The following is a 57,671-nucleotide window of genomic DNA, read 5'->3' on the forward strand; positions in this document are numbered from 1 at the left end:
GCCTGACGACCATAGAGTTGTGGAACCACCTGATCCCTTGCCGAACTCAGAAGTGAAACGCAACATCGCCGATGGTAGTGTGGGGATTCCCCATGTGAGAGTAGGTCATCGTCAGGCTTCAAATCCAAAAGGCCGTACAGGAAACTGTACGGCCTTTTTTCTTTTACGCTGTGGGAAAAACCTGTAGTAACCGCCTATCCACAGCCTGAAATTGAGTAAGTCCTCGCGGGTTTTATCCCCAAATCGCAATGATGGTTTTTTAGGCGCCGCCGCAACCCCAGTAATCACGCCACTCCCATCGAATATCCCGTAGTTACCCACAACTCTGTCCAAGGTTTCTGTGTGTAACCGTGCTGTGTATAAGTCTGAAATTGTTTATTAAATCAATCCACAATGGTCTGCTGGACGTACGTGGTGTTGCAGCGCCTGTGCGATCCCTTGCGGATTTTTATGAGGCGTTTATATTGCGAATTAGGAAATGACCAAGGACCCGCATAGGAGTCAATTATGTCCGAGATATTTAACATTCCCGTTGAAGGCGGTGATGGTAAACAGTCCACCCTGGAGGAGTACAAGGGTAAGGTACTATTGATCGTAAACACGGCCAGTAAGTGTGGCTTTACTCCTCAATATCAGGGCTTGGAAGAGCTGTACGAGAAGTACAAAGATAAGGGGTTCGCAGTACTGGCGTTTCCGTGTAATCAGTTTGGCCAGCAAGAGCCTGGCTCGGACAGCGAAATCCAGGAGTTCTGCTCACTCAACTTTGGTGTCAGCTTTCCGGTTTACTCCAAGTTGGATGTTAATGGGACCAATGCCCACCCCCTGTTTACCCACCTGAAGCAGGCGGCTCCGGGTATCCTGGGTACCGAGGGTATCAAATGGAATTTCACCAAGTTCTTGGTCAACCGCGATGGCGAAGTGGTGAACCGCTTTGCGCCTAAAGATAAGCCGTCGGCGATCGCGGCTGATATTGAAAAACTGCTATAAGAGTCTGGCTGGAGTGCGGTGGGTGTCACTGCCGCATCAGGTAATACACATAGGCGAATAAATCGATACTAGGATGCTTATCCGTTTATGGGTCATTTAGGGAGTCATTTTTTGTTTTGACTTGCTCTAATTTCCAGATTGGTAGGATGGCTGTTGATATCCTGCTTGATTGAAGCTTATAGTCCTGTTTCCCGGTGCGTATATGCACGTAGGTTGATGTGGGTGCCGGGTTATACACGCTAGGTTTTCAATCAGGAATATGATGCAGCCATGTTTCGCAAGCAATCCATGGACAGAGTCCAGCCGAATGTGACGGTCGCGAGGTCTCAATTCCCCGCATGTACCGTTGCCAGTGCCAGCAACTTCCACCTCTCTGCCGATATGGCGAAGTCCACTGCTGCCCTTCTACGACTAGCTAGCCCGCTACGACTGCCGCGCTGCGGCATATAATTTTATCCCCACACGTCTCAACAGAATTCCGTACTTAATTTGAGTAGCGCGTAGACAGCGACAATTGCGCTGTTTAGCCTCGGGCCAGACTAGGAGAAGAGCCCTCATGAACTCTAATAAAGATAAGTTAGTCATTTTTGATACCACCTTGCGCGATGGCGAACAGAGCCCTGGCGCATCCATGACCAAAGAAGAAAAGATTCGTATCGCGACGATGTTGGAGCGCATGCGTGTCGACGTGATTGAAGCCGGTTTCGCGATCGCGAGTCAGGGCGATTTCGAAGCGGTGCAGGCGGTTGCGGAAACCGTAAAGGATTCACGCGTATGCAGCCTCGCTCGTGCGGTAGGGCCGGATATTGCGCGTGCGGGAGAGGCGCTTAAAAACGCCAATGCGTCGCGTATCCATACCTTTATTGCGACATCCCCCATCCATATGAAGTACAAACTTCAAATGGAGCCTGAGGATGTATTGCGTCAGGCAGTGGAAGCGGTAAAGACCGCGCGCCAGTTTACCGACGATGTGGAATTTTCGCTGGAGGACGGCAGTCGCTCAGAGCCGGACTTTATGTACCGCATCATCGAAGAGGTGATCAAGGCGGGTGCCGGCACCATCAATATCCCCGATACGGTTGGCTACGGTGAGCCGGGTGAGTACGGCGCTATGTTCAAGCGCGTGATCGAGAATGTGCCGAACTCGGACAAGGCAATTTTTTCCACCCATTGTCACAACGACCTGGGGCTGGCAGTGGCCAACTCCCTCTCCGCGGTAATGAATGGGGTGCGTCAGGTGGAATGTACCATCAACGGCCTGGGTGAGCGTGCCGGGAACGCTTCGCTCGAGGAAATCGTGATGGCGGTGCGTACCCGTCAGGATCTGTACCCGGTGGAAACCCGTATCGATACCAGCCACATTGTGCCCACTTCCCGTCTGGTTTCTTCCATCACCGGGTTCCCGGTACAGCCGAACAAAGCCATCGTTGGTGCCAATGCATTTGCGCACGAGTCGGGTATTCACCAGGACGGCGTTCTCAAGCATCGTGAAACCTACGAAATCATGCGCGCAGAGGATGTGGGCTGGGGACAGAACCGTTTGGTCCTGGGTAAGCACTCCGGTCGTGCAGCGGTAAAAGCGCGCTACGAAGAGCTGGGTGTTACCTTTGCCGATTCAGCAGAATTTAATGTGCTGTTCCAGCGTTTCAAAGATTTGGCAGACAAGAAACACGAGATCTTCGATGAAGACCTGCAGTCGTTGATTTCCGGTGCTGCCGAGCCAGTCGAGCATTATCAGTTGGTGGACCTTGAGGTGCGCAGCAAAAGTGGTAGTAACCCTCAGGCCAGGCTGGAATTGAAGATCGACGGTGAAAACCGCTCTTGCAATGCGGAGGGCAGCGGTCCGGTGGATGCGACCTTCAAGGCCATTGAGTCTGTGGTTGGCAGCAATGCAGACCTGAAACTGTATTCCGTAAATGCGGTAACCCAGGGTACCGACTCCCAGGGCAGCGTGACGGTGCGCCTTGAGCGTGACGGCAAGCTGGTGAACGGTGTAGGTGCGGATACCGATATTTTGGTCGCTTCCGCCAAAGCCTATCTGGATGCGTTAAACTTGCTCGCCAGTAAAAGCAGAAAGCCGGAAGGCGTCTGAGCGAACAAGCGGAGATTAGAGTGAACGAGCTACAACGGACCGAATACCTGACGGCGCTGGGTGTTACCAGCTATATGCCCAGGTTCTGTCTGCCTCTGGCTCCGCAACCTGTTCAGGCCGTTTTGCCTCCACCGGCAGAGGCTGTGGTGGAGGGTGGGCGCCCTGCGACTGCTGCGGCGCTCATGCAATCCATCGGCGTCGATGTCGCTCAGGAATCCAGGTCGTCGACCGCGCCATCGGCGCCTGCGCCCGCTCAAAGCCAAGAGGGCGTGGAGCGGGTCATCGGTCGCATTACTGCCGAAACCAAGTCGCCCGAACCGCAGGTGCAATCCGCTCCGGTAGCAGCCCCGGAAAAACCGGTAGCCCCGTTTATTCTCAGTTGCTGGTGGCTCGGCGAAGAGTTGCTGGCCGTGGACAGCCGTGAGCCGGGTAGTGCTCTGCCAGTGGAATCCCTGTTCGGGAATATGGCGCGGGCACTGGGCTGGCACCAGCTACCCTCCCAGCGCGACAAATTGAAGTGGCCGCTGGCTGAAAACCCATTTGCCATGGCCGCGGGCGCCAGTGATGCCCGCGAAACCTGTCGCAGCTGGCTGGAGGCGGCTTCTGCACGGAAATCGGTTAAGTCCATCTGGTTGATGGGTGAGCAGGCACAGTCCTTCTGTGCGCCTGTTCCCCTGGATGATTCGGTCGCGGACTGGGATGGCACTTCGGTTGTGGCCCTGCCAAGTCTTACCGAGCTGCTGACGGAGCCCGCTCGCAAGCGCGATGTCTGGCAGCTACTGCGCAAGCTGTATCCTGAGCAAACCCGCAGCCAATAACCTGCCTCATCGCTTGCCCCGCGCAAGTTGATCACGGAAACAGGCCTTTGAACTCCTCATCCTTCCCACCTTCTTCTGGTCCCCGTGTTGCTGACCTCACGTTTGTGCGCGCAGAAGAGGGCGATTGCGATGCTCTTGCGCTACTCGCTCGCGGTGCACACAGCCATCCCTGGAGCGCCCAGCAATACCGGGACAGCCTGGGTAGCGGCCATCGATGCTGGGTACTCCGTGCTCCGGAAGTCGAGGACGAGCGGCGCTCGAGCCTCGTTGCCTGCTGTGTAACGAGTCGTTTGTTTGATGAGATTGAAGTCCTCGATGTGGCCGTTGCCCCGGAGTGGCAAAACCGGGGTGTGGGAACACAGCTTTTACAGCGTGTTCTCGCTCAATGCCCTGATGACATTGCCCGGGTCCTGCTGGAAGTGAGAGCATCCAACCGCTCGGCGCGTGCCCTGTATCACAAGCTCGGCTTTTCGGAAGATGGGCGCCGTAAGAATTACTATCCAAAATCCGATGGTACGCGTGAAGACGCACTGCTGATGAGTCTGATATTGTAAGCCCGCGTATAAAGGTGAGCGCGATGCGGGTATCTAGACCGTGGGCCGCGGATATGCCATCACACCATTTCCTTGCTTGAAGTCCGGAATCAGCATGCCATCCCATACATCACAGCCTTCGTTGCTCGAAGGTTCCGTCGCAGCGCATTTGCGGCGACTTGCCTTGCCGATGGTGTGGGGCATTCTCGCGACCATGTCATTTAACGTGGTGGACACCTATTTCGTCGCCCAGCTCGGGGATGGGCCCCTCGCGGCAATGAGTTTTACCTTCCCGGTAGTGATGGTGATCAATGCGCTGGCTATTGGTCTTGGTGCCGGCATGTCTTCGGTGGTCGCGCGGGCCTACGGTGCCAGAGATATGCAGCGGGTACGCCGTCTGGTTACCGATGCCACGGTGCTTGCCATGCTGATCGCGGTGGTGGTGAGTATTGCCGGGCTGCTCACTATTGAACCGCTATTTCGGCTACTGGGGGCAGAAGAGCGCCTGCTGCCACTGATTACCGACTATATGTTGCCCTGGTATGTGGGGGCAGTGTTTGCCGTGGTGCCCATGGTCGCCCTGTCTGCACTGCGCGGCATCGGCAACAGTTCCGTGACCGGTCGCATCATGCTTGGGGTCGCGTTGTTTAACCTGATCCTGGATCCGCTGCTCATTTTCGGACTGCTTGGCTTCCCGCGTCTCGAGTTGCAGGGCGCAGCCCTGGCGACGGTTATTTCCCGCGGGGTTAGCTTTTTTGTTGCAATGTATATCCTCGCGCGACGTGAGCACTTGCTCGCCATGCCAACCGCGAACTGGGCTGCGCTGAAAGATTCCTGGTCCAGTTTGCTGCACATCGGACTGCCGGCCATCGCGACCAACGTCATTATTCCCATGTCCGGTGGTGTTGTGGTGGCGCTGGTCGCCGCCCATGGCGCAGATGCGGTGGCGGGGCTGGGAATTGCGCTGCGTATCGAGCCACTGGCACTGATTGTCTTTTACGCCTTGTCGTCTGTGGTCGGGCCGTTTATGGGGCAGAATGCCGGCGCCGGTAAATTGCAGCGTCTGGATGAAACGGTGTCGGTGCTTGCGCGATTCTGTCTGGTGTTTGGTGTGGTGCTCAGCCTGTTGCTCTGGTTAGTGGGCGGCCTGATCGCAGGGCTGTTTAGTGACTCCCCGCAAGTGCTCGATGTGGCCACATCCTATCTTTATCTGGTGCCATTTAGCTACGCGGGCTACGGTTTTGTGATGTCTGCGAACGCCGCCTTTAATGGCCTCGGACACCCGCTCCCGGCGACTCTGATTTCGTTTCTGCGGGTACTGGGGGTTTATCTGCCTTTGGCTTGGCTGGGGAATCAGATCTGGGGCATCAGCGGGCTGTTTCTGGCAACGCTGCTATCCAATTTGGTGCTGGGGCTGGTTGCCTGGTGGTGGCTGCGCAAACATTTGCGACAATATGCCAAGGATGCGCTCGCGGCGCTCGGTTAAGCAGCGCCGCTACCAAACAAGCGTGTTTTATTCCTGTGTAATAGGTGCGGTGGCCTCGGCCAGCCAGGCTCGAGTATGCTCGTCCACGTGATTGGCAAGAGTGGTGTGCACCTTTTCATGGTAGTCATTCAACCATTGCAGCTCCGCGTCACTCAGCAAGTCCGCATTGATCAGCTGGCGGTCGATGGGTGCCAGGGTTAAATCCTCAAACTCCAGGAACCCCGGGAAGCCATCCCGCTCTTTGACGAAAATCAGATTCTCGATGCGAATGCCGTACTCATCGGTCAGATAAAAGCCCGGTTCGTTGGAGACAATCATGCCCGCTTCCAAAGCCACATTGGTGGTGACCTTGCCGATTCTCTGTGGCCCTTCGTGCACACTCAGGAAACTGCCAACCCCGTGCCCGGTGCCATGGGCGTAATCGAGCCCGGCATCCCATAGCGGCTTGCGTGCGAATGCGTCGATCTGTTCGCCGCAGGTGCCCGTGGGGAACTTCAGCGTGGCAATGGCGATGTGCCCCTTGAGCACACGGGTGAAGTGATCGCGCGCGGACTGAGACGGGGCCCCTAGGGCCACGGTGCGCGTGACGTCGGTGGTGCCGTCCGGGTATTGGCCGCCGGAATCGATCAGGTAGATTCCCTCCGCACTCATGGGCAGGCTCGACTCCGGGGTGACTCGATAGTGGACGATGGCGCCATTGCCGCGGTAGCCGGAGATGGAATCAAAGCTGTCGTCGGTAAAGCCTTCTCGCTGCTCGCGTTTGCTGCGCAACAATTGAACGGCTTCGATCTCGCCAAAACTCTGCTGGGTTACAGCTTCCGGGAGTGCCGCGAGAAATTCGCACAGCGCGGCACCATCGCGCACGTGTGCCGCGCGGCTGCCTTCCAGCTCGGTGGCGTTCTTACGCGCTTTGGCGGCGGTAATCGGGTCGCGCGAACGCTGAACCTGAATATCCCGCGCGCGCAACTGCTGTAGAGTCCAGCAATTGGTTAGCTGCGGGTCGGCCCAAACACTCTGCACATGCTGCCGCTCGGCTGCGCTGAACAGACTGTCTTTGTCGTGCACGACTTCGATCTCGCTGCCGAGGTGCTTTTGCAGTGCCTCGCTGTTGGCGTCGGCGGCAAGATAAAGCGTGGCGGACCCATCCTGATACAGGAACCCCATGCTTAGCGCGACTGGCAAGTGGGGGATATCGCTTCCCCGGATATTGAACAGCCAGGCGCAGACTTCCGGGTTAGCGAGCCACAGGGCATGCTGTTGTTTCTGCTTGAGCTCCTCGGCAATACGCTGCCGCTTGCTCTGTGAGTCCTCACCGGTGAAGATTTTGGGGTGTGGCAGTGCCATGTTACTAGGAGCGGCGGGGCGGTCCGGCCAGATCTGGTCTATTGGATTAGTATCCAGTGCCCTCAGCTCAACACCCTGCTCACTCAGGCGCTGTTTGAGGGGGGCAAGTCCGGGCTCCGTATGCAGGCGCGGGTCGAAGCCGAGGGTGTCGCCGGGCTTGAGGGCGTCACAGAGCCAGTGGGCGATGTCGGTTGCGGCGAGGCTCTGTTGCTCGATGGGCTGGTCCCCGATCTGTTGCTGTGCCTGCAGCGTGTAGCGGCCGTCGACAAACAGTGCCGTGCGCGCGTGAGCGAGGGCGGCAAGGCCCGCTGACCCGTCAAAGCCTGTGAGCCAGGCCAGGCGCTCGTCTGCAGCCGGTACATACTCATTTTGATATTCATCGCAGCGGGGTACCAGAAATCCCTGAACCTGCTGCTCTGCCAGGGCCCGCTGCAGGGCCTGCAAGTTTTTTTGACTCATTGTTCATCTCTGTCGGTAGTATCGAGGGCGCTTGACCAGAAGTCCTCGGTGGTCCGGATTGACCGGCGTCAGACCGGTTGGGTTTTTGCAGTCTAACAGCCCCAGAGATGTGTGCCGACGTGTATAATGCCCGACTGTTTTTTATCCAGTTCGATTGTTTGCATTATGGGTCAATCTTCATCTCTGGCGGGCATTAACGGCCGCCGTACCTTCGCGATTATTTCTCACCCGGACGCCGGTAAGACTACCGTGACCGAGAAGTTGCTGCTGTTCGGAAATGCGATTCAGCTAGCGGGTTCCGTAAAGGGCAAGAAGGGGCCCCACGCGCGCTCGGACTGGATGACCATGGAGCAGGAGCGGGGTATCTCCGTAACCTCGTCGGTCATGCAGTTTCCCTACAAGGAGCGCGTGGTAAACCTGCTGGATACCCCTGGGCACGAGGACTTCTCCGAAGATACCTATCGCGTACTGACCGCGGTGGACTCGGCGCTGATGGTGATTGATGGCGCCAAGGGTGTCGAGGATCGCACCATTAAGCTGATGAACGTATGCCGTCTGCGAACTACACCGATCCTGTCGTTCATCAACAAGCTGGATCGCGATATCCGCGATCCCATCGAAGTGATGGATGAAATTGAAGAGGTGCTGAATATTCAGGCGGCACCCATCAATTGGCCGCTGGGCTCCGGCAAGCTCTTCAAGGGCGTGTACAACTTGTACACCGACACGATCCATGTGTTCCAGCAGGGCCAGGGCCACACCATTCCCGAAGATATTCAGATCAAGGGCTTGGATTCCGACGAGGCCACTGCGTTGCTGGGCGAGGATGCCGAGGAGATCCGCGAAGAAATCGATCTTGTCCGTGGTGCCACCCATGAGTTTGACCTGGAGGCCTACCGCGCCGGCAAGCTGACCCCGGTGTTTTTCGGTACCGCGCTGGGTAACTTCGGTGTTCGCGAAATGCTGGACGGATTTGTCGAGTGGGCGCCGGGTCCGCAATCACGCCAGACCAATGAGCGTGAGGTACAGCCGGAAGAGGGTAAGTTCAGCGGGTTTGTATTTAAGATCCAGGCCAACATGGACCCCAAGCACCGCGACCGTATTGCCTTTATGCGTGTTTGTTCCGGTACCTACAACCGCGGTATGAAAATGAAGCACGTGCGCATCGGCAAAGATGTAAAGATTGCCGATGCCGTTACGTTTATGGCCGGTGATCGTACCCATGTGGAGGAAGCCATTGCCGGCGATATCATCGGCTTGCACAACCATGGCACCATCCAGATTGGCGACACCTTTTCCGAGGGCGAAACCCTCAAATTCACCGGCATTCCCAATTTTGCGCCGGAGCTGTTTCGTCGTATCCGCCTGAAAGATCCGCTAAAGCTGAAGCAGTTACAAAAAGGCCTGCAGCAACTGTCCGAGGAAGGCTCGACTCAGGTGTTTTTCCCCTTGGATAACAATGACATCATCGTCGGTGCTGTGGGGGTGCTGCAGTTCGAAGTGGTGGCATATCGCCTGAAAGACGAGTACAAGGTGGAAGCGATTTACGAAAATGTGAATGTGAATACGGCGCGGTGGGTAGATAGTGAAAGTGCCAAGGAGCTGGAGAACTTCAAACGCAAAGCCAGCATCAATCTGGCTGTGGATGGCGCCGGCCATTTGACCTACCTGGCCCCGACCCGCGTGAACCTGCAACTGGCGGAAGAGCGTTACCCGGACGTGCGCTTCTATGCGACCCGCGAACATTAATCCGGATTGGAATCCGCTTAATTTTTGAGAGATTGTTACCGTGACAGCAGTAAAGAAAACCACGATTCCTACATCGTTACCTGAAGAAATGCCGCGCGCCGGCAATTGGTTCACTCAGGGCCTCGGACTTTTGATTGTCAAATTATTGGGGTGGCGCTTTGACGGTAACTTCCCCGCGGAAAAAAAGTTGATGGTGGCCCTGGCCCCGCACACGTCCAACTGGGACTTTGTGGTAGCAATGCCGTTTATCATGGCGCTGAAGCTGAAAGCCTCCTGGTTAATGAAAAAAGAGGCTTTCTTTTTCCCGTTCAAGGGACTGTTTATGTGGCTCGGTGGTATCCCCACCGACCGTTCCGCAGCGGGTGGTATGGCTAAACAGGTGGCAAACCAGTTCAAGCAAAATGAGAAAATGTGGGTGGCGCTCACCCCGGAAGGTACGCGCAAAAAAGCGAGCAAATGGAAAAACGGTTTCCTACGGATCGCACATGCGGCGGACGTGCCGGTATTGCTGATTGCCTGGGATTTCCCTACCAAGCGTATCTGTATCGACTCGCTGTATCGCACCACCGGTAATTTCGAGGCCGACATGCAGGAAGTGCAGCGGCGTTTCAGCAAGTACCGTGGGCGCAACCCGGAAAATCAAACGGAACTTGTTGGTAACGAATGAACCTGTTTATCACCATCGGGCTGACTTTTGCGGTTTTTGCACTCGTAGTCTGGGGGTTGATGCATATGCGTACGCCTCGTTTCCGCATGGAGCGTGCGCAATTCCAGCAGGGTCTGGAGGATGTGATTGCGGGGCAGGCCGACGACAATGAGTGGCGCGTGCTGACCGGTTACCCGATGCGTCACGACCCTCCGCTGGAACGCTTGCGGCTAGAGTGTTTAAGTATCGAGGAAGACGAGTACACGGGAAAAATGCCCTACCTGTTTTCCGATGAGGGTATTCGGCGTTTGCGTGACGTACGCGAACGTCTACTTTCACTGCCGAAGCTATAGATTAAAAATCGTTTTGTCGAATAACAATAACTATCCATAAGTAGTACTGGAGAAATCATGTTTAAGCACCTGTTGAAACCTGTTGTGACCATGAGCGGCGGTTTAGCGGCAATGTTGGTGGTCGCTGCCACGCACGCTGCGCCATTGAAGAAAGAAGATTTGTCCGTGGCGGAGGTACTTAGAGATCGCGCGCTGGCGTCTTCAGACGCCTACAGCCTGGTGGAGTCTCTCACTGTGGAAGTGGGCCCGCGACGCGCCGGTACCAAAGGTGATGAGCGCGCGGTAGCCTGGGCCCAGCAAAAAATGAAAGACCTCGGCTTTGATCGTGTGTACACCGAACAGATCGATGTAAAGCGCTGGGCGCGCGGCCACGCGCACGCCGAGGTAACCGCACCCTATCCCCAGCCTCTGGTAGTAACTTCTCTGGGGTACGGCGCATCCACACCGGAAGGCGGCCTGACGGCAGAGATCGTCCCTTTTCCCGATGTGGAAGCCTTGATGGCGGCACCAGCAAGCACAGTAGAGGGCAAAATCGCTTTTATCAACAAGCGAATGGAACGTGCGCGTACCGGTGAAGGCTATGGACCGGCAGCGCAGGGACGCAGCAAGGGCATGCGTGCGGCAGCGGAAAAAGGCGCCGCGGCTATGCTGCTGCGCTCGGTCGGTACCGATTCCGACCGGTTTGCCCATACCGGCATGATGTCTGTGGATGGCGTGGCCAACCCAGTGCCTGCCCTGGCCTTGTCGGCCCCGGATGCGAACCTGCTGGAGGCCATGCTGAAGCGTGGTAAGCCGGTACAGGTGAAGCTTGATGTGCACAATGCCCCTCTGGCCGATGGTCCTTCCTTTAACGTGATTGGTGAAGTGGTTGGCCGCGACAAGCCCGAAGAAGTGGTTCTTATTGGTGCGCACCTGGATAGTTGGGACGAAGGTACCGGTGCACTGGATGACGGTGCTGGTGTGGCGATTGTGATGGAAACCGCGCGTTTGATTTCAGAATTGCCTCAGCGCCCTCGTCGCACTCTGCGAGTGGTTCTGTTTGGCGCTGAAGAGATCGGCCTGGTAGGTGCAAAACAGTATGTGGACGCGCACCAGGATATGCTGGATAAAATTATCATGGTGTCCGAATCGGACTTCGGCGCGGGCAAAATCTGGCGCTTTGATACGCGTATCCCAGAGAGCAAGTTTGTGATTGCCGACCAGATGATGCAGTTGCTTGCGCCGCTGGGTATTGAGCGCGGAAACAACAAAAGCTACGGTGGCCCAGACAGCAGTGTATTTGTTGCGCGCGGTGTCCCGGCGATGGGGCTGTACCAGGATGGCACCGACTACTTTGATTATCATCACACACCGAATGACACTTTGGATAAAGTCGATCCGGATAACCTGAAGCAGAATGTTGCCGCCTGGGTGGTGATGTCGTTCCTGGCTGCGGAAATGGAAGGCGATTTTGGTCGCGTTCCCACCGCGGAATAAATTGCGGACCTATCCAGACTGTTAAAAACCCCGCGCTATGCGGGGTTTTTTGTTGTCTGCCGGTGAGCGGGCGCGCGATTGACAATACCCAACCTGCTAGTCATGCTGCGTACACATTCAACCGGCAAGTCAAGGAATACACAATGGCCAATGTTACTTTACAAGGAAACCCCATTACCACCGTGGGTGACTTACCTCAGGTCGGCAGCCAGGCGCCCGCCTTTACCCTCGCACAGGGAGACCTTTCAGACCTGACGCTACAGGACCTGGCAGGCAAGCGCGTGGTCTTAAATATTTTTCCTTCGGTAGATACCCCTACCTGTGCAACCTCGGTGCGTACCTTCAATGAGCAGGTTGCTGCGCTGGAAAATACCGTGGTGGTTTGTATCTCCGCGGACCTGCCATTTGCGATGACACGCTTCTGTGGCGCTGAGGGAATTGCAAACGTGAAGCTGGGTTCTACATTCCGTTCACACTTTGGTAAGGACTACGGTGTTGCTTTTGCAACAGGGCCGCTAACCGGTTTGCTCTCGCGCGCTGTCGTGGTGATTGATGAAACTGGCAAGGTTATTTATACCGAGCAGGTCGCGGAAACCGCTGACGAGCCCAATTACGACGGTGTCACTGCCGCACTGTAATGATTGGCTGTTCTCAAATAAAAAGCCGCGTCGTAAATCGACGCGGCTTTTTTGTTTTCAGGCCTATTGAGTTTGGGGCTATGTGTGCAGAACATATTGGATACCGATCTAACGGTGGTTGCCGCGCAAGTCCAGTACGGTTTCCTGTAATACCTCGGCGTTCGCGTAGGTGGCCTCAACCGGTTTTCCTGCCACAACACAGACTCGCGACCAAAAACGCCGGGGCAGTGTGCTGAATGCATGGCCGTCCTTGTGGCTGAAAAAACTCCCCCACAATCCTCTTAGTGCCATGGGAATAACTGGTACCGGGGTCTGCTCCAGTATCTTTTCAATCCCCGCCCTGAACGGTTGTAGCTCACCATTTTGGGTGAGCTGCCCTTCGGGGAAAATGCACAGCAAGTCACCGTCTTTCAACCCCTGTTCGATGTCTTCAAAAGCTTTTGCGTAGCCCTTCGGGTCCTGCTGCCTGGAGCAGATGGGAATGGCGCGACTGGTTTTGAAAATAAAATGCAGAACCGGAATTTGATAGATGGGCTTGTACATGATGAAGCGAATGGGACGGCGCACCGCTCCAGCCAGCAGCAGCGCATCCACATAGCTCACATGGTTACAGGCAATGATGGCCGCTCCTTCCGCCGGAATGCGCTCCAGCCCCTCGTGTTTTACCCGGTACATGGTATGAGACAGTAGCCAGATGAGCAGGCGCATGGCGAATTCGGGTACCTTGGTGAATACGAAGATCGCCACCGCCGCATTCATCAGGGTGATCACTAGGAAAAACTGTGGAATCGTGGCTCCGAGAACATTCAGGAAGACGATACCGAGTAGCGCCGCCATCACCATAAAGAGCGCATTGAAGATATTGTTGAGGGATATGATGCGCGCGCGGATACTGGCCTCGGAGCGCTCCTGCATCATTGCGTAAAGCGGGACGATGAAAAAGCCGCCGAAAATACCGATCAATGTCAGGTTGATCAGAATACCCAGTGAGCCGTCGCTGGCCCAGAAGGCGGCGACCGTGGTTTCAGCTGGAGGTTGATAGTTACCGGTGGCTGAGGCTAGCAGCATGCCCACCAGCGTTAAACCGGCGGCACCGATCGGCACCAGCCCGAGTTCCACGCGGCCGGCGGACAGGCGCCCACACAGCAGTGACCCAACCGCTACACCAATGGTAAAGCAGCACAGCAGCAGGGTGACCAGTGACTCGCTGCCGCCCAGCACATTGCGGGTCAAACTGGGGATTTGCGTGAGGTAGGCCGCTCCCAGTAGCCAGAACCAGGAAATCCCAATGATGGCGTAAAACACCGCTGGCTTTTTCACGGCTTCTTTGAGTACCTGGCCAACCTGAGTAACCGGGTTGAAGTTGAGCTTGAGGTCGGGGACGGGTGCTGCCGCCGCGGGTATTTCTCGACATACCAGATAACCGGAAATGGCTGTGGTCAGTAGCACCGCAGAAATCCACAACAGCCCGGATTGACCTTCGCCGGTGTACCCCGCCAGCAGGCCGCCGACGATGGTGCCGGTCAGGATGGAGACAAAGGTGCCCATTTCCACCAGTGCGTTGCCGCCTACCAGCTCTGTCTTCTGCAGATGCTGTGGCAGGATCGCGTACTTCACGGGTCCGAAGAAGGCCGACTGGACGCCGAGCAAGAACAGCACGCCCAGGCATAGATAGTTGTTGCCGCTATACAGCGCGCCAATGCCCAGCAGCACAATGCCTATCTCGGCCAGCTTGATACGACGGATCAGTACACTTTTATCCACCTTGTCCGCCACCTGACCGGCGGTGGCGGAAAACAGGAAAAACGGCAGGATAAACAGGCCCGCAGCGAGGTTAATCAGGAAGTTCGCCTCGTCGGTTGCCAGGCGAAAGGCAATCATCACGATCAATGCGTTTTTGAACACATTGTCATTAAAGGCGCCCAGTGACTGGGTGCAAAAGAATGGTAGAAAGCGACGGCTGGCGAGTAGCTGTAACTGGTTCTTGTGGGCCACGGTGGCCTCCTTCGTGCTTGCAGGCGTTCTTTGCAAACCATGGTAAGTCATCCGCGACGCAAGGGGCAGCTGTTGCAGGCATAAAAAAGCCCCGCGGAGCGGGGCTTTTCGGCAAAGGGTAGAGGAATAACTTACCAGATCTCTACGCGCTCTTCCTTGGGCAGGTACATACCGTCGCCTTCCTTCACATCAAATGCGCTATAGAACGCTTCGATGTTGGGTACAACGCCCTGTACGCGGTATTTGGCCGGTGAGTGCGGGTCGGTTTTCAGGCGCTCGCTCAGGGCTTCGTCGCGCATTTTGCTACGCCACACCTGGGCCCACCCCATGAAGACACGCTGATCACCGGTGAAGCCATCGATTTCCGGGCCTTCCTCGCCATTCAGGGACATCTTGTAGGCTTTGTAGGCAATACCGAGACCAGACAGGTCACCGATGTTTTCACCCAGGGTCAGCTCGCCATTGATGTGCTCGCCGTCGAGTGGCTGGAAGCCCTGATACTGCGCCACCAGCTTACCGGTCAATTGCTCGAAGTTGTCGCGGTCGGTATCGGTCCACCAGTTATTCAGGTAGCCCTTACCGTCAAACTTGGAGCCCTTGTCATCAAAGCCGTGACCAATCTCATGGCCAATCACACCGCCGATACCGCCATAGTTCACGGCGTCGTCCGCATTCATATTGAAAAACGGTGGCTGCAGGATTGCCGCTGGGAACACAATCTCATTCATCGGCGGATTGTAGTATGCGTTTACGGTTTGCGGGCTCATATGCCACTCGCCGCGGTCCAGGGGCTTGCCCAGTTTGTTGCGGTCGTTCAGGGTGTCGAACAGGGTTGCGGCGATGGCGTTGCCCACCAGATTGTCCGCTTCGACCTGCAGCTCGCTGTAGTCGCGCCACTTGTCCGGGTAACCGATTTTGGTTGTGAAGTTCGCCAGCTTGGTCAGCGCTTCCTTCTTGGTGTCCTCACTCATCCAGGTCAGTGATTCGATGGATTCCTTGTAAGCGGCTTTCAGGTTGTCCACCAATTTGACCATGCGCGCTTTGGCTTCCGGTGGGAAGTATTTCTCTACATACAGTTGGCCGACAAGTTCACCCGCGGAGCCATTTACGAATTGTACCGCGCGCTTCCAGCGCGGCTCCATTTCCTTGGTGCCACGAATGGTGGTGCCATAGAAGTCGAAGTTGGCCTGGGCAATTTCACTATGCATGTAAGGTGCTGCTGCGGAGAGCACCTTAAGCTTCAGGTAGCGTTTCCAGGTGTCCAGCTCGGTATCTGCGATGATGGTATTTACCGCTTCCAGGTACTCGGGCTGGCGAACAATAAAGGCATCGGCTTTTTCCAGGTGCGCTTTCTGCAGGTAGCTATCCCAGTCGAACGAAGGCATCAAGGTCTTCAGTTCGGCGAGGGTTTTCTTGTTGTACGATTTCACCGGGTCGCGGTTTTCCACGCGCGTACGGTGATGTTCCGCCAGGCTTTTTTCCAATTCGTAAAGGGATTCCGCGTATTGTTCGGCGTTCTCCAGGCCGGCAATTTGCTGCATTTCTACCAGAAATTCGCGGTAGGCTTGCTGGAGCTTCTGGCCCTTCTCTGAATCATCAAAATAGTAATCGCGGTCGGGCAGTCCGAGTCCGGCCTGGGAAATATAGGTAATGTAGTTCTCTACCTGTTTCAGGTCTTGATACACGTAGCCACCGAAGGGCACGTCATAACCAACGGTGTCGGCATAAGCGAAGAAGTCACCCAGGTCTTTGAGAGACTCAATCGCATCGACCTTGGCCAGTTCGGATGCGATGGCGCTAACACCTTTCTTCTCAATGAGCTCTTCATTCATGAAGCTGTTGTACAGGTCACCGATTTGCTTGGCGCCCGCGCTGTTGGCATTTTCGCTGGCCTCCATGATCAGGCCCTTCACCTCTTCGGTGGCCTTGTCGCGTAGCATGCTGAAACCGCCCCAGCGGGATTTGTCTGCGGGGATTTCAGTATTTTTAATCCAATTTCCGTTTACGTAGGAAAAGAAATCATCCTGGGGGCGTACGCTGGTGTCCATGGCGCTCAGGTCGATGCCGGAGCCAAGGGTGGTGTGTGCGATAGAGCTTTGCTCAGCACTTTGCTCAGCGCTGGGCTTGGCAGCGGCGATTTCAGCGCTTCCGTTCTCCGGTTTGGCGCAGCCGCCGGTGGCGGTAATGGCTGTGGCGATAGCCAGTGGTAAAAGCAGTTTCTTCATGTTGGGCCTTTTGGGCTTTTTATTGGTTGAGTGACCGTCCAATGTATGGCTCGGATAGAGTCTGTGCAGTCTGCATAGTATGTGTGGCGGGGCGACTACGGCAAGCACGCGTGCGGTGAGTTGTAGCCCGTGGGCGATGGAAATAAGCGAGGGGGAGCGAGTAAGCGGGCAAAAAAAAGCCCCGAGTACGGGGCTTTTTTTGGGGTATGTGGATCTTGAAGCCGAGGTTCAGTCCGGCAGGCGGAAAGTAATCGGCACCGAGAAGCGGTATTCCTCCATCTTGAGCTGGGCGGGGGTGGCCGGGTAAGGTCCGGCGCGCTCCACCGCTTCAAGCGCTTCGCGGTTTAGACTGGAGTAACGGGACTCCTGGACAGTAGCCACACTGGTTACATTGCCTTTGTTGTCGATTGTGACGTTCAGGCGCACGCTGCCTTCCTGGCCGCGATCCTGGGCGCGTTTCGGGTAGCGGATGTGCTTGAAGGTGTGGCGCAGCAGCATGGAGTGGTAAATCTGGCGTGCCAGAATCATATCTGCGGTCAGAGGTGCTTCTTCCTCTTCTTCTAACTCTTCCTCTTCAGCCGGTGGTGTCGCCGGGCGGGTCGTGGTCGGCTTCAACGGCTTGGGTTGCGACGAGGGGGTGGCTGCAACCTGAGGCTGGGTTCGGGAAGGTGTGGGTTCTTCTGACGCAGGTTGCGCAGCTTGTACCGTTGGCTTTTGTATTGCCGCGGTGCCCATTGCTGCCAGCGTCGGTGGTGGGATATTTGCGGTCAGCTTGGGTTTTGCCGCGGTCGCACGCTCAGGGGTTGCGGCTTTGGTTTCTTTCACCGCTTCCTGCTCGTCGAGCATGGCCGCTACCTGCGCCACACGTGCCGCACCCGGCTGCAAGGATTCATAGGTAGTGAGCAAGCCAGAGTCGACGTCGCCTGCGGCAATAAGATTGTCGCGGAACTCGGTGGATGGTGGTACCGGTCCGACCCAGGCGCGAAGCAGGGTGTTGAAGAATGCGCGATCTTCAATCATGCCCAACATGATGTCATTCAGGGAGATGGACGTTACCCCGGTATCAGGGGCGTAATCGATACTCAGGCGATCACCGCTCATCAAGCGCCCTTTAAACAGATTGGCGAAGGTCACCATGTTGTTGGCTTGACCGGTGAGCGTATCACTTGGGTTGTTAATGGCGATGCTTTCCATCCACTGGTTGCGCAGGCGCCTTGCGGACAGCCGGTCTGCGATCACACGAATTTGCAGGCTGCGCGATACATTGTTGTCGAGCAGTGTGCTGGTGTTGTCGGCAAGCTGGTCAGAATAAATAGCAACGAAGTAGCGATCTTTATTGAATTGTTGCTCCAGGGCGAGCCCATTAAGGAGCGAAGCCGCGCTTGCTGTCATGGCCGAGGCGAACAGCATCAGGGCAATGACGATTTTTGTCGAGTTCATTTTAATGGTATCTATTGTGGCTTTTGGCCGGATGGGCAGAAACCGGCAGAAAAGCGCTGAGCTTAGTTCTTGTACCCCAAGGAATGCTCATTGCTTCTTTCGCACCCTCCCCCCGAAAGGTGCGGCCCGGGGAAAGACAGGTATTTTCAGGTTGGCAAATTGCCGCACAACTACCTTGATACTTTTCCAGGGTCCACCCAACTCTACTGTAACTGCAATGGAGTTCAACCCTGAAGTGGGTAAAATGTCTCGTTTTTTTAATTTCCCTGTATTCAGGGGCAGACACATCGTTGTTTGCACCTAGAATGCGTGTTCTGGTGGTGCACTGTGCATGTGGATATGTGCAAACAAGGTGCGCCGTTAAACTACTGCGAGACTGGCTCCAGCTGCCGGTAACACAACGCAATATTCAAGATTTCCATGGATTACAAAGCGCTTAGTGATTTTCCCCGCGACGCGGTGGACCGCCTACTAAATGTCATTCATCTCTTTCGTGATATTCGTGCCACCAGCGAGTGGCAATACGACGTATTGCTGAAGCGCTCACGTCTGGTTTCGCTGAATCCTGGAGAGGCACTGTTGCACTGTGGCGATGTGGATCAGTGGGTGTATTTCCTGGTGCGCGGGGAGTTGCAGGTACACGTGGACGATGCAGCGGCAGCCAGTGGTGATCGCCCGCTTGCGGAGATTCGCCCCGGTGAAGTGTTTGGTGACCTGTCGATGTTGCTGGCAGAACCCCGTAGCGCGACCATTGTGGGGGCGCCGGTCGGCCAGGAAATCCAGGTGCTTGCGGTGGATTGCACCTTGTTTGGCGACCTAGAGGACTTTTCCCTGCTGCAGCTGCCCACCAAGCTGGTCTTCTATCGCAATATGGTGCATTCGCTGCGCTGGAAGCTTGAGGTTTATCGTTCCAAATACCCGACCCATGAGCTGGCCAACAGCCACCGTCGCCTGAAGCTCTACACCGGCCCGAAAAACTGTAAAGAAGAGCTGGTAGCGCTAGCGGACCAGGCGCGGGATCTGGCTCGCATCCTGCTGGACTGGAATGCCGAATTCGGCAGCGGCCAGCTCGCCGCGGAAGAATCGGACATGTCCGACTTCCTGGAATCCATACTCTCCTGACCGCGTGTGCCCTACCGGTTCACTACATAAAGGGTGAACCCTTTCTCATTTTCCTGCGTACAATGTCCATTACCGGATGCGTGCGTGGGACTGCCTTTGGCCGTCTCCAAGGCCATGCCAAAACCTGATCAGACCTGAAGTAACTGTGAAAAGTACCCGAGAGTTGACCAATCTCAGGTACAGCAGGCTGTTCGCCCCTCTAAAATCCCCTGCGGATTTCGTAATTCGGCAGTTTTGGGCGCTGTTTCGATCAAGAATTGTGCATAAAATCTCCTATCAATTTTAAATTGCAGACAGGAATGCAGTTATGAACTTTCTGTTGGGCTTCTGGCGGCAACGTAACTATCGCATGGCAACCATCGTGAGTGGCCTTGCCGCGCTGTGGCTGTTGAGTGGCATATTGCTCAAGGACGAGAAGCAAGCGCTACTTGAAGCGGAGGTCGCAAAGAGTGCATCTGCGATACCGGCAGAGCGCGTGAAGATCAGTGGGCGCTACATTGAGGCTCAGCCGTATACCACGCGGGTGGTGGTCAATAGTCGCAGTGAGGCCAATCGGAGTGTGCAGCTGAGAGCCGAGCTAGACGGCGCGGTGGCGGGGCTTCCGGTCGATGAAGGACAGTATGTAGCCAAGGGCGACGTCATTTGTGAGATTGCCGCGGAAGATCGCCCGGAAAAGTTGGCGCGCGCTCGCGCGTCATTAAAGAAAGCGGAGCTGGATTTTGCCGGCGCACAAAAGCTCAAGGGACGCGGCCTGCAATCAGGCACGCAAATGGCCCAGCAGGAAGTTGCTCTGGCCAACGCCCGCGCAGACCTGAAACGAGCCCAGCTGGACGTGCAAAACCTGAAGATTCGCGCGCCCTTTGACGGAGTTGTGAACAGCCGACCGGTGGAACTGGGGGATTTTGTTCGCCGTGGCGAGGAGTGCGCAACCATTCTCGACCTGAATCCCATGTTGATTGTGGGAGAGGTTTCCGAAGCCAAGGTGGGCAGCCTTAAGCTGGGGGCGCCAGCCAATGCCCAAATGCAGGATGGGCAGATTCTTGATGGTCGCCTGCGTTACGTGAGCCAACAGGCGCACACAGTGACCCGCGCCTATCGCGTAGAAGTCGCGGTGGCAAATGACGACGGTGCTCTGCGCAGCGGCATCAGTGCGCGTATGGCGCTGCCAACGGGCGAGGTGTTGGCCCACCGGATCAATTCTTCCCTGTTAACCCTGGATGACGCCGGCCTTCTGGCAGTGAAAGTGCTCGACCAGGATAAACGTGTCGTATTGCGAAATGTCCAATTGGTCAGTGATGAAAGCGACGGCGTTTGGGTTACCGGGTTGTCACCGCGTGCCTTGCTGGTAACCGTGGGCCAGGAGTATGTCAGTGTCGGTGAGCAGGTCGACGTAGAGCTGGAAGAGACCGGTGGTGATTTGCCGGCCCCTCTCAGTGCAGTCGAACCAGAATCTGAACCGGTTTCTGTGAAACAGGCTGCGCAGGCTTCCGGGGAGTCACTGTAATGAAACTCTTGGACGGCGCTATTGATCGCTTCCGCAGCAGTATTAGCTTGATGCTGCTCATCGTCATCATGGGGATCGCTGCCCGTGGAGCCATGACGGTGGAGTCCAGTCCGGAAGTTAACCCGCCGATCGTGATTGTGCAGGTGCGGCATGAAGGGATTTCTCCGGAAGATGGGGTGCGCTTGCTGATTCGCCCGCTGGAGCAGGAAATTCGCTCGCTTGAGGGTGTCGAGCAAGTTGTCGCCAATGCGCGGGAGTCGTTGGTATACCTGGTCATTGAGTTTGACTCTGCGATCGATATCGATATTGCAGTAGATGATGTGCGCAACGCCGTTGATCGTGCCAAGGCAGAGTTGCCGCGGGATGCGGACGAACCAGTCGTGGAGGAGGCATCGGCGCAGCCGTTCCCGACGATTGTGGTAACCCTGGCTAGTGAGGGTGCCAGTGAGCGCGAACTGCTGCGCAGCGCGCAACTACTGAAACGCAGAATTGAAAACGTTAGTGAAGTACTGAGCGCGGATATCAACGGTAGTCGCGAGGAGGTTGTTGAAGCCATCATTGACCCGGTGCGGCTTGAGCATTACCAGATAACCAGTGGTGAGCTCATCAATGCTGTGCTGGGGAACAATTTGCTGATCCCGGCGGGCGAGATGGATGTCAGCAAGGGGCGCTTCTCGGTGAAGGTACCGGGGTTGATCGAGTCGGCCAGTGATGTATATCAGATCCCGCTCAAACAATCGGATGATGGCGTTGTGACCCTTGGTCAGGTCACCGATATTCGGCGAACCTTTAAGGACGCCACCAGCTACACCAGTGTGAATGGGCAGCAGGGCCTGTCGGTCAATGTGGAAAAGCGCACGGGTGCCAGCTCTGTGGACCTGGCAGACAAAGTCCGTGAGGTGGTAAATGCCGAACGAGAGTTCTTACCTCGCGGGGTAAAGGTCGATTTTGTATTTGATCAGTCCAATTGGGCGCGGGACATGGTAAGCGAGATGGAGGGCAATATCCTCACCGCCATGTTGCTGGTGATGATCATTGTGGTGTCCGCGCTTGGTTTCCGTTCCGGATTGCTGGTGGGCCTGGGGATTCCCTTCTCATTGCTGTTCGGTTTCATCATTACTTGGTACCTGGGTTATTCGTTTAACTTCATGGTCATGTTCGGCATGTTGCTGGCCCTCGGTATGCTGATCGATGGCTCAATCGTGATCACTGAATTTGCCGATCGCAAGATGGCTGAAGGGTTGTCAGCACGCGCGGCCTACTCCATTGCGGTGCGCCGAATGTTCTGGCCGGTTGTCGCGTCAACGGGGACCACCCTCGCCGCTTTCCTCCCAATTATCTTTTGGCCCGGTGTAGTTGGCGATTTTATGCGCTTCTTGCCGGTAACCGTGTTTTCCGTACTGGCGGGATCATTGGTTTACGCGCTGTTCTTTGCACCCGTAGTGGGGTCGGTATTTGGCAAGGGCCGCGTTGATCTGGCTTCACAGCAGCATCTCAAGCAACTGGAGCATGGCGACCCGAGCGCATTAGGGGGAGTCACTGGCTTTTATGCCCGCATGCTGACATCAGTTGTGCGCTACCCGCTGATATCTTTTGGTGGCACCATCGCGGTACTGGTGGGGATCTTTATTGCTTTTAGTGCCTTTAATCCGGGAATGGAGTATTTCACCGAAACCGAAGAACAATACGGTAACGTTGAAGTGCGAGCGCTGGGAAATCTGTCTCTGGAGGAAAAGCGCGCCCTGGTTACTCAAGTCGAAAAGGCAGTGATGCAGGTACCTGAGGTGCGTGTGGTGTATACCTCGATTGGTTCGGGCGGTATTTCCGGCAATCAAGACAGGTCACCGGATCAAATTGCCAGCCTATTAGTTGAGTTGCAGCCGACGGATCTGCGAGATCGCAAAAGTCGGGACATTTTTGCGGATATTCGTCAGCGTACAGCGGGCTTTGCGGGTATCAAGACCAGTGCCAAGGCGTTTGAAGGCGGCCCGCCCGTGGGTAAGGCCATCGTACTTGAATTGCGTAGCCGCGATTACGATAGCCTGCTGGCAGAAACCTGGCGCCTGCATCGGGCGCTGGAGAACGAGTTGGATGGGCTGCGGGATGTTGTGAATACGGCTCCGCTACCGGGTATTGAGTGGGAAGTTAAGGTCGACCGATCAAAGGCGGCACTCTACGGGGCGGATCTTACCGGCGTGGGACGCGCTGTGCAGCTGGTAACCAATGGCGTATTGATGGCGGAATATCGCCCGGATGATTCCGATGAGGAAGTAGATATTCGTATCCGCTATCCGGATTATGCTCGCGGTATAACTGCTCTGGACGAGCTCAAGGTAAACACGCCGGGAGGCGCTGTACCGGTCAGCAGCTTTGTATCCACCGTGGCGGGGCCCAGAGTGGATAAGATTGAGCGCATTGATGGCATTACCCGTATGCAGATCAAGGCTGATGTTGAGGATGGTGTTCTGGCGGACGACAAAGTACGTGAGATTCGTCTTTGGCTGGAGCAGCACCCGATCGATGGCAATGTCGATCTGCTCTACCGGGGTGCGGATGAAGAAACGAGCGAGACTCTGGTATTTTTACAGGTGGCATTCTCCTTGTCTCTGTTCCTGATGTTCATCTTACTGGTCACCCAGTTCAATAGCTTCTATCAGTCTGCGTTGATTCTTTCTTCGGTGATTATGTCCACTGCCGGTGTGTTGCTTGGGCTGACCCTTACCCAGTCGACCCTTAGTGTCATCATGACCGGGGTAGGTATTGTGGCGCTGGCCGGTATTGTGGTGAATAACAATATTGTACTGATTGATACCTATAACTTTGTACGCAAGGCCGATCCCGAGCTGAGCCCCGGTGCGGCGGCGGTCAAGGCTGCGGCGCAGCGCTTGCGCCCGGTATTTCTCACTACCGCCACCACGATTCTTGGATTGCTGCCCCTGGCCCTGGGGGTGAGTGTGGATATGCTTGGTCGCGACATTGTGGTGAATGGTGTAATCGCGTCATTCTGGGTGAAGCTGGCCAGTGCAATCGTTTACGGCCTCAGCTTTTCCACTCTGCTCACGCTGATTGTGACGCCGGTGATGCTGGCGTTACCTTCGGCACTGCGCAATATGGTGAAGGACGTGCTGCCCGCGGGACTATTGACCAAGCGTCGTCTGCGCAGTTGATGGAAAGCGGCTGGTGGGCCTTGTGGTGGCAGGGGCGGCTGAGTGCCCGCCTGCCTCCGGTAAGTTTCTGGCAGACATAAAAAACCCCGGCGAGCCGGGGTTTTTTATGTCTGCCAGAAAGTGTCGATTAAGACTTGGCTTTTGGCGGACGACCACGGCGAGCCGGAGCCTTCTTAGCGGCAGTTTTCTTAGCTGCAGCTTTCTTGGCTGGGCGGCCTGCCTTCTTGGCGGCAGGCTTCTTAGCTGCAGCCTTCTTGGCTGGACGACCTGGCTTCTTCTTGGCGGTAGCCTTGGTTTTGGCCTTTGCTTTAGCAGCGGCTTTTTTGGCAGCAGCGGCAGCTTTCTTCTTAGCAGCGGCAGCCTTCTTCTTGTCGGCAGCGGCTTGCTTCTTGGCAGCAGCAGCGGCCTTCTTCTTGGCAGCTGCGGCTTTCTTCTTCTCAGCAGCAGCCTTTTTCTTGGCGGCAGCAGCGGCTTTCTTCTTGTCAGCAGCCGCTTTCTTCTTGGCAGCGGCGGCAGCTTTCTTGGCGGCAGCAGCAGCTTTCTTCTTGTCAGCAGCCGCTTTCTTCTTGGCAGCGGCAGCCGCTTTTTTGGCAGCAGCGGCGGCAGCTTTCTTGTCAGCAGCAGCCAGTTTTTTGGTGATAGCCGTTTCTTCCTTGGCGACAGCCTTGGCTACTTTGGTTGCCAGCTTGTTTTCCGCAGCGATGACAACCAGCTTGGCTTTCGCGATAGCAGAGGCAGCTTTGGCGGCAACAGCTGCTTTTTTGGCAGTTGCAGCGGCAGCTACGGCAGCTTTAACTTGCTTTTGCTGAGCAGCAGATTTCTTCTTGGCACGGGCTGCTTTAACCTTGGCGGCGGCAGCTTGTGCTTTTTTGGCAGCTTTGTCAGCTTCCTTGCCGGCTTTATCGGCTTCTTTCTTTGCATCAGCTTCTTGGCTGCTACGCGCCTTTTCCAGCTGAGATTTTAAAGAAGCGAGTTCCGCCTCCAGCTTTGCCACGGCGCTCACGCGCGCGGTGGATTTTTTACGTCCGGCCATAAAATATCCCTGTATCTAAATTTGGTATTTAGGTGTTATTTTGGATGAGTGGAATTCATCGCGCTAATTGCAGCTTATTTATATACTTGATTGCAAGTGTTTTAGGGGCGTTTTTACTCCGTAATGAATAAATTTAAGGTTTTTTTTACTTTTTTTGCCTTTAGCTGGCTGTTGGCGTGTGGAACCGGTGCTTTTTTTCCATTAATTGGCAGTGCCGCGGCCTCCGAAAAATTCGCCTGGACGGGCGTAATTTTGAATGCGCTGGCACTACCGATGTGGATTTGGCTACGTTATTTGTACCCGCAGAAATTTCACGGAGATATTCGGGAATCCAACGCGTTTCTCGCTGTGTTAATCGGTCTTGCGATTGCGCTACTGGCAGATGGGCAGCGCGGCTTGCCCATTTACCTGGTAATTACGAATCTTTTTGTCGTTTTACTTTATCTTTACCACTTCAGTTCGGTTGCACATCCTTCATTACCCGGTGTTAACCAACAGTTCCCTGATCTGGAACAGCAAGCAGGGGAAAATTGGAATATCTCGGACTTTTGTCGCGAACGGGCGCTGGATGGGGTCTTCGTGGTGTTTCTACGGGGGAGTTTTTGTGCCGATAGTCGGAGTCAGCTAGCAAGCTTCGAACGCCTTCTACCGAAGTTGCAAAAGAGAAACATTGGATTGCTGCTCTTTGGCGCGCAGCCAATGTCTTCTTGGGCGAAAGCTTTCTCTCGGCTGGGAATACCAGCAGCGGTTGAACTTACCGTGCATCAGCTGGCGGAATCTTCTCAGGATTACCCCTTATTCGTCGCACGGCAAGGTGCGCCCTTATTGATGTACCCGTGGCACTCGGCAGCGGCGCGGCCCAGTGCCTGGCTTATGGATAGCGAGGGGGTAATCTTGTGGCGAGAGCTGGCGGCTAACTACCGAACGCCGGCGCGAGCGGATTTACTACGCGCGCAGTGGTTTCGGCTCGTGGATTGAGTGCGTAAGAGAGGGCACATTGCCTCAAAATAATAAGAAGGCGTATCGCCGTGAGTGATACGCCTTCTTATATATTTGAGCGACATGAAAGGGGCAACTGGTTGCGCTCGGCAGTGGACGTGACTCGCCCATTTTATCCCTTGCCGCGGTTTAAAGTGGGCCGTAGGGCAGGTAGCGATTGTCAGTGTTACCGCGAATCCATAAAAGTTGCTCGCGGCTCAGGGGGGCTTTGCGTCGGCGGAGGGATTTTGCCAGCGGGATCACCGGAGATTCGGCGCCACCCTGCCAATCCAGCTGCGCTTCCGCCAGGGTAAAAAAGCGGATCAAAGCCCACAGTTGTTCTGGCTCCCAGTTCGCGGCTTCTTCCAGCCACTGGGCTGCGGGTAACCCCGCGAGCCAGCTTGCCGAGCGCAGTGTTTCCGGAAGTTCAGCTAATTCGGTGCTCTCCTGGGCATGCGAGGGGTCCTGATCGGAAGAGCCTTCCATAAGTTCCAGTATCTGCGTTAGCAGAGTGGGGTCGATTTTTTCTCGGGACTGATCATTGGAGGCCTGCTTGGCTGGTTCCCATGCGCCGACGCTCATACATACTCCTTTAGGAAAACTTGCCCGCAATTGGGTACAACGACTGGGGATTATACATTGGGTTTACGGTGTGCGGACCTCGAACCCAGGATGTCGAACAACGGCTTTGTGGGGGGGAACCCGATAACGGTAGCGCGCCCCCTTGTCGGGGAGGATTGCGGCGTTGGGTGATGACAGGACAGATGACAGGGCAATAGATGCCGGGCGTGGAATTTTGCATAATTCGGCCACGCGAAGAAATTCGACTTGTTGCCCTCTATCATGTCCCTCCTTGGCGAATGGTAGAGAGCGGCTGGCGATAGATAAAACTGACCCGATTTTAGCTGGAGGTCACATGAACACGATCGACAAGCCGATTGCGGCACAAAAGCGTATCGCGCTGGTAGCCCACGACAACCGCAAGCAGGGGCTTATTGACTGGTGCCAAAAGCACCGGGCCATACTTGAGCAGCATCAGTTGCTCGGTACCGGTACCACAGGCTCCCAGATTGAATCGTCCACGGGAATGCGTGTGGAAAAGTTGTTTAGCGGCCCTATGGGCGGTGATCAGCAGCTGGGTGCGAAGATCTGCCAGGGTGATGTGGATATCCTGATTTTCTTCTGGGACCCCTTTGAGCCCATGCCCCACGACCCGGATGTGAAAGCACTGCTGCGTATCGCTGCGGTTTGGAACATTCCGGTGGCCTGTAATGCGAGCAGTGCGGATATGATGATTCATTCCGCCTTGATGTCCCAGAGTTTCGCCCGTCAAGTACCTGACTATCAGAGCTATCTAGCGAGTCGGACCGGCGATTTTGCTGTATAAAATGTGAGCTTTCGGGTATGCTGCTCTTCATAAGCCTTTGATTTATAAGGCTTATGTTGTGGTTGCGCAGGTTGCACTTGCATTGATGGCCATTTCCCGGCAATCTTGCCCCCCTGATTAGACCGGTGAATCCGGCGAATTCGAATCAAAAACTGTACGGTGTTTTATGAGTAGACGACGCGGTAAGGCCGTAGAAGAAGAAAAAGCGGATATCGACCTGACGCCCATGTTGGACGTCGTATTCATCATGTTGATCTTCTTCATCGTGACGGCATCCTTCGTAAAAGAGAAGGCGCTGGACGTGAATGTACCGGATCCGGATCAGCAGGTAGAGACTCCACCCGATGAGGATAAGCAGAACATTCTGATCAGTGTGAACTCCGCTGACGAAATCTGGATGGGCCCGACTCGAGTGGACAGCCGTGCAGTACGTGCACGTATTGCCCAGCTCTTCGCGGAGAACCCGCAGGCGATCGTGATTATCCGTGCGCACAACAAGTCCAGCGCGGACACTTACGTGACCATCGCCGACGCGGCGAAAGAGGTAAACCCGAATATTCAGGTTTCCCTGGTGCCGTTCGAAGACTGATTCACGGAGAGAGCATCCCGCGGGAGCCGCTCTCTTATGGGATCAAAAAAAGCCAGCTGTTGCTGGCTTTTTTTATGCCCGGAATTTGGCGCTGAAGAGTCGGGGCCGGGGAATTGCGCTGAGCCACGAGCGGCCGACTGTGACCACTCGTCGGCGCGGGCTTAAAACTCGGAACGAATTGCCCACAGGTCCGGGAATACGGGTTTGAACAGGGTGCTTTGCAGGTAGCCCACCCCGCTAGAGCCGCCGGTGCCCATTTTACTGCCAATGGTCCTCTCCACCATTTTTACGTGGCGATAGCGCCACTGCTGCAGAGAGGTATCGATATCCACCAGTGCCTCACAGATATCGCTTACCAGTGGGTCATTGCGATAAACATCGATCAACACGGCTTGTACCGCTGGGGAAGGTTCCGCCACCTGGCTGAAATCCCGGTTTAGTACACTGTCTGGAATGGCGTGCCCCTCGTGGGCGAGGAACTGCAGGAAGGCGTCCCACAGCGTAGGGGCTTCGAGGCGCGTTTGCAGGCGCTGATAGTGCTCCGAACCCTGCTCGTAGTTCTGCAGCTTGCGCGGGTCCTTGGCACCGTAGAGGAATTCCAGTTCGCGGAATTGATAGGACTGAAAGCCGCTGGCGGTGGAGAGTCGATCACGAAAGGACATGAACTCGAGCGGTGTGAGCGTCTCCAGAATGTCGACCTGCTGGATAAGCGTGCGGTAAATCGCATCGACCCGCTTGAGTGTGTGTAGTGCGCGATAGCGCTCCCCCGCGCAGAACAGGCGCACCAGAAAATCCAGTTCATGCAGCAGCTGCTTGAACCACAGTTCGTAGCTCTGGTGGATAACAATAAATAGTAGTTCGTCGTGTTCGGGGCCTGCGGAGAGCGGTTGCTGGCATTCCAGCAGCTCGTCTACCTTCAGGTAAGAGCTGTAGGTAACGGTCATGTCAGAGGATTCCTTTCGCCGAATACCGTCTGCTGCAATATATGTAACGGTATTCGTCGGTATATAAATTAAAAGTTGCGCAAACTTGCACCAATTTGGCCACATTATAAGGTCGATCAGGTGTTTTTTGGAAAATACATTTCGTGCGGCGTGGTTGCGATGCCGTCGGTTCGGCTTAGGTAATGCAAACTGGTCGAAATGGACCTCGTAAGCGCACAATGACTGGCTAAACTAGCGCTAGATGGCCACGAATATAACGAAACCAAGTAATAGCGGAGCCCCGTATGCCAAGCCCTTTCGAAAGCCCCTGTGCAGAAATTGACGCCCAATTAAGCAGCCGGGTTCTAGAGATCACCATCAATCGGCCAGAGCGTAAAAATGCGCTGACTAAGGCCATGTATTCAGCCATGGCGCAGCTGTTGCGCGATGCGGCTGCCAACCCGGAGGTACGGGTAGTCATTCTGACCGGCGCCGGTGGTTCCTTCACCAGCGGCAATGACCTGACGGATTTCCTCGATGGCTCGGCGTCCAGCGAAGACTCCCCCGTATTCCAGTTTATGACCGCGCTGTACGAATTCCCCAAACCGGTTGTTGCTGCGGTCAGTGGCGTGGCTGTGGGTATCGGTACCACACTGTTGTTGCACTGTGATCTGGCGATCGCGGAAGATCACGCGATGTTCCAGATGCCCTTTGTGAACTTAGGCCTGTGCCCGGAGTATGCCTCCAGTCTGCTGTTGCCGCGCATCATGGGGCACACCAAAGCTTCTGAGTTGCTTCTGCTGGGGAACAAGTTCGATGCCCAGACCGCGGCAAATGTGAATATCTGCAATGAAGTTGTATTCTCTGGCGAGGCTTTGGGACGCGCACGCGAATATGCACAAGAACTCGCAAAAAGGGCGCCCGAAGCGGTGCGGCTCAGCAAAAAGCTGCTGCGCCAAGGTACCTATGAGAGCGGTATGGCGGTGATCCGGGAAGAAGCGTTGCATTTCCAGCAGCGCCTGCAGTCGGAGGAGTTCCGCGAGGCGGCTACGGCCTTTATGGAAAAGCGGCCGGCAGATTTCTCGCAGTTTGAGTGACAAACTGTTACATACCGGTTCTCCGCGGGAATCTTGCCTATTGCGCCGGGATGCACACTGCAAGGTAGAACAGCTTTCGAAAATGGTCACCCTTGGGCGGCCATTTTTGTTTTTTTCGCTCTGATATGAGAATTTTTGTTTGTCTGGTCAGGTGGGGGCGGCTTGATCTCTCCAGCGGTTGCGGAGTCAGCCTTACGTTATCAGGCTCTTCCTCAACCGTGATTCTGTGCCACTGACCCGGTAAACTGCCAGTTAGTTATGCGGGACCTGCGCGTTCCGCAAAGACTCCTCGGATCAAGATCCCAGCGTCGAAGCATAAAATGGCTGGAAAATGCACCGCCGAGAGGCTTGTTTAGTGCAGCAATTGATTTAATAACTCCAATAACTGGCAATATCGGGCTATCCATGAATGCCACTCTCATCTCGCTAGGGGTTTCCAATGCGTTTGTATTGCGCTGGTTGAAGCGGGTACAGGTTCGTGCTCTTGCTGCGCTAATGCTGCTGGTTCTTATTCCCGTTTCGTCGATTGCCCAGGTTGTTACGAGTGTTGGTCATGGTGAAGAGGGGCGCCAGCGCACCGGACAGGCCCGTATCTGGCACGACCCGAGTGGGCAGGCAACGCTCGCGGATGCGCTTACGGCGCTGGAGTCTGGCCGCTTTTCCCCGCTGGCGGGCGGTGGTTCCACCGGGCTGCAAAAGGGCAGCTACTGGTCTTACTTTGAACTCCACAATACCCAGCAGCAGCCGCTGCAGCTGCATCTGGAATATGTGGATCATCAGCTCATCCGCCTGCAGGCATTTGCGCGCGGCGAATCCTCCTTAGATTTCCATGAACTTGTCGATCTGGCAATGGGGGCGCCGTTTGCTCAGCGCCCGGTGTTTCACAATCGTTTTGTCGTACCTGTGGAATTGCCGCCCGGGGAGACGGTGAAATACTTGGTGCGCTACGACTCGGAAGAGGCCGGATATGTATTCCCTTCGATGCGTATCTGGACTCCGGACGCGCTCAGCAAATCCCACACCGGTGAAACCGCAATACTCGCGTTTCTGTTCGGCGGTATTGCACTGATCTCGCTATTCTCCCTGATTGTCGGCATTACCACGGGCGATTCCAGTTTCTTTGCCTATTTCGTGTATGGCATTTCCAAAATCGTTGCCTGGGGTACGATTCTCGGGTTCACCCACCAGTATGTTCTGCAGCAGGACTTCCACTGGAGCTATATGTCTGTCACCGGTGCGGTCAGTATATTGTGTGGTGTGGTATTTGATCGCCTGTTTCTGCAAACCCGCAAGTACACTCCGCGTCTCGATTACATTCTCATTTTGATGATGGTTAATGCCGGCATTTTGCTGGTTAGCGCAATACTGCAGATCAAGACCGTTGCATTGATTTCGATTACCCTGGCGCTGTTGCTATATCCGGCCTCCATAGTGATCGCAATAGTGCGCTGGCGCCAGGGTTCCAGCGAAGCCGCAGTATTTGCCGTGGGCTGGACACTATTACTGGCGGGACTCTTTTATCAGGCGCTGCGCGACCTCGGTGTGGTCGATCACAATCTGGTGAACTATTACCTGCCGCCATTGAGCTCTTTCGTTGAAATGGTAACCATTATGGCCGCCATGGGCATCAAGCTGCGCCGGGTGCGTTTGCAGGCGTTGGCGTCGGAGCGGCAGTATCGGCGCCATCTGGAACATTCGAAAGTCAAGCTCGAAGGTCTCGTGCGTGCGCGCACGGAAGAGCTGGAGAGGGCGAAGCAGTTTGCCGAGATGGAAGCGCGGACGGATCCCCTCACCGGCATCCGTAATCGCCGCAGTTTCCTCGCAGACGCCGAGCTCTGTATCAAGCGTGCCTATCGCCAGAGTGAACCCGCCAGCCTGTTGATGTTTGATATCGATCACTTTAAGTCCATCAATGACGAGCATGGGCACGGGGTAGGTGACGAAGCGCTGCAAAAATTCAGTGCAGCGATTCAAACTAAAATACGCGAGACTGATGTGTTTGGTCGTCTGGGTGGTGAGGAGTTTGCGCTGTTGATTACAGAATCCAAGCCGGACTCTCTGCATACGGCGGAGCGGCTGCGTGATGCTATTGCCGGTATTCGCCTGTCGACCCCTGCGGGGGAAGTCAGCTTCACCTCTAGCATTGGCGTGGCACATTCTGATAAAGACATTTCCGTCGAACAACTGATGCGCCAGGCCGACCTGGCTTTGTACCGGGCCAAGCAGCAGGGCCGTAATCAGGTGGTGGATTATGCTTCAGACTCGTGCGCTACTACCGATCGTCGTGTAACGACTGCCGACACCGCGGAGGTGGAGCCCGCCTGATACTCGTGTGGGAGTCTCGCCACCTAGGGGAAAATTTCCTCGCGGGGCTGCCGTTCGCGACGTGTTGACAGGTATCTACGTACCTTATCCGGATGGTCGGTGAACAGACCATCAACCTGCAGTAGATCCACATACAGCGCAATAAATTCGTCAAAATTACGATAACTACCCGGGATCTGCAGTGGGTCTGCACGGAATGTGTATGGGTGTATCCGCAGCCCTAGTTTGCGCGCCTCCGTTAGCAGTGTGCTTTCTGTACCATTATCGTTTATCAGCATTGGGTACCAAGGGGCGATCCCCGTAGCGTAGCCCGCAATTCTTTTCAGTCCTTCCGGTGTGAGCATCCAGTCGAAATCATAGTTCTGCCACTGGCCCGCCTGCTGTACCCGTTTCTCTTCCCAATCGGTTTCGGCGATCAATTGCACCAGCGGTACTTCCATGTCCATCGCGGGCAGCAGATCCTGATGAATACGTTGCAGCTCTTCCGCATCAAACGACTGCAGGTAGACGTTGCTATCGGGCTTTGTGTAGCCGTACCGCTTGAGTGTCTGCAGCACTGCGCGGGAAATATCGCGCCCCACCTGTGCGTGGAAATATGGCTTCTTGATCTCGGGATAAATCCCAGTGTTGTAGCCCAATGATTGGTTAAGGCCTTGAATTAGTTCCAGTTCCTCTTCAAACGTCGCCAGCTGGAATTGTGAATGCCACAGCGGGAAGCGTTTGCCGTATTTTGGTACTTTTTTTCCAAGCACATTTACGAAGGGGCCCGTCACCCGTAATTGCTTGAGTTCTGGGAGAGTGAAGTCGATGGTGTAGAAATGACCATCTTCGCGGGCTCTATCCGGGAATTTACTGGCGACATCGGTTACCTCGTCCAGATAAATGTCGTGCATTACAATCAGGTGGTTGTCTTTACTTAACACCAGGTCTTGCTCGATATAATCCGCACCCATGGCGTAGGCGAGGGTTTTCGCTTCGAGCGTATGTTCAGGCAAATAACCGGACGCGCCGCGATGCGCGATAACAATTGGATCTTTCCGCTCTGAGGCATACAGGCTCTGCGACACAATGCAGGCGAGCGTAATAGAAATGAAACAAACAGAGCGCATGGCGGTATAGGCAATTGAAAATTTGCCTAAACATACCCGGACTGGATTGGAATAAAAATGGTGCAACGGCAGAAAGTGAATTGTGACAGAAGTGTGTCAGTTAGAGGTGAAGAAGAAGTGAGGGGAAGAGTGCGGGCGCCGCTTCCGGCGCCCGTACGGATTGCGTTAAATTACTGAACGATTTTGATCCACTCGCCGGGCTTGGGTTCGCCGCGTGGATAGTAGCCGTTTAGCAGGCGCAATTGCTCTTCTGCGTACTCGCCGATCTCCATATGCCGGGCCAGCGATGAAAACGTCGTCTTTTCATTTGCCTGTACATAACGGACGCGCTTAATGTCGGGCTTCACAATGTCGGTTTTGCGCAATGGACGGAAGCTGCGAATACTCGTCATAAATAGGTTGTCGTATTCTGCCTGCTTCTCTTTATCCTCCGACTCCTCGGCAACTTTGCCTTCGAGTATGTATTGGCGGCTGCCATAGAACAGCACCGCGACGCGGTCCGGTGAATCTGCGGTGCGTACGGGCAGTTTACCGGTGTGTCCCTCCAGGCGGTACTGGCTGAGCGCTTCATCTTCCTCAAGGCTGCGTACGTCATATACGCCGCGCAGTGCCATATCGGCGGGCTGGTTTCCGTCGCGTTTGCCAACGCGAATTGTCATCGTGGCGGATTTATCCGGTGCAGTACCTACGATCGCACTGCGCTGGTTTTCGATATTCCAGCCCTCGGGGAATAAAAGCGAGAAGCCAAGGCTCTTGTGATTGAATCGGTTCTTTTCGCTTTCCTGCGCATTCTGTCCGTACACTAATCCGTCGGTACGCTCCCGGTAATACTCTACTTTGGTGATTTTCTTGTCTTCCGGCAGTTCACCCGCGGCCTCCACAACTTCGCGCAGGCGAATGTCATTGCGTGGGTGGGATGAGAAAACGCCGTGGTACGTTTGTTGTTTCTTCCCTTCGACCCTCGCGCGGCGCCGGGCGAAGGTTTCCTGGTCCTTCAACAGTGCGATCACATTGATCATTGATTGCGGGTCATATCCCGCGTTGTACATGTACTGGGCGCCAAAACGGTCGGCCTCGAGCTCCATATCACGACCGTAGCCTTTCACCGCTGCGGTGCTCCAGAGGTTTGCCACATCGCCGACAACGCCGCTGCCGGTAACCAGCACGGAAAGTACCGAGGCCACACCTGCGCCGGTAGCCGCGGTTTTCTGACGGACCGCGTGGCGGGCGGTAATATGTCCAACCTCGTGGGCGAGTACCGCTGCCATTTCGGCCTCAGATTGTAGGTAGGTCAGCAGCCCCCGGTTGATGTATACATAACCACCGGGCAGGGCAAAGGCGTTGATGTCTTGGCTGTCGATGATGGTGAAGTAGTAGGTAAGGTCTGGACGGTCACTGGCCTGGGCAACTTTTTGTCCCACGTGTTCGACATAGGCATTTAGAATTGGATCGCTATAGATCGGGGTACTGGCGACCAGTTTCTCATGCATTTCACGCCCGATTTTTATCTCTTTCTCTTCGGACATCAGCACCAGGTTAGGCCGGTTGGTGGCTGGGTTGAACGCACAGCCCACTGCGCTGGCGAGCAGAGCGGCGACCATAAATTTTTTCAATATGTGCATGATGATCTCCTGTCTTATTCTCTACGATCCTTAACCAAGAGCTTGCCGCTCGCTAGCGACTGGCAGATTGTGGTGGTAATAAAAATTCGCGTAATTGCGCAGCCATGCCCTTGCACGCATTGTTCTGCACCCGCGCAATCAGTGGGATGGGCACGACGATGGCGGGCATATAGGATGTGCCTTGGGCGTCGGCACTGATTTTTCCGGACAGTTCCTGGTCGCGGAAATCCCATACCGAGGCCTCATAGTCAGACTCTTTGTCCCAGGTGCCGAAGCCGAAGCAGCCGGCACCAGCGGTACTGATCGAACAGCCAATGGAGCCGGCGCTGGAGGTGGTTTCCGTCGAGCCATCAATCCAGACGATGTACTTCACGCCATACTGCTCCATGCGGTCACGCACGTCCGGAATATCCATCAGTTTGCTCAGCGACTTGATATGCATGGGCGCCTTGCGCGGTTCGAACCATGGGTACAGGGCATCGACGAACTGCTGCTCCGGAATGATGTTCACCCCGGACTCGGGGCTGTGCAGGGTGTCGCCGACACAATCGATTAGGTCGGGTTCGGTTTCGTATTCACTGGAGTGCCGTCTACCGAGAATCACCACGGAATCGCCAACGGCGAGCTCACCGGTACTGCGCCGATATTCGTCGATAACCACGGTGGTGCAGCCACCGACGGATAGCGCTGCTGCGGCCAGTAGCAGTGGTGCTGCCAAATTAATCAGGGGTTTCACCGAACCATCCTCCTTGATGGGGCCTGCCAGATGGGGCTTGGCCCGAACTCACAAATCCATTCTGCGCGGCTGCACATCACTCGTCGCTAGTCGCTTCCTGCATACTCAGTGCGCGCTGCTTATTGGCGATAAATGCCTGCAGCTCCGGTACCTGTGCAAAACCGGTATAGAGCGTGGCGCCAGCATCGCGCAGCGCTACATTAATCGCCTGTGCCAGTGCGGCCTCTTGCGACTTCAAAAATGCGGTTGGCGTTTTTCCATATGCGGTAATCACCCACTCGGCCACCGAATCCCCGCGCTGGTTGTAGGCGTGCATGTCGTACTTGATCCAGACCTCAAAAATATTCACGCGGGTTTCCCGCGGCATGGTGAACTGGAGCTCGCGAACTTCGGGCACAATCACTAGATCCAGCCCCTGGGGCAGGTCGCTGGGATACTGGGAAAGGCTGATGGCCTCCCGGAACATGGAACCGAGTACGGTCTCGAAAAGATTTTTCTGCGCTCGACCAGTATTGATGTTCCACTCATCGCGGTCATCCCGGTTCTCGCTGTAGGTGAACTGCCGGAAATCGTCGCTCAGATAGACGCCCACGGTCAGCGGATGCTGGTTACCCACGGGGGTGGGGAATTGGCCATCTACCGAAACGGTATGGGCGCAGGCGGTGAGTAGCACCACGGCGAGTATCGCGAGAAGCCTGCTCATTGTGCGAAGTCCATATAGCCAGATGTTCATTGTTTGCTCCCGGGCTATCCGTGCCCCTGGTCAAATTATTGTTACCGAAAGTCGTTGAGTCCTACGAAGGTGCCGCCGTTGCGATAGGTGAGCTCCCGCATCAACGCGGCAAAGCGCAGGCCCGTTGTCTGCAGGTGCAGTGGACGCGAGAACTGGATCGGGAAGCCGATGGCATGGATACGGACCATGCGCTGGTCTTCGCCTCGCTGTGCATTCACGCGATCAACCGCCATCATGACGTTGCGAATTGACTTGCCGGTAAATTCGTCGCCCAGTACGTAGATACTGATTTTCTTGTTGGGGTCATAGAAGGTGCGCACTGCTTTCTGGATACCTTCTACCGGACTTGAATTACTGAAGGGGTTCCAGGCCCGCAAGCGATCGAGCACAGCCTGGCGACGCCCCGGCGTATCGGGGATCCAGCGATTGCGATAATTGGAGAACATATAGTCCCCCATATCGTTCATCACCTGGATGCCTTTCACGTTGGGGTAGAGATTGAGCGTGTTTACCATCTCTTCGATCATGCGATCCCAGCCGTAATTGAACATACTGCCAGAGGTGTCGATGATGAACAGGATGTACTCGCTATCTACTGGGATACCGCCAATCACATTGTTCTTGCGCTGATAGTTTTCACCGAGCAGGCGCTTCATTTCATCGGTCATGCTCTGCAGGGCGATGGTCAGCTCACCTTTCAGCTTGCCTTCCTCTGACTCGCTCTCGGTTTTGCGGGCGTATACCGCCTGTAAGGTTTCCAGCTCGCCCTTCAGCTTGGCAATACGCTTGGTTTCAATATCCAGTTGCTCTTTCTTCGCGTTCAAGTCGCGGTTCAATATGGTGGTTTCACCGCGAATTTCCGCCAGTTGTTCCTGCAGCTCCTGCACCTGACCGTCCAGATCCAGTTCCGCTTCTTCGAGCACAATGGGCTCTACGGTTTTTGCGATCATCAGCAGGAGGACGATCGCACCGAATCCACAACAGATAACGTCGAGAAAAGAAATGCTGAACTCTTCTTGCTGTCGCTTGTTACGTCTACTCATGGCCAGTCCTTTGAGGGTGCGAGGAAGGAACCCTGGCTGCTCATTGCAAGCTTCCAGAACTCACTGGCGGCAAAGGGATCCCCCTCCATCGGGGCGAGTACCACATTGACCGGAATACTCTTGGGCAGTACTTTCACCGCGTTACGGAACAGCTTCCGCCGGTCCTTGCCGGATACAGTGTTGCCGCGCGGCGCCTTCATGCCCTGGGTGGGCAGGCCGTCGGTGATCAGGATGATGTTGTCGGGCAGTGGAGACATATTGTTTACCGCATGGAAAACCCGCTCGAGACTGGTGCCATTCTGTGGGACAACTTTATCCAGCGACTTCATGGCTTCATCAATCTGGTCGCGATCGTCGACATTCAGCCAGCGGTCTTCGGTGCCGACAATGGCGGCCTGAAAACCGGTGTTGAATGTATAGATTTGATACTGGCTATCCTGGGGGAACTGAGCCACCAGCCAGTTGACGGTTTGCTTGGCTCGGCGCCACTTTTCCGTATTGCGCTTGACCGAATCCGACATGTTACGGGTACGGATGACCTTGATCAGCTCATCGGCGAGCATGCTGGCAGAGGAATCCAGCAGGATCAGGATCCGGTCGCCGCCCAGGCGCAAGCCGGTGAGGTATTGCCGGTCGCCATCGCCGACAAACTTGCGCACGTTGTTGCCGAGTTTTTTGTTTTCTTCCTCGAGCTGTTTCTTGGCCTGTTCCAGCTTTTTCAGCTTTTCCTGCAGGCGGGCGATGTCCATTTCATCGGTCGTGCTATCCACTTCGGCAAGATTCCCTTTTACCTCTTCAATCTGTTCCATGATCCTTCTAGCCAGTCCCTGGGCCTTGGCGAGCTCGTCACTGGTGGTATCCAGGGTGTTGCGCGCAAGCACCATGTGATCACGGCCGAACTGCACTTCTTCCTCCAGCAGGTTTACTTCCGCTGACAGGTCCTGGTTTTCTGCCTGAATGTCGTGATCCGAGCCGTGCTTGATGATCAGGAAGATCAACGCCACGGCGCCAAATCCACAGGACATGATGTCGAGGAATGACAGGCTGAACGTGGTAAAACGTCGGTTTTTACGCGCCATATTGTTCCACGCTGATCGCAGTTATTACGCCGTCGAAGTCCGCCACGCCAATACGGTCACCTGCGGTGAGGTTCACTGGGGCGGAAATGGATTCACCGTTCAACATCAAATCCGCGCCGGCATCCACGCGTAACGCCAGACGACCGGCGTGATTGGTGATGGTGGCCGCCGGGTGACTTGGTGGCGTAGGGGTGACATCCAGCTTGCCGTTTTGCCAGCTCACAAACAGCGGCTGTTGTGCGGCGAGAGCACGATGCCCATGTAATAGGTGGGTAGCACTAGCTTCTGCGGCCGCATTGACCTGTACTGCAACATCGTGGGCTTCCGCCGCACGCAGCCTGGTGTTCAGTCGCAGATTGCCGGTTTCCGAGTGCAGTTCCTGCCAGTGGGTTTCCACCGCTTGTGCCACGGCATTGTGGGGCAGCAAGTGAATGCGTTCGGCAAGCTGAGCACCGCCGGGTATTTCCGCCCAGCGATGCGAGACAAATACCACACTGTTGGCGTCGCCGAGATTGTCGATCATCGCGCGCACCCGGGAGAGGATGGGAGTACTCGCATCCTGCAGCTGACGCAGGCTAACTTTTGCGGTGCGGTCGTCCAACTCTGCCATGACTTCACCCTGGCGCATTGCGCGGGCAATCCACTGTGGTAGCAGGTCATATAGTTGCTGCTCTGCTTCGGCCGAGTGGAACGGATCGAATCGACACTGCATTACGAAGGCGTCGCTAAACACACGGGCCCAGGCTTCCTGGAAATGCTGCAGACCGGAATCGGTGACGGTTTCCGCAACCTCCAGGTCCGCGTGTTCATGTACTTCTACACGGCTCACCAGGGTCTGGTGCCGGTGCAGTTCCACGTGCAGATGACCGCCGCGCGGTGCACAGCTACTGATGCAGGCAACAGCGCTATCGATCAGGGTAACGCTGTTAAATGCGCTTTCCTTCACGACACCGAGTAACAGGGCTAGCTGTTCATGGGTAAAGTTGCCGGGTACCGCAAGGGCGACTTCATCCGGCAGGTCGCAAAGTTCCGCAATGTGCTTGAGCTGGCAAAAGGCGAGATCCGCATGGTGACGGCATCCCGGATTGTTTGACTTTACCGACTCCAGGCTCAGCCGCCGCCAGAACTGATGATTAACCTCTGTGGGGTGGCTGCGCGCACGCATCAGGGCGGCGGTGCCGGTAATGATTTCGCGGCTGTTAATAATCGCGACCCCCGGGCTCTCGAGGATTTCGTTTGTGCCATCAAAAACACGCAGGCCGCAGTCGTTAATTTCCAGTACACCCTTGCTCATGCCAATTCCTGTTTTGCTCTGGGCAGTCAGGTCCGTGACTTGCCGAATCTCTGGTTAACCGGACTTGCCGGTGTTACTCAAATCATCTCTCCGTCGCTTAACTCACTTTGAGGAAACGGAGTAATTTGTTGTCGCAATAGTTCTGTGTATCCAGTACCAGTCGCTCCTGCATCAGCTGCAGCTGGTGGGTGAAAAACATAATGACGATGCTGATTACCAGCGCAACAAAGGTGGAGTTGAAAGCCACACCCAGGCTTACGGTGACGCCGGCAATATCGCCTTCTACTGCGCGATGGGCCTGTGCCAGGGCCTCGCCAATACCGCGCACGGTGCCGATAAACCCGATCGATGGAATAGCCCAGGTGATGTACCGCACCATGGCCAATTCACTGTCCAGACGATCCCCCTCCGTTTCACAGACTTCTTTCACGGAGTTTGAGACTGCAGCCACATTGCGAGTGGATCCAAAACGCTGCAGTGCGGTCAGCAGTGCGCGGGGAAGTAAAAAGTTGCGTTCGTCTTCAGGCAGTGCCTGGATGGGCCGCGAAAGATCCCGGGCGTCTTCCGGAAGTATTGGTGTCCCCTCACTGACATTGAGTAACGCCTCGTCCAGCAGTTTGCGCTCACGGATGGAACGGCGCGCTTTGAGACCCATGATAGCCATGGCCCATAGCATCAGGACAAAACAGGCTTCCTGTTCGTAGTCGCGCATCACAATGTAGAGAGATCGCTGTTGCGCATAGGTTTCCCCGGCTTCTTCACGTGCCATCTGTTCTGCGATCAAGGCATCCGCATTGGGGCGGATGATCGCTACGTAGATGGCATGGACCAGGATGATGGCCCCGAGCAGGGCAAACAGCTGGAACATAAAATCTGAAGACTTGAATTTCATGAGATTTCCCGCTTTTTTGGAGGGCCTTCCATTAGTGATTGGCCCGGTATTGCTATTGTCTGTGTGTGCTCTGGGCACCTGTCCGTTATCGGGATTAGGTGCAATGTCTGTGTCAATTTCAGATATCCACCGGATACGAAACAGAAAGGTCCTCGGAAATTTCTTCCGTTGCTTCGTAGCTGTCAGCGTTTTGTGCACTTTGCGCTTTGATACTGGTTTTGGTTTTTTTCGGTTTGGGCGCGGCTGTGGCTTCTACCGTGGCATTCGTAGCTGCCGTATTCTCTGATTCATCGCTCTGCTGCGTATTTTCACTGGCGTTATCGGTGGTCTCTTGTTGCGCGGTGCTCGGCAAGGGTTGCAAGGCGAGTGCGCAAGCGAGGGCTACTGCCAGGATAAGAGGCACTCGTTTATTGCTGGAGCTCGCCATAAGCAGAGCCTGTGCGGCGGGCTCGGAACGGAATTGTGATTTTTCTTGTGTCATATACCCTCCGATTATTTGACCCAGCGGGCAACGCGGAAACCGATGTCATTGCGTGGGTCCGCACCGTAGTCGCGGTAGGAGAGCCGTAGCTCGGTCAGACCCGCGTGCTTCCAGCTGGAACCGCGTACTACGTGATAGTCCCCTTCTTGTGTGCCCACGGGATTTTCCTCTCGCTTGAGGGAGAGGCCGGTGCCGATGCTGTACATGTCGTGAATCCACTCGGATACGTTGCCGCCCATGTCAAACAGGCCCATGTGGTTGGGACCGTAGCTCGCTACGGGAGCCGTTGCGGGGTAGCGATCGTTATAGGTGCGCAGTACTGCGGGAACGATTTGCCCTGCACTGCTATCCGCGTAATTACCGGAGTTCTTGCCTACGGGGAGTGCGTCTCCCCAGGGGAACTTACGCATGGCGCCGCGCTCAAAGCGCGATGCCCAGGCCCACTCTGCTTCGGTGGGTAAGCGGTAACCGTCGGCGCTGGCATCAAAACCGGTAACGCGGCCGCCCTCGTTGCGGTATACCTCTTTGAGTCCGTCGCGCGCACTGAGCCAATTGCAGAACAGCGCAGCGTCGTTCCAGCTGATATTTACGACCGGTAGTCTGTCGTTATCCAGGCTGACACCGTTGGCATGGCTGGAGTTGTGCATGCGCTGGAAGCGCCGGTATTCCCGATTGGTGACTTCCGTTGTACCAAGGTAAAACGGACGGTTAAGTGCAACTTTGCGCAGCACTTCATTCGCGCGTCGACCCTGCTCACGGCGAGAGGAACCCATGGTGAATTCCGCCGTCGGGCGCATAAGCAGCATCTTGCCGCCTGCCCCATGGGTAATCTCGGTGGGGACATTGCTCCAGCGGGCCTGTTCGCCGGTTAACAAGACCGCGCGAACCGATTGTTTCAATTTGTTGGAGGGAACAATGGTGGTCTGGTAATCCTCATAGCCCGCCTTGCGCACGAGGATACTGTGGCTGCGCGTGGGCAGGGTGAAGGTCTGGCCTGCAACGCCAGCGAGCTTGCCATCGATGAACACCTGGGCGTCCGCCGGACTACTGCTAATGGACACCTTGCCGAATACCGCCGTCAGCTCGACATTCATGTCCCGCAGGTCGCCGGCGCGCACATCCACCGAGCGCTCAACGGTGCTGTAGCCATCCATAAAGAAGCGCAATTTATGGCGGCTGTTGGATGCGAGATCCAAATCCAGCGGTGTCTGACCCCGGTACTCACCATTGACGGTGACGCTGGCTCCGGTGGGCGTGCTCACAACTCGCAGGGTGCCATCGGCCGCAGACAGGTCGACAGTTTGCAGGGTCTGGTCGACACCGGCGGTTACCGGCACGGGGACCTGAACGGTTTTGTATTGCGATAGTGAAATGTCCACCATCCGGTCGCCTTGCACCAGCTCAGCGTTAAGCGGGGTAGTGCCGAGAATTTTTCCTTCGACGCTCACCGTGGCGCCGGCAGGATTGCTGGTGATGTACACATTAGCCCAGGCGGGGCGCAGATTCGCAGTGAGTGTCTGGGTGTTGTCCAGCCCCTCGATGTCGAGCTCTTTGCTAAATGGCAGGTAGCGTTCGGTAAGAATGGTGATGCGTTTGCGACCTGCCGGGATAGCGGACGCGAGCCCTGCGTTGCTATCCACTTCCGCGCCGTTTACCAAAATGCGTACCGGTACATTGGGATCGGTGACCACCTGCAGGTGACCGGGCAGGCGCTCCAGGTTGACCGCGTGGCGGCTGTTGCGATCGCTGCGCACTTCCACCTCACCACTTTTTGGCACATAACCTGTGGCACTCACGGTGTAGCTGTAATGGCCGGGTAACACCAGGTGGCCGTCTCCCAGCGGCAGTGCAATACCGCTTACGGTGACGTCGGCATCATTGGGTTGGGTTTCGAAAATAAGCGAGCGGGCGATCAGTAAGTACACCAGCATCAATGCGCCGGCGAAGAGGCAGCTGGCGACGATGATCGCTCTTGGGGACAGCAGGAGTTTCTTACTGCCGGAAGACACCGGAGCAGGAGTGAAGCCAATCGGCTGAATAACGGGTGCATCTTCGTTGGACGGCTCACTATCGCGAGCGGATACCGCTTCCTTGGCTGTCATTTATGATTCCCTGTTACTGCGTACTTATTGATTTTTCCGTCGCGGCTGTCGCATTTTTATCCGCTAGCAGTTTCGGCGGAGACACCTCTGGGCAAGAGACACAAAGCCGCGCATTTCAGCTTAGTCTGCTCTCGTCTGTGCGGCCTGAATCGCGGGATGATTGGCGTAGCTTTGCTTGTTTTGGCGATACTGAGACGACAATTTCGTCCACCGATAGCTTCGTCAAAATAACTAAAAAATACGCGTCCAATGGGTCAGGTTTTCTGAGGTGGCGATGCCAGCGAACAGCGTGCACAACGTGAAAAATCTTGTACTTTTTGATCTGTTCGCCGGGGCAGGGTTTCCCTATTCAGGAATTATTGGCGCTGTTAATTTTCTCTGCGCATTGAATGGTGACAACCGGTGAGTCTGACTTGGGATCGACAACGAATTCCTGGCGCACATCGCGGTAACCCTGGCGGGTGCCCACCGCGGTGTAGCGGCCCGGCTTCAACGCGATTTCCCGTTGCGAGAAGTTGCCCAGCTTGCCTACATGATAAATGGTGACCTGGGTACTGGCGTCTGACTGTAACACGACAGTAATAGGGATAAGCGCGCGGGTTAGCGCAGTTTTCAGAGATTCAATCTGCCCGCTGATACGGGTGCCATCCGCATTCAGTCCACGCGCATCGGCAAGTACTTTACGCGCATACTGGTTGCGCTTCGCTTGACTCAGGCTCAACGGGTCGCTCAATAGTTCCTGCAGTTGATCGTCGAGCTCTGCCCGTGCGCTGGTACGTGCCTTACCGGTTATGGCTTCCACCAGACTACCGTCAGACGCAATGAGTTTCGTGTATTGTGCTGTAGCCTTGTGCCACTGCTCCGCTTGTTCATTTTTTCTGGCGCTGGCAAAGAGGCGATCAATTTTGGCCTGGGCGATACCATTCGCTGCTTGTTGCAGGCCGGCGTCCGGATCTGTCGCCTGTGGCTTCAGTTTCTTGGCTTTGGAAAAAAGCGTTTTGGCTTTTTCAAACTCATTGCGATCAATCGCCGCGTAACCTGCCGACATCGCTTCGCTGTAATCGCGCTCGAGAATCGCGGTGTTAACTTCCGGAAGCAGGGCTTTGGCGGGCGCCGTCTCAGCATCGAGTGCCAGCGCTTTCTCCAGCTCGGTTTTCGCGAGATCCAGCTTCAGTGTTTCAAACGCTTCTTTACCGCCAGTGAAGTGTGACCACACTTCGGGCAAGAGGTCTGCGCGGGCCTTGCCTTTCTTTCCGCGCGGGTGCCCTTCGGAAATGGTGAGTGCCAGATCAAATGCGGCGTGTGCGGCCTTGTCGTCGCCAATGTCCAGTGCGCTATTGCCCTCAGCCAGGTGTTGCTCGATACGCGCAGGAATACTGTCACGCAGTTGCTGCATTGCCGTCAACGCCTGGCGGTATTGCTGCAATGCCTGCATGAATTTTCGCTGGCGGTAGATCCCGTCTGCTTCTTCTGCAAGGGTGCGGGCGGCGAAGTAGTCCTCCGCCGCCCAGGTCTCCACCCGGCGTTCAAGCAGTTCTTCCTGTAACTGGAGAATTTCTTGCAACACCTGCTGAACATCCCGCCGTTGTTGCATGATCTCCGCTTCGGTGAAGGGCGATTCTTCAACCTTGGGCTGGGCAGCTTTGGCGGCAGTGGGTGTCTGACTGGTCGCCGTAATTACCGGTGGCTTGGGTGTGTCGACCAACTGCGGTAGTAACCAGAATACGGCCACTAAACCGGTTAGCATGCCGCCGCCAATGAGCAGTGGAACCAATTTCCCAGTATTTTTTCTTTGGTTGCGTTGCGGGTTCTTTTGATCCGTCGAGCCTGCACTACCTTGGGGGGCATTGCCATCTTCCGCGCCACCGAAGGAAAACTCTGCGGGCTGGATGTAGGATGGATCTTTTGAATTGGAATCGCGGTGTTGCATGTGTATTCCGCTGTGCTCGCTGTTATTGTCTATTGATTGGCGGCGATGATGAACTCACTGCCGCGCCCTGTACGGTTCCGCGTTGCGGGCGCCCGGCAGAGATGAGCACCCGCGGAAAGACCGTCAAATATCCTGCAGGCCGCCGGTTTCCGCCTGATAGATTTCTCGGAGGAGTTCGCGCCATTGTTGATACTGGTTTTCCACCGAACCAGACAGAGTTACGGTGCGGTCTTCCAGTTCTACGATTTGTGGCTCCACTTCTGCCTCCATGGAATCACCGAGCTCCTGAAGCGCTTCGATATGCATCTTGGCTTCGGAGCGTCGATCAAAGCCGCTCTTCACCAGATAGCCACCGCCGGCAACGGCGACGTTACCCGCCTGGCTTGCTGCACCGCCTCCTGCGCCAGCAGCGGCAATACCACCGACGATCGCGGCCACACCCATGATGGTGTTGTTACGCGCTTTACGCTTGAGTTCGCGCATTTGTTTCACTTCTTCAAAACTCATGGCGCGCCACTCCTGGTAGGGCGCCTTCATGGTTTTTACAAAGGTCCCGTAGTAACCCTGAAGTGTGTCCACAAACAGGTAATCCCGTTCGCGAATCTGGCGCACACGTTGCAACATGGGGTCGTTGTCCGCAGGTAGCGAGGTCAGCTGGTACATGCCGTTCTGGTCCTGAACCAGATAACGCTGGAATGCGCTGGGTGAGAAGCTCTGGGCAAATTTAATTTCCGAAATAGTGCGCAACTCGGCAATGTATTGATCCGACAAGCCCTGTCGATACATCAGCATGTCGTTCGAGACACGGTTGTAAATACCCTGGAATGCATCGCCTTCGGTAGGATGTTTGCGGTCGTATGCGTAATGCGATGCGAGCTCGGTGTACTCCTTGGTAAACCACAGCTGTCCGCGAGAATCGCGCACGGTCACTTCGACGGTAAGAGTCTCTCCGTCTGACTGCACAATGGTGCCCGAAACGGTGACATCGATATTGGTGCGCTCGCTGGGAATCACCCGCACCGCGCCCCAGCCCTGGCTGGACTGCAGCGCATCAGCAAGGGTCACCGCAATATAACGGGATTCCGCGCGGCGGAGTTCAGGAAAAACCAGTTCGTCCTCTTCCGGCTCATCCTCGCGGTCAAGCCCGGCATTAAATTGAACGATACCCACATCCAATAACCGATTTTCCGCGATGGCCTGGTCTTCGACTGTCAGCGGTGTATAGGCGGTGGTACGTACTTCGGTGGTTGTGCAACCGGTGATGGTCAAAAGACCAAAAGTCAGGCTGCATACGGTGCTGCGCAAATGTGAGAAAAACATGACGTTACTCTCTCCCTATTTTCTCCGAACTCTCTCAAGTGTCCCTGATGAATAGTCGTTGTTATTTCTGTGATTTTTTGTATTTCCGATACTCTTCCCAGAGTCGCTCGCGCAACTCAGGATCCGTTTCCCGTGTGGCGGCTTCACGGATCTGGCGCGCGACAACATCGTCATCGTTTCCAGTGGGAATGTCTTCCGGTACCACTGCTGGGCTGCCGCCGTGATCAAATTCACCCATGCGCCCCTTGGTAGGAAGACCTGGGCCGGTTGCCTGACCACTGGAATTACTTTGCTCGGGGCCTGAGCCACCTTCACCCTGTCCGCCGGGGGGCGGCGGTGCCGGTAACTCTGCTTCGGCGGACTGGATCAGGTCTTCGAGGGATTCACCTGCCGGAGCCTCGTCCTCCATGGCCTCCTCTTCCTGCTCGGAAGCCGGGCGATTGCGCACGTAATCCCGCTCGCGCAGGATCATGCCGTCGTAACTGACCATGGTGGATTCGAACTGCCCTTCGAGTTCGGCGACGCGCTCTGCACTGCTCATCGGCGCTTCATTGGGCGCGCTGCTCCCGCCGGCAGGGCCTCCCGCGCTGGCTGAGGCACTCGACTGCTGTGCACTACTTTGTCCGCCGCTCTGGCCACCCTGCGCAGAGGCCGGGGCCCCATTAGCGGCGCTGCTGGGAGAGCTGCTGGACGCACTACTTGGCGCACCAGAGGCACTGGCACTGGCCTGCGAACTGTTACTTGATGCACTGCTGCTCGAAGAGCTACTGGATGAACTGGACGAAGAGCTCGAGGAGCTACTGCTGGACGAGCTGCTGGCCGTGTTTTGTTCCTCGGAAAAGTCGATTTCATCCGGTGGTTCTCCCTCACTATTGGACGAGGGATCCGGTGGCATACGCGACTCCTCGGGACGCTGGTCGGAATCGCTGTACACGGGCGAGGAGGGGCTGCGACTGGCCGTGGGGTCTGCGTCACTGCTGCTCTGTGCGCTGGAGCGACGCTTGGATTCCTCACCCTGGTCAGAGGCACTGGACGCCTGCTCGCTGGAGCGGTCCCCGGACTCGATGCTGGGGAAGGAGGTGTTAGGTTGCGCCTGACTACTTGAGGTCGACACGCTCGGGCTGCGGCTGCTGCTCGGCGAACTCGGCGACGGCATGCTGCTGGCCGTGGACGGGCTGGACTGTGAGCGGCTGCTCGACGAACTTGATGACTGGGATTGAGATTGCGACTGAGACTGCGAGGGGCTTGAAGGACTCGAACTGGATGGCTGTTGTGGTTGTGCCGGAGGCTGTTGCTGTGTCTGCTGATTCTTGCAGCCGCTGATCACCGCAGCGAGGACCAGTACCGAAGCGAGGGTTTTCCAGTTGCGGCTATGCGCGCCACTGTTGGAGGCGTCGAAACGACGGGCGAGCGTCCTTAAAGTCATTGCTTTCTCCTGATGCGTTCACGGGCCGCAACGATTGCGCTGCGGCCCGCGTGTTCCTTGTCTGTTCGACAGTGTTAGCAACACTAGGTTTAAAGGAGTGGCTAGATTTCATGCCACTTTTTCCCTGCCTGTTTTGTGCGACTTCCACTTACCTCGATACATCAGTCGAACACGGTTTGTTTTCTTGCGTACCTTTGGCCCCTGTTTAACTCTGTTCCGATAAATTCGCCGACAGAGGACTTAGTCAAAAACGAATCGTTGGACGATGCCTTTCGTTTCCACCGGTTCACCATCTTCAAAACGGGGGCGGAATTTCGCGCGTTTAAGCACATTGCGCACCCGCGAGCGGATGCTTACCTTGTCTTCCGGTTGCGCACTGAGAATACGGATGTTGCGCGCCTTGCCAAAAGCGGTGACATCGTAAGACACGGTCACATAAGCATTCGCCAGTGCTTCGCGATCTTCATCGAGCAAAGGCAGGCTGGGTAGCGCCGCCGGGCGCCCGAAGATCTCGTCAATTTCCTGATTGGTCGCACCGTTATCCCAGAGTGCGTGGTAGGCCTCGCCGTAGGTTTTGCGCGCCGAGTGCCACTTGTTGAACAGCATGTACCAGTCTCCAAGTTCCACCTTGGCCTTGGCGGAAGCCGCTGGTGGTGAGGCCGGGTTTTTCTGGTACACATCCATGATCTTGGTGATCGCAGTCTTTCCGGAGCTGAAACTATTCATGCGATAGTGATCCAGCTGCGCGCGGCGCTCATTCGACATGTTGCCGCCCGCGAACCCGGTGTTGATTACGATGGCTTCCTGCGGCTCACCGGAATAGGTCGCCAGGTAGTAGTTCGATGCTTTCAAACCACGTAGAGCCTCGACCAGTCGCAAATCGTTCGCGCCGAAATTGTTCGAAATAATATCCACTGCCAACGCATAGAGATTCGTTGCATTGATCAGGTGCTCGAACATGGTTGCACCTTTTTCATCAATGTACGCTTGCAGGTGCCAGCTGCTCAGCTGATTGATGATGGGGAGCATCCGTGGATCTTTTTCCCCATAATTTTTTGCGTGAAGCCAGAATAAATACTGGTGGTTGTCGTTAGCTCCTTCCCATTCATTCAGCGCAACCTGGCTTTCGATGATGCGTTCGATCATCGGCACTTGATTGAGGGAGTAGAGCCCTTCATTGACCCGGTTGATTAGCATCGCGCGACGAAACTGTGAGATGGCTTCCTCATGGGCGCCGTGTCGTTGCAGGGCGTGGCCCAATCCCATTAATTGTTCGTCAATGCCCGCGCCGTAGGCGCCGTGCTCGGCTTCCATGTCTTCTATGCGCTGGCGATATTCGTCGATGGCCACTGAGCGGCGAAGTCGTCGCTTGGGTTTCTCGAGTGGTTTTGACGCTGCCTCTATATACGCCGTAGGTGGAGCCTTGGCATTGTCGAGAGCGGAGTTTTCTTCCGCCGCAACAGAGCCACACAGCAGAGCTGAGGCTGTAAACATCAAGCCGATAGCAATAGCGTTGCTGGTATCTGTCTGTGTCACGATAGAACCACTTCCATTACATGTTTTCCTGACTCGAAGAATTTTGTGCAACACAAAATTCGACAAGCGCGATATCCACGTGGCTACTTCCATCGTTGGCAGTCATGCAACTCTCTGCCGCCGACGACTCCGCGCGGAACTTCTCTCCCTGAAGTGTGGTTCGTGTTCTTTCCTGCCGGTTTCCCGGTGTGTTGTCGATATCGACGCTGGACTTTGGTTTCGCCGGAAAATCTTTTGCCAATCGTTGGCGGTGGTTTTCCTTGTGTACGGCGATCACCGTCCATGTGTTTTCAGTATAGCCAAGGATATTTCGTGCTTTGCCTCCTCAGGTAGGCAGGCGCGCCACTCGGCTTTTGTTTGACAGATAGACGCGCATTGGACACGGCGCGAACTTGCATTCGTACGTCGGTGCTGCAATTCCGGATGTGGATGTTGGCGGTAATTTTCTCGGCAATTTTGTCTCACGCCGGGCATAGGATGATTTGCGGAACCGGATGTAAATTTTGCTTAAAACAGTCTGGCATTCGGAAGGGAGGCAAGAGGGGGTACTGAACTATCCCAGTGCCAATAATTTACCGGTTCAGTGGAAGCGGATGACGAAGTGTGTTGTTGCCTGCCTGAGGTGGTCTAGGGTGTCGCCAGGCAGAGGAAGATGTCAGTACGGCTGGCGATTTCGTCTCAGGCGGAGTTTTTGGCTATTTGGGTGTGGAACATCCTAAATTTAATCTATTTTCGCTCTTTTTGTTGCTTGATTTGGCTGTCTGTTGGTCTGGGGGTTTGGAAACTCGCCCTGTTGCAGCCATAATTCGCAGGATTGACCGCACCAGAAACAGTGGGAGAGCTTTGTGAACATAAAAATACAACCAGAAGCCATTGCCAGCCTGCGCGGGTATGAAGTCCCTGAGCGATTGGGATTCGGTACCGTGATGGCGCCAGTTATGTTTCGTGCCCGGTATCAGGATGGCCGCTGGAGTGATGGTGAGCTGGTGCCCTATGGACCGCTGGCCCTGGATCCAGCCGCCAAGGTCCTGCACTACGCGCAAACTTGTTTCGAAGGTATGAAAGCCTATCGCTGTGGCAGCGAGATTGGCCTGTTCCGGCCGGAGCGTAACGCGGAGCGTATGGTCCATTCTGCGCGCCGCTTGTGCATGCCACCGGTACCGGAAGAGTTGTTTATGGATGCGGTGCGCACGGTAGTGTCCTACTGCGCAACACTCATCCCTGTGGGTACTGGCGAATCACTTTATATTCGCCCCTTTTTGATCGGAACCCAGCCAGACCTCTCGGTGACTGCCAGCAAGGCGTACGAATTTTATGTCATCGCCAGTCCTTCCGAGGCCTACCACGCCGGCAATATGCGCCTTTGGGTCGAGCGGGAAGATAGCCGCGCGGCGGTAGGTGGTACCGGCGACGCCAAGGTGGGTGGTAATTACGCGGCATCACTGTTGAGCATTGCACGCCTCAAGGAGCGCGGCTACGACCAGTCCTTGTGGTTGAATCCGGGTAATCGCCGCACGGTAGACGAACTGTCGGGCATGAACTTCTTCGCGGTGATGGACGGCGCCCTGCACACGCCGGCACTGAATGGTTCCATCCTGGAAGGGGTGACCCGGGACTCGATGCTGACGCTGGCACGGGATATGGGTATCGAAGTTCATGAACGGGAAATCGATATTGACGACTTGCTCGCGCTGGTCGCCTCCGGCACCTGTAGCGAAGCGTTCGCGTGCGGCACCGCCGCCATTGTGAGCCCCATCAGCGAACTCGGTGATAGTGAAAACCGTTACCGCCTGGCCAGTGCCCCCGGGCCGATTGCCGCGAAATTGCGCGCGGCACTGCTGGATATTCAGGAGGGGCGTGTCGAGGATCGCTTTGGTTGGATGCAAATGGTGCAAATGGCCAGCTTGTGACACATTTGGGCTCTTTGCGGTAATTCGCCCGGCGGGCGCCTTTACTTCGCGGAGTGAACTGCCGCCGAAAACCGGGGTTCGAGTGTTTCGGTAGCACTATTCAGAATGCGGTTGTTTCCATGGGGAACGACCGCATTTTTATTTTCGCGAAATACATAACGTCCGTTGACTTGGATGACGGAGGTGTTACAACAACAACGTGCCTGAGAGAAACAGGCGCTGTGAAATACGCCGGTACGAATGGCTGTGTGCTAACTGCCGGTGACAAAATAAGAAACTGGAACTTTTTGGGAAAAGCCTTTGGCGGTATCCCTCACTTTGATAAGTAGTATCCAGATCAAATTGAGACACAGGAGTCGAATTGCGTCTGTGACTCCCTGAAAGGCTCTCCCCTGCGGCCACAAGCCGCATGGTTCCTCGTGAGTGAGGAGAATGGGAATGCTGAATCATCTCTACGGCCTGATGGTACAACCGCGCAGGCAGTGGCAGGAAATTGCCGGTTTATCCGAAAAAGGGGTCAACCGCCAGATTCCTTACGTCATTATCCTGGCGCTGGTACCGGCGTTGTGCTGGTACTTCGGTACAACCGAAGTTGGTTGGAACATTGGCGGCAGCGGAGAGGTCCGCACGCTCACCAACAATAGTGCGCTTTCCTTGGTGGCCGTGTTCTATGTCACCATGATTCTGGCGGTGGTTGCCGTCGGCTATTTTATTCACTGGATGGCGAAAACCTACGGTGCCAAGACGCATCCTATGAAAGGAATCGTGGTCGCCGGATTTACCGCTACACCTATCTTCATCGCCGGTGCTGCCGGTCTCTACCCGATCCTGTGGCTTGATATCCTGGTGGCAACACTGGCCGTCGCCTATGCCGTTTACCTGCTGTATGTGGGTATACCCATCGTGATGAACGTTTCCGAGGAGCGTGGTTTTCTGTTTGCCAGTGCGGTGGTTACCGTATGTCTGGTGATGGTCGTGGTGGTTATGGTCGGGACTGTGCTCTTCTGGAGCTTCGTTGCCGCCCCCGTATTCAGCTAACCTGTGCTGCTTACCCTGAAGCCCGGCCATGTGCCGGGCCCTCGGGGTCATGGCTTCCGCCCAGGTTCCCCGGGAAAATATCTGCTATTGGCGCTTAGCCGCTCACTGGGCGCGATTCTCCAAATGCATACCTAGACCTGCCGGTCGCAAATCCTCTGGTTAAATTGAGACAAAGTTCCATGTCCTGAATTGCTCGTGGGCAATGGAGCAGATAGTATCCAGCCAAGGGTCGTTGACGTGCTTTGCACCCTTTAATTGGTACAGGCGTACCAATTAAGAATGGAGAGTAAGCTTTGGTCACGAATGGGGGAGAGGCTTTGCCTGTTACATGGTGAGCAGATCACTGCAGGGCAAGCGTTTCGCACCGAACTTGCGTGGGCAACAGATCAATACGAATAAAAATGTTTGGAGAGAAAATGAAGACATCGGCTAAGTTTGGCGCGCTCCTGCTGGCAGCATTGGCCACCGCCTGTTCGCAAAAAGAAGAAAGCAGCACCGCAAGCCCTGCCGCAGCAGCTAACGCGGCTGATTTCCAGAAGCAGTTGCTGAAGCAGCTGATCCAGGCGCAGCCTGGCGATGTAATCGAAATCCCGGAAGGGCGCTTCGCGCTGAACCGCAGCCTGTCCCTGAACGTCGACGGCGTTACCATCCGCGGCGCGGGCATGGACAAAACCATCCTCTCTTTTAAGGACCAGATTCAGGGCGCCGAAGGCCTGCTGGTCAATGCCAGCGACTTCACCATCGAAGGCCTCGCGATTGAAGACACCATCGGTGACGCGCTGAAGGTCAACGAAGGCAAGAACATCATCATCCGTGACATTCGTGTCGAGTGGACCAATGGACCGTCCACTGCAAACGGTGCTTACGGTATCTACCCGGTGCAGACGCAAAATACCCTGGTTGAAGGCACCGTGGCGATCGGCGCGTCCGACGCGGGTATCTATGTTGGCCAGAGCCGCAATGTGATTGTGCGCAACAACCGCGCGGAATTTAATGTTGCCGGTATTGAGATTGAAAACACCATTGGTGCCGATGTTTACGACAACGTAGCCACCAATAACACCGGCGGTATCCTGGTGTTCAATATGCCGAACCTGCCGCAGCCGGGCCACAGCACCCGTGTCTACAACAACAAGATCTTCAAAAACAACTACGAGAACTTCGGCCACGAAGGTACCCCGGTTGCAGCAATCCCTGCTGGTTCCGGCGTGGTGATCAACTCCAACGACTTTGTAGAAATCTTCAACAACGAAATTTCCGATAACGACACTGCCAACGTTATCGTCAGCAGTTATTACGCGGCGGGCTACTACAGCGACAAGTCCACCCAGGAAGACTTCGACCCCTATCCGGAAGGTATCTACATCTACGACAACACCTTCGTTGGTGGTGGTGAATCCCCCGATGACATGCAGCTGAAAGCGCTGAAGCTTGCTAAGTTCGGTCTCGGCGGCAGCCTGCCTGACGTACTGTGGGACGGTGCCGTTGACAAGAAAAAAATGGTCGATGGCAAACTTCCGGAAAATCTGCAGCTGTGTATCGACAACGGCGACGCGGGCATCATTAATGTCGACCTGCAGGGTGGCTTCAAAAATATCACCACCGACATCAGTGCCCACAGCTGTAACTTGAAGAAGTTGCCCGAGGTTGTACTCGAGTTTGATAAAGAAAAGGAGCCCTCTCAGGAAGAGCAACACGCAGTGAATGAGGTAGCCGATGCGTAAGCTGTTTTCATCCAGGTTATTTGGGGGTGCTGTACTGGCCCTCATGCTTGCGGGGTGTGAGGCACCGCGTGAGCAGGTAACAGTACACGAACGTAACGCTGTTCCGGATAACCTGAGCGAGTGGCACCTGGTCGAGGCAATCGACGGTAAGTTGTCATTGAATGATCGGGTCGTGCCGTTTGACTTGAACACCGCACTATTCACCGACTATGCGCACAAGCTGCGCACCGTATGGATGCCAGAGGGCACCTCTGCGGTATACGGCGAAGCGGAATTCGACTATCCGGTAGGTACCATCATCAGCAAAACCTTCTACTACCCTCGGGGTGAAGGCGGCGCGGTGATCCGTACCGACGATCACAGCAATGACTTTGCCGGCTCCGGTCTTGACCTGTCCAAGGTGAAACTCGTCGAGACCCGCGTGCTGGTTAAGCGCGCGGACGGTTGGCAGGCACTGCCCTACGTATGGAACGAAGCGCAGACCGATGCCGTACTCGAGATTGCCGGCGATGCCACGCGTATGCAGCTGGTCAGTGAGGACGGTAGTCAGGAAGCCTTTACCTATGTGGTGCCGGATGCAAACCAGTGTGCGGGTTGCCATGCGGACAACCACGCCAAAAAAGCGGTACGTCCGATTGGTCCCCGTGCTCGCCACCTGAACAAGGATTACGAGTATCGCGAAAGCCCGATTCAGGACGGTGCGCAGAACCAGCTGGTGTACTGGCAGCAAATGGGCTTCCTCACCGGTTTGCCTGAGCTGGCGGCAGTGCCGCGCAATGTGAACTTCAAAGAGGAAACGGCCTCTCTGGAAGAGCGTGCGCGCTCTTACCTGGATATCAACTGCGGCCACTGTCATAACCCCTCCGGCCCGGCGGATACTTCTGGTTTGATGCTCAATATTGCCGAGCACGATATGCGCCGTCTGGGTGTGTGTAAGCCGCCGGTCGCGGCGGGTACCGGTTCCGGTGATCGTCTGTTCGCGATTGTCCCCGGTAGCCCAGACGACTCCATCCTCAACTTCCGCGTGGAGTCCACCGATCCTGGTGCGATGATGCCGGAACTGGGGCGCAGTCTGGTCCACGAAGAAGGTACCGCGCTGTTGCAAGAGTGGATAGCATCTATGCCCGGTAACTGCAGTTAATTGTCGAATTAGCTAAGCAGAGAATGAAAAAAGGCGACGGTGGAAACCGTCGCCTTTTTAATTTGTACTCGAGAGACTGTGCGAAAACTTAGGGTCTGCCTGCACTCGCGATAGCGTGTGGCCGTGCACCAATCCATTGTCTGAATTGCGGATACAGCGTGTCGAGCAACTGCCCGGTCTCCTGTTCCTGCTTGCGCCGCTCGTAGTCCTCAAGTAGAGCGACGTAGGTGCGAAAGCGCGACTGGATTTTGCGCACATAGTCAAAGGGCTCCTTGCCCCGCGCATAGCCATAGCGTGCCTTCTCATAGTATTTCTTTTCCGACAGCAACAGCATGGCGTTTTCCACATTGTCGAACCAGACGTTACGGTTCCAGCCTTTTTCTTCCGCGAGGTCCTGTGCATCATACACATGGCCGAGGCCGGCGTTGTAGGAGGCCAGGGTAAACCACATCATATTTTCGGGGCTGATGCCTTTGTCTTCGAACTTGCGGTGCAGCCATTCCAGATACTTCAGGCCGGCGCGCACACTGGTTTCCGGATCGAACAGGTTTTTCTCACCCACCTGTTTGCCGGTGTCGGGCATTACCTGCATCAGGCCGCGTGCGCCCACCCAGGATTTTGCCTTGGGGTTGAAGGTGCTCTCCTGGAACATCTGTGCGACGATCAGGCGCCAGTCAAAATCGTATTCATCTGAATATTTTTTTACGAATTCATCGAAGGGCGAGATATTGCCCTCGGCGTTCAATTCGTTGATTTCGGGGCGCGTCCGTTTCGGTGAATCAAAGTATTTGTTGTAGAGTATGGCGATTTTCTTCTGGGTGCCCTTTTTATCGAAGAACTTTTCAATAGCTTTGAGTAAATCAGGATTGCTCTCTCGTACCATCCACGCATACACGTTGTCATCAATATGCAGGTCGATCAGAGCGTCGATATTTGTTCGCCAACTGTGTTCAAGCTTGACCGATACGTCGTCGGCAATGGCAAGGTCATACTCACCATCGGCGACCTTATCGATAATTTGCTGGATGTTGAGCTCCTCTGGGGCGAGCTCAATTTTAACCCCCGGCACTTTTTTCTGCAGTTCCAGTGCGACGTCATAATGGTTCGCCGACTTCCGCACATGGATGGTTCTTCCGTCGAGCTCTTCGATGCTATCGATTTTGTCGTCGTCCTGTCCTACCACAACAACCCTTTCTTTCATGTAGGGGCGGCCGAAGTCCATGCCACTGTTGTCGCGGCGCTCCGTGACCGAAAGCAGACTCGCCGCAATATCTGCCTTACCATCCTTCAGCATGGTGAGAAGACCTGCATGTGTGGGCGCGACGACGATCTCCAGGCGCAGATTTTCTTTTTCGGCAAAATCTTTTGCGAGTTCAAATTCGAAGCCCAGAATGCGACCCTTCCACATGTAATAGGTGCCGGGGTGGTTGCGCGTCACCACACGTATGTAACCGCGCTTCCTGATTTCATCGAGATCGCTAACCGAGCGTGTCACCAAGCGGGTGAGCATACTGTCGCGTACGAATTTATTGATGGACTCCAGTAACTTGGGCGAATCTTTGCGCACCGCCCAGGCCAGTTGAAATTCTTTTGGGAGGGTGTAGTTGGCTTTAACGTTGTCCTTGAACTGGGTGACTAAATCGAAGGTCTGCTGCTCGACGATGGTGAAGTCGAGGTTTTCTTCGGCTACGTCAACCATCAACTCGACATAGTTCTCCTCTACTACCTCGAGTTTTAATTCTGGATTGTTTTCGATAAGTTTTTTGGCTGCAGTTTCGAACACTGTGCCCTTGGTCACCTTTATCGTCTTGCCCGCGAACAACTTGCTATTGTCTCCGCCTTTCTTGAATTCCGGAACATCACTTCGTGATACCAGTGTTAGCTGGGTGTCCGCAGTGGGGGTAGAGAAGTCGACGATCTCTTTGCGCGCGTCAGTGATGACCATGTTGTTGGCGATGATGTCGCCCTTGCCGCTATTTAGCAGCGGCATCAGTTGATCGAAGTTCTCCGCATAGAGAACCACAGGTTCCAGCCCCAGCGTGCGCGCAAACCGTTTCGCTTCCTCAAGTTCAATATCTTGCTGTGTGGCTTCGCGATGGAGGGTGTCCAGGTTGGAAATGTCGACCAGAATACGCAGTATTCCGCGCTCCTTGATCGCATCAAGGTCACCGGCTTCTTCATAATTCTTG

Annotated in this window: 45 protein-coding genes and 1 rRNA gene (1 of these 46 running past the window's edge); 24 read left to right on the top strand and 22 right to left on the bottom strand. The window is 55.4% G+C overall.

Annotated features, from left to right (window positions below; genetic code table 11):
• Position 1 precedes the first annotated feature (1 nt).
• The 6 genes from rrf to LCM31_RS12800 all read left to right on the top strand — a co-directional run bounded on the left by rrf (position 2) and on the right by LCM31_RS12800 (position 5,916).
• Positions 2–117, top strand: a 5S ribosomal RNA gene (gene rrf, locus LCM31_RS12775).
• Between the two features lie 390 nt (positions 118–507).
• A complete protein-coding gene (locus LCM31_RS12780; RefSeq protein WP_224870689.1) occupies positions 508–987 on the top strand; it encodes a glutathione peroxidase in 480 nt (159 codons plus the stop codon).
• Between the two features lie 556 nt (positions 988–1,543).
• Positions 1,544–3,079 (top strand): 2-isopropylmalate synthase, encoded by a 1,536-nt coding sequence (locus LCM31_RS12785; RefSeq protein WP_224870691.1) that lies wholly within the window; start codon positions 1,544–1,546, stop codon positions 3,077–3,079.
• Between the two features lie 20 nt (positions 3,080–3,099).
• Entirely contained in the window at positions 3,100–3,897 is a 798-nt protein-coding gene (locus tag LCM31_RS12790) for a hypothetical protein (protein ID WP_224870692.1), read from the top strand.
• Between the two features lie 47 nt (positions 3,898–3,944).
• A complete protein-coding gene (gene rimI / locus LCM31_RS12795) occupies positions 3,945–4,451 on the top strand; it encodes a ribosomal protein S18-alanine N-acetyltransferase (RefSeq protein ID WP_224870694.1) in 507 nt (168 codons plus the stop codon).
• A gap of 94 nt (positions 4,452–4,545) precedes the next feature.
• Positions 4,546–5,916, top strand: a complete 1,371-nt coding sequence (locus tag LCM31_RS12800) for an MATE family efflux transporter (protein WP_224870696.1) — start codon at positions 4,546–4,548, stop codon at positions 5,914–5,916.
• A 27-nt stretch (positions 5,917–5,943) separates the two neighbouring features.
• Here the strand turns inward: LCM31_RS12800 and LCM31_RS12805 are convergent, their stop codons facing one another.
• Positions 5,944–7,719, bottom strand: coding sequence for an aminopeptidase P family protein (locus tag LCM31_RS12805; protein WP_224870698.1), 1,776 nt, complete (start codon positions 7,717–7,719; stop codon positions 5,944–5,946).
• Positions 7,720–7,884: 165 nt separating this feature from the next.
• Here LCM31_RS12805 and prfC point away from each other — a divergent pair, with 165 nt between their 5' ends.
• From prfC to tpx, 5 genes are all read left to right on the top strand, one after another.
• Positions 7,885–9,468 (top strand): peptide chain release factor 3, encoded by a 1,584-nt coding sequence (prfC, locus tag LCM31_RS12810; protein WP_224870700.1) that lies wholly within the window; start codon positions 7,885–7,887, stop codon positions 9,466–9,468.
• A gap of 40 nt (positions 9,469–9,508) precedes the next feature.
• Positions 9,509–10,135: a 1-acyl-sn-glycerol-3-phosphate acyltransferase gene (locus LCM31_RS12815; protein ID WP_224870702.1), complete on the top strand. Its 627-nt coding sequence runs from the start codon at positions 9,509–9,511 to the stop codon at positions 10,133–10,135.
• Positions 10,132–10,467: a hypothetical protein gene (locus tag LCM31_RS12820; protein ID WP_224870703.1), complete on the top strand. Its 336-nt coding sequence runs from the start codon at positions 10,132–10,134 to the stop codon at positions 10,465–10,467. The genes LCM31_RS12815 and LCM31_RS12820 overlap by 4 nt, the downstream gene beginning before the upstream one ends.
• 57 nt (positions 10,468–10,524) lie before the next feature.
• Positions 10,525–11,943, top strand: a complete 1,419-nt coding sequence (locus LCM31_RS12825; protein WP_224870705.1) for a M20/M25/M40 family metallo-hydrolase — start codon at positions 10,525–10,527, stop codon at positions 11,941–11,943.
• Between the two features lie 143 nt (positions 11,944–12,086).
• Positions 12,087–12,581 (top strand): thiol peroxidase, encoded by a 495-nt coding sequence (gene tpx, locus LCM31_RS12830; protein WP_224870707.1) that lies wholly within the window; start codon positions 12,087–12,089, stop codon positions 12,579–12,581.
• A gap of 108 nt (positions 12,582–12,689) precedes the next feature.
• Here tpx and LCM31_RS12835 read toward each other — a convergent pair whose 3' ends face one another.
• The 3 genes from LCM31_RS12835 to LCM31_RS12845 form a co-directional block, all read right to left on the bottom strand.
• Positions 12,690–14,576 (bottom strand): MFS transporter, encoded by a 1,887-nt coding sequence (locus tag LCM31_RS12835; protein ID WP_224870709.1) that lies wholly within the window; start codon positions 14,574–14,576, stop codon positions 12,690–12,692.
• A 131-nt stretch (positions 14,577–14,707) separates the two neighbouring features.
• Positions 14,708–16,801, bottom strand: a complete 2,094-nt coding sequence (locus LCM31_RS12840; protein WP_224870710.1) for a M13 family metallopeptidase — start codon at positions 16,799–16,801, stop codon at positions 14,708–14,710.
• A 228-nt stretch (positions 16,802–17,029) separates the two neighbouring features.
• Positions 17,030–18,241, bottom strand: coding sequence for a TonB family protein (locus LCM31_RS12845; protein WP_224870712.1), 1,212 nt, complete (start codon positions 18,239–18,241; stop codon positions 17,030–17,032).
• Positions 18,242–18,661: 420 nt separating this feature from the next.
• Here LCM31_RS12845 and LCM31_RS12850 point away from each other — a divergent pair, with 420 nt between their 5' ends.
• From LCM31_RS12850 to LCM31_RS12860, 3 genes are all read left to right on the top strand, one after another.
• On the top strand, positions 18,662–19,363 hold the full coding sequence (locus tag LCM31_RS12850) for a cyclic nucleotide-binding domain-containing protein (RefSeq protein WP_224870714.1): 702 nt from the start codon (positions 18,662–18,664) through the stop codon (positions 19,361–19,363).
• A 307-nt stretch (positions 19,364–19,670) separates the two neighbouring features.
• Positions 19,671–20,867 (top strand): efflux RND transporter periplasmic adaptor subunit, encoded by a 1,197-nt coding sequence (locus LCM31_RS12855; RefSeq protein ID WP_224870715.1) that lies wholly within the window; start codon positions 19,671–19,673, stop codon positions 20,865–20,867.
• Complete coding sequence (locus LCM31_RS12860; protein WP_224870717.1) at positions 20,867–24,034, top strand: efflux RND transporter permease subunit; 3,168 nt, start codon at positions 20,867–20,869, stop codon at positions 24,032–24,034. The genes LCM31_RS12855 and LCM31_RS12860 overlap by 1 nt, the downstream gene beginning before the upstream one ends.
• 127 nt (positions 24,035–24,161) lie before the next feature.
• Here LCM31_RS12860 and LCM31_RS12865 read toward each other — a convergent pair whose 3' ends face one another.
• Positions 24,162–25,067 carry a hypothetical protein gene (locus tag LCM31_RS12865; RefSeq protein WP_224870719.1) on the bottom strand — a complete coding sequence of 302 codons (906 nt, stop codon included), beginning with the start codon at positions 25,065–25,067 and terminating at the stop codon, positions 24,162–24,164.
• 123 nt (positions 25,068–25,190) lie between these two features.
• Between LCM31_RS12865 and LCM31_RS12870 the strand changes: the two genes are divergently transcribed.
• Positions 25,191–26,045 (top strand): redoxin domain-containing protein, encoded by an 855-nt coding sequence (locus tag LCM31_RS12870; protein WP_224870721.1) that lies wholly within the window; start codon positions 25,191–25,193, stop codon positions 26,043–26,045.
• 150 nt (positions 26,046–26,195) lie between these two features.
• Here the strand turns inward: LCM31_RS12870 and LCM31_RS12875 are convergent, their stop codons facing one another.
• Positions 26,196–26,627: a hypothetical protein gene (locus LCM31_RS12875; RefSeq protein ID WP_224870723.1), complete on the bottom strand. Its 432-nt coding sequence runs from the start codon at positions 26,625–26,627 to the stop codon at positions 26,196–26,198.
• 334 nt (positions 26,628–26,961) lie between these two features.
• On the opposite strand from LCM31_RS12875, the gene LCM31_RS12880 reads away from it, so the two are divergent.
• Complete coding sequence (locus LCM31_RS12880; RefSeq protein ID WP_224870725.1) at positions 26,962–27,432, top strand: methylglyoxal synthase; 471 nt, start codon at positions 26,962–26,964, stop codon at positions 27,430–27,432.
• A 166-nt stretch (positions 27,433–27,598) separates the two neighbouring features.
• Complete coding sequence (locus tag LCM31_RS12885) at positions 27,599–28,021, top strand: ExbD/TolR family protein (protein ID WP_224870727.1); 423 nt, start codon at positions 27,599–27,601, stop codon at positions 28,019–28,021.
• Between the two features lie 161 nt (positions 28,022–28,182).
• Here the strand turns inward: LCM31_RS12885 and LCM31_RS12890 are convergent, their stop codons facing one another.
• Positions 28,183–28,965: a tryptophan 2,3-dioxygenase gene (locus LCM31_RS12890; protein ID WP_263601110.1), complete on the bottom strand. Its 783-nt coding sequence runs from the start codon at positions 28,963–28,965 to the stop codon at positions 28,183–28,185.
• Between the two features lie 284 nt (positions 28,966–29,249).
• Between LCM31_RS12890 and LCM31_RS12895 the strand changes: the two genes are divergently transcribed.
• Both LCM31_RS12895 and LCM31_RS12900 read left to right on the top strand, forming a co-directional pair.
• Complete coding sequence (locus tag LCM31_RS12895; protein ID WP_224870731.1) at positions 29,250–30,041, top strand: enoyl-CoA hydratase; 792 nt, start codon at positions 29,250–29,252, stop codon at positions 30,039–30,041.
• Positions 30,042–30,446: 405 nt separating this feature from the next.
• Positions 30,447–32,366 carry a sensor domain-containing diguanylate cyclase gene (locus LCM31_RS12900; RefSeq protein ID WP_224870733.1) on the top strand — a complete coding sequence of 640 codons (1,920 nt, stop codon included), beginning with the start codon at positions 30,447–30,449 and terminating at the stop codon, positions 32,364–32,366.
• A gap of 23 nt (positions 32,367–32,389) precedes the next feature.
• Here LCM31_RS12900 and glpQ read toward each other — a convergent pair whose 3' ends face one another.
• The 13 genes from glpQ to LCM31_RS12965 all read right to left on the bottom strand — a co-directional run bounded on the left by glpQ (position 32,390) and on the right by LCM31_RS12965 (position 47,248).
• The gene (gene glpQ, locus LCM31_RS12905; protein ID WP_224870735.1) at positions 32,390–33,475 is read right to left on the bottom strand and encodes a glycerophosphodiester phosphodiesterase; all 1,086 of its coding nucleotides are present in this window, start codon (positions 33,473–33,475) and stop codon (positions 32,390–32,392) included.
• Positions 33,476–33,645: 170 nt separating this feature from the next.
• Positions 33,646–35,097, bottom strand: a complete 1,452-nt coding sequence (locus tag LCM31_RS12910; RefSeq protein WP_224870737.1) for a M48 family metalloprotease — start codon at positions 35,095–35,097, stop codon at positions 33,646–33,648.
• A gap of 52 nt (positions 35,098–35,149) precedes the next feature.
• Positions 35,150–35,833 carry a hypothetical protein gene (locus LCM31_RS12915; RefSeq protein WP_224870739.1) on the bottom strand — a complete coding sequence of 228 codons (684 nt, stop codon included), beginning with the start codon at positions 35,831–35,833 and terminating at the stop codon, positions 35,150–35,152.
• 76 nt (positions 35,834–35,909) lie between these two features.
• On the bottom strand, positions 35,910–36,536 hold the full coding sequence (locus tag LCM31_RS12920) for a hypothetical protein (RefSeq protein WP_224870740.1): 627 nt from the start codon (positions 36,534–36,536) through the stop codon (positions 35,910–35,912).
• A gap of 71 nt (positions 36,537–36,607) precedes the next feature.
• Complete coding sequence (locus LCM31_RS12925) at positions 36,608–37,609, bottom strand: vWA domain-containing protein (protein ID WP_224870743.1); 1,002 nt, start codon at positions 37,607–37,609, stop codon at positions 36,608–36,610.
• Entirely contained in the window at positions 37,606–38,688 is a 1,083-nt protein-coding gene (locus LCM31_RS12930; RefSeq protein ID WP_224870745.1) for a vWA domain-containing protein, read from the bottom strand. Before LCM31_RS12930 ends, LCM31_RS12925 begins: the two co-directional genes overlap by 4 nt.
• The gene (locus tag LCM31_RS12935; protein ID WP_224870747.1) at positions 38,678–39,982 is read right to left on the bottom strand and encodes a hypothetical protein; all 1,305 of its coding nucleotides are present in this window, start codon (positions 39,980–39,982) and stop codon (positions 38,678–38,680) included. Before LCM31_RS12935 ends, LCM31_RS12930 begins: the two co-directional genes overlap by 11 nt.
• A 97-nt stretch (positions 39,983–40,079) precedes the next feature.
• On the bottom strand, positions 40,080–40,874 hold the full coding sequence (locus tag LCM31_RS12940; RefSeq protein ID WP_010132654.1) for a MotA/TolQ/ExbB proton channel family protein: 795 nt from the start codon (positions 40,872–40,874) through the stop codon (positions 40,080–40,082).
• A 118-nt stretch (positions 40,875–40,992) separates the two neighbouring features.
• Entirely contained in the window at positions 40,993–41,355 is a 363-nt protein-coding gene (locus LCM31_RS12945; protein ID WP_224870749.1) for a hypothetical protein, read from the bottom strand.
• Positions 41,356–41,366: 11 nt separating this feature from the next.
• The gene (locus tag LCM31_RS12950) at positions 41,367–43,457 is read right to left on the bottom strand and encodes an SUMF1/EgtB/PvdO family nonheme iron enzyme (protein WP_224870751.1); all 2,091 of its coding nucleotides are present in this window, start codon (positions 43,455–43,457) and stop codon (positions 41,367–41,369) included.
• 349 nt (positions 43,458–43,806) lie between these two features.
• A complete protein-coding gene (locus tag LCM31_RS12955; protein WP_224870753.1) occupies positions 43,807–45,387 on the bottom strand; it encodes a tetratricopeptide repeat protein in 1,581 nt (526 codons plus the stop codon).
• Between the two features lie 123 nt (positions 45,388–45,510).
• Positions 45,511–46,707 carry a hypothetical protein gene (locus tag LCM31_RS12960; RefSeq protein ID WP_224870755.1) on the bottom strand — a complete coding sequence of 399 codons (1,197 nt, stop codon included), beginning with the start codon at positions 46,705–46,707 and terminating at the stop codon, positions 45,511–45,513.
• A 61-nt stretch (positions 46,708–46,768) separates the two neighbouring features.
• A complete protein-coding gene (locus tag LCM31_RS12965) occupies positions 46,769–47,248 on the bottom strand; it encodes a hypothetical protein (protein WP_224870757.1) in 480 nt (159 codons plus the stop codon).
• Positions 47,249–47,258: 10 nt separating this feature from the next.
• Between LCM31_RS12965 and LCM31_RS12970 the strand changes: the two genes are divergently transcribed.
• Positions 47,259–47,804: a hypothetical protein gene (locus LCM31_RS12970; protein WP_224870759.1), complete on the top strand. Its 546-nt coding sequence runs from the start codon at positions 47,259–47,261 to the stop codon at positions 47,802–47,804.
• Positions 47,805–48,373: 569 nt separating this feature from the next.
• On the opposite strand, the gene LCM31_RS12975 is transcribed toward LCM31_RS12970, so the two are convergent.
• Positions 48,374–49,669: a hypothetical protein gene (locus LCM31_RS12975; RefSeq protein WP_222232243.1), complete on the bottom strand. Its 1,296-nt coding sequence runs from the start codon at positions 49,667–49,669 to the stop codon at positions 48,374–48,376.
• An 845-nt stretch (positions 49,670–50,514) separates the two neighbouring features.
• Here LCM31_RS12975 and LCM31_RS12980 point away from each other — a divergent pair.
• The 4 genes from LCM31_RS12980 (at position 50,515) to LCM31_RS12995 (ending at position 55,482) form a co-directional block, all read left to right on the top strand.
• Positions 50,515–51,579 carry a branched-chain amino acid aminotransferase gene (locus LCM31_RS12980; protein ID WP_224870760.1) on the top strand — a complete coding sequence of 355 codons (1,065 nt, stop codon included), beginning with the start codon at positions 50,515–50,517 and terminating at the stop codon, positions 51,577–51,579.
• A gap of 438 nt (positions 51,580–52,017) precedes the next feature.
• Positions 52,018–52,617 (top strand): Yip1 family protein, encoded by a 600-nt coding sequence (locus LCM31_RS12985; protein ID WP_224870762.1) that lies wholly within the window; start codon positions 52,018–52,020, stop codon positions 52,615–52,617.
• Between the two features lie 416 nt (positions 52,618–53,033).
• The gene (locus tag LCM31_RS12990) at positions 53,034–54,341 is read left to right on the top strand and encodes a parallel beta-helix domain-containing protein (protein ID WP_224870764.1); all 1,308 of its coding nucleotides are present in this window, start codon (positions 53,034–53,036) and stop codon (positions 54,339–54,341) included.
• On the top strand, positions 54,334–55,482 hold the full coding sequence (locus LCM31_RS12995) for an SO2930 family diheme c-type cytochrome (protein WP_224870767.1): 1,149 nt from the start codon (positions 54,334–54,336) through the stop codon (positions 55,480–55,482). The genes LCM31_RS12990 and LCM31_RS12995 overlap by 8 nt, the downstream gene beginning before the upstream one ends.
• Before the next feature lie 88 nt (positions 55,483–55,570).
• Here LCM31_RS12995 and LCM31_RS13000 read toward each other — a convergent pair whose 3' ends face one another.
• On the bottom strand, positions 55,571–57,671 hold the 3' portion of the coding sequence (locus LCM31_RS13000; RefSeq protein WP_224870769.1) for an MltF family protein. Its footprint extends 332 nt past the window's final position; 2,101 of the gene's 2,433 nt are visible here — the last part of the coding sequence; its start codon lies off the right edge, out of view; the stop codon is at positions 55,571–55,573.

It is taken from the genome of Microbulbifer agarilyticus (assembly GCF_020171345.1).
Classification (GTDB): domain Bacteria; phylum Pseudomonadota; class Gammaproteobacteria; order Pseudomonadales; family Cellvibrionaceae; genus Microbulbifer; species Microbulbifer agarilyticus_D.

Bases quoted from the DNA above. Each gene is read 5' to 3' on its own strand.
- LCM31_RS12825 (WP_224870705.1), top strand. From the start codon at position 10,525: ATGTTTAAGCACCTGTTGAAACCTGTTGTGACCATGAGCGGCGGTTTA.
- LCM31_RS12785 (WP_224870691.1), top strand. From the start codon at position 1,544: ATGAACTCTAATAAAGATAAGTTAGTCATTTTTGATACCACCTTGCGC.
- LCM31_RS12865 (WP_224870719.1), bottom strand. From the start codon at position 25,067: ATGGCCGGACGTAAAAAATCCACCGCGCGCGTGAGCGCCGTGGCAAAG.
- LCM31_RS12945 (WP_224870749.1), bottom strand. From the start codon at position 41,355: ATGACACAAGAAAAATCACAATTCCGTTCCGAGCCCGCCGCACAGGCT.
- LCM31_RS12910 (WP_224870737.1), bottom strand. From the start codon at position 35,097: ATGCACATATTGAAAAAATTTATGGTCGCCGCTCTGCTCGCCAGCGCA.
- LCM31_RS12850 (WP_224870714.1), top strand. From the start codon at position 18,662: ATGGATTACAAAGCGCTTAGTGATTTTCCCCGCGACGCGGTGGACCGC.
- LCM31_RS12885 (WP_224870727.1), top strand. From the start codon at position 27,599: ATGAGTAGACGACGCGGTAAGGCCGTAGAAGAAGAAAAAGCGGATATC.
- LCM31_RS12965 (WP_224870757.1), bottom strand. From the start codon at position 47,248: ATGAGCAGTGCAGAGCGCGTCGCCGAACTCGAAGGGCAGTTCGAATCC.
- LCM31_RS12930 (WP_224870745.1), bottom strand. From the start codon at position 38,688: ATGGCGCGTAAAAACCGACGTTTTACCACGTTCAGCCTGTCATTCCTC.
- LCM31_RS12955 (WP_224870753.1), bottom strand. From the start codon at position 45,387: ATGCAACACCGCGATTCCAATTCAAAAGATCCATCCTACATCCAGCCC.
- LCM31_RS12990 (WP_224870764.1), top strand. From the start codon at position 53,034: ATGAAGACATCGGCTAAGTTTGGCGCGCTCCTGCTGGCAGCATTGGCC.
- LCM31_RS12950 (WP_224870751.1), bottom strand. From the start codon at position 43,457: ATGACAGCCAAGGAAGCGGTATCCGCTCGCGATAGTGAGCCGTCCAAC.
- LCM31_RS12875 (WP_224870723.1), bottom strand. From the start codon at position 26,627: ATGAGCGTCGGCGCATGGGAACCAGCCAAGCAGGCCTCCAATGATCAG.
- LCM31_RS12935 (WP_224870747.1), bottom strand. From the start codon at position 39,982: ATGAGCAAGGGTGTACTGGAAATTAACGACTGCGGCCTGCGTGTTTTT.
- prfC (WP_224870700.1), top strand. From the start codon at position 7,885: ATGGGTCAATCTTCATCTCTGGCGGGCATTAACGGCCGCCGTACCTTC.
- LCM31_RS12895 (WP_224870731.1), top strand. From the start codon at position 29,250: ATGCCAAGCCCTTTCGAAAGCCCCTGTGCAGAAATTGACGCCCAATTA.
- LCM31_RS12995 (WP_224870767.1), top strand. From the start codon at position 54,334: ATGCGTAAGCTGTTTTCATCCAGGTTATTTGGGGGTGCTGTACTGGCC.
- LCM31_RS12820 (WP_224870703.1), top strand. From the start codon at position 10,132: ATGAACCTGTTTATCACCATCGGGCTGACTTTTGCGGTTTTTGCACTC.
- LCM31_RS12890 (WP_263601110.1), bottom strand. From the start codon at position 28,965: ATGACCGTTACCTACAGCTCTTACCTGAAGGTAGACGAGCTGCTGGAA.
- LCM31_RS12805 (WP_224870698.1), bottom strand. From the start codon at position 7,719: ATGAGTCAAAAAAACTTGCAGGCCCTGCAGCGGGCCCTGGCAGAGCAG.
- LCM31_RS12920 (WP_224870740.1), bottom strand. From the start codon at position 36,536: ATGAGCAGGCTTCTCGCGATACTCGCCGTGGTGCTACTCACCGCCTGC.
- LCM31_RS12870 (WP_224870721.1), top strand. From the start codon at position 25,191: ATGAATAAATTTAAGGTTTTTTTTACTTTTTTTGCCTTTAGCTGGCTG.
- LCM31_RS12940 (WP_010132654.1), bottom strand. From the start codon at position 40,874: ATGAAATTCAAGTCTTCAGATTTTATGTTCCAGCTGTTTGCCCTGCTC.
- LCM31_RS12900 (WP_224870733.1), top strand. From the start codon at position 30,447: ATGAATGCCACTCTCATCTCGCTAGGGGTTTCCAATGCGTTTGTATTG.
- LCM31_RS12880 (WP_224870725.1), top strand. From the start codon at position 26,962: ATGAACACGATCGACAAGCCGATTGCGGCACAAAAGCGTATCGCGCTG.
- glpQ (WP_224870735.1), bottom strand. From the start codon at position 33,475: ATGCGCTCTGTTTGTTTCATTTCTATTACGCTCGCCTGCATTGTGTCG.
- LCM31_RS12845 (WP_224870712.1), bottom strand. From the start codon at position 18,241: ATGAACTCGACAAAAATCGTCATTGCCCTGATGCTGTTCGCCTCGGCC.
- LCM31_RS12855 (WP_224870715.1), top strand. From the start codon at position 19,671: ATGAACTTTCTGTTGGGCTTCTGGCGGCAACGTAACTATCGCATGGCA.
- LCM31_RS12925 (WP_224870743.1), bottom strand. From the start codon at position 37,609: ATGAGTAGACGTAACAAGCGACAGCAAGAAGAGTTCAGCATTTCTTTT.
- LCM31_RS12780 (WP_224870689.1), top strand. From the start codon at position 508: ATGTCCGAGATATTTAACATTCCCGTTGAAGGCGGTGATGGTAAACAG.
- LCM31_RS12985 (WP_224870762.1), top strand. From the start codon at position 52,018: ATGCTGAATCATCTCTACGGCCTGATGGTACAACCGCGCAGGCAGTGG.
- LCM31_RS12840 (WP_224870710.1), bottom strand. From the start codon at position 16,801: ATGAAGAAACTGCTTTTACCACTGGCTATCGCCACAGCCATTACCGCC.
- LCM31_RS12860 (WP_224870717.1), top strand. From the start codon at position 20,867: ATGAAACTCTTGGACGGCGCTATTGATCGCTTCCGCAGCAGTATTAGC.
- LCM31_RS12800 (WP_224870696.1), top strand. From the start codon at position 4,546: ATGCCATCCCATACATCACAGCCTTCGTTGCTCGAAGGTTCCGTCGCA.
- tpx (WP_224870707.1), top strand. From the start codon at position 12,087: ATGGCCAATGTTACTTTACAAGGAAACCCCATTACCACCGTGGGTGAC.
- LCM31_RS12960 (WP_224870755.1), bottom strand. From the start codon at position 46,707: ATGTTTTTCTCACATTTGCGCAGCACCGTATGCAGCCTGACTTTTGGT.